Source organism: Pontibacter chitinilyticus (genome assembly GCF_039748935.1).
Taxonomy (GTDB): domain Bacteria; phylum Bacteroidota; class Bacteroidia; order Cytophagales; family Hymenobacteraceae; genus Pontibacter; species Pontibacter chitinilyticus.
This window is the reverse complement of record NZ_JBDIZJ010000002.1, coordinates 1-55,943: the sequence shown is the minus strand read 5'-3', so window position 1 is coordinate 55,943 and position 55,943 is coordinate 1. Positions and strand designations below refer to the sequence as shown.

General features: G+C 48.1%; 60 protein-coding genes, 1 tRNA gene and 1 rRNA gene (1 of these 62 running past the window's edge). 44 read left to right on the top strand and 18 right to left on the bottom strand.

The window, feature by feature from the left end; all coding sequences use genetic code 11:
• From rplE to ABDW72_RS03660, 24 genes are all read left to right on the top strand, one after another.
• Window positions 1-314, top strand: partial view of a 50S ribosomal protein L5 gene (rplE, locus tag ABDW72_RS03775; RefSeq protein ID WP_347157131.1) — the 3' portion only. Its footprint begins 241 nt before the window's first position; 314 of the gene's 555 nt are visible here — the last part of the coding sequence; its start codon lies beyond the left edge, outside the window; it ends in the stop codon at window positions 312-314.
• Between the two features lie 2 nt (window positions 315-316).
• Complete coding sequence (rpsN, locus tag ABDW72_RS03770; protein ID WP_347157130.1) at window positions 317-586, top strand: 30S ribosomal protein S14; 270 nt, start codon at window positions 317-319, stop codon at window positions 584-586.
• Between the two features lie 89 nt (window positions 587-675).
• Entirely contained in the window at window positions 676-1,074 is a 399-nt protein-coding gene (rpsH, locus tag ABDW72_RS03765; RefSeq protein WP_347157129.1) for a 30S ribosomal protein S8, read from the top strand.
• Window positions 1,075-1,088: 14 nt separating this feature from the next.
• Complete coding sequence (gene rplF, locus ABDW72_RS03760; RefSeq protein WP_347157128.1) at window positions 1,089-1,643, top strand: 50S ribosomal protein L6; 555 nt, start codon at window positions 1,089-1,091, stop codon at window positions 1,641-1,643.
• A gap of 8 nt (window positions 1,644-1,651) precedes the next feature.
• The gene (rplR, locus tag ABDW72_RS03755; protein ID WP_347157127.1) at window positions 1,652-2,002 is read left to right on the top strand and encodes a 50S ribosomal protein L18; all 351 of its coding nucleotides are present in this window, start codon (window positions 1,652-1,654) and stop codon (window positions 2,000-2,002) included.
• Window positions 2,003-2,007: 5 nt separating this feature from the next.
• On the top strand, window positions 2,008-2,526 hold the full coding sequence (gene rpsE, locus ABDW72_RS03750) for a 30S ribosomal protein S5 (protein WP_347157126.1): 519 nt from the start codon (window positions 2,008-2,010) through the stop codon (window positions 2,524-2,526).
• Between the two features lie 5 nt (window positions 2,527-2,531).
• Window positions 2,532-2,711, top strand: a complete 180-nt coding sequence (gene rpmD, locus ABDW72_RS03745; RefSeq protein WP_347157125.1) for a 50S ribosomal protein L30 — start codon at window positions 2,532-2,534, stop codon at window positions 2,709-2,711.
• 1 nt (window position 2,712) lies between these two features.
• Window positions 2,713-3,159 (top strand): 50S ribosomal protein L15, encoded by a 447-nt coding sequence (gene rplO, locus ABDW72_RS03740; RefSeq protein ID WP_347157124.1) that lies wholly within the window; start codon window positions 2,713-2,715, stop codon window positions 3,157-3,159.
• Window positions 3,160-3,164: 5 nt separating this feature from the next.
• Window positions 3,165-4,484 carry a preprotein translocase subunit SecY gene (secY, locus tag ABDW72_RS03735; RefSeq protein ID WP_347157123.1) on the top strand — a complete coding sequence of 440 codons (1,320 nt, stop codon included), beginning with the start codon at window positions 3,165-3,167 and terminating at the stop codon, window positions 4,482-4,484.
• Window positions 4,485-5,258: a type I methionyl aminopeptidase gene (gene map, locus ABDW72_RS03730; protein WP_347157122.1), complete on the top strand. Its 774-nt coding sequence runs from the start codon at window positions 4,485-4,487 to the stop codon at window positions 5,256-5,258. It begins immediately after the preceding gene.
• On the top strand, window positions 5,259-5,477 hold the full coding sequence (gene infA, locus ABDW72_RS03725; protein ID WP_115565614.1) for a translation initiation factor IF-1: 219 nt from the start codon (window positions 5,259-5,261) through the stop codon (window positions 5,475-5,477). It begins immediately after the preceding gene.
• A gap of 5 nt (window positions 5,478-5,482) precedes the next feature.
• Window positions 5,483-5,599, top strand: a complete 117-nt coding sequence (ykgO, locus tag ABDW72_RS03720; RefSeq protein WP_034256541.1) for a type B 50S ribosomal protein L36 — start codon at window positions 5,483-5,485, stop codon at window positions 5,597-5,599.
• A gap of 9 nt (window positions 5,600-5,608) precedes the next feature.
• Entirely contained in the window at window positions 5,609-5,986 is a 378-nt protein-coding gene (rpsM, locus tag ABDW72_RS03715; RefSeq protein ID WP_347157121.1) for a 30S ribosomal protein S13, read from the top strand.
• Between the two features lie 9 nt (window positions 5,987-5,995).
• Window positions 5,996-6,388, top strand: coding sequence for a 30S ribosomal protein S11 (rpsK, locus tag ABDW72_RS03710; RefSeq protein ID WP_114778264.1), 393 nt, complete (start codon window positions 5,996-5,998; stop codon window positions 6,386-6,388).
• 25 nt (window positions 6,389-6,413) lie between these two features.
• Window positions 6,414-7,019 (top strand): 30S ribosomal protein S4, encoded by a 606-nt coding sequence (gene rpsD, locus ABDW72_RS03705; RefSeq protein WP_347157120.1) that lies wholly within the window; start codon window positions 6,414-6,416, stop codon window positions 7,017-7,019.
• 37 nt (window positions 7,020-7,056) lie between these two features.
• Window positions 7,057-8,046: a DNA-directed RNA polymerase subunit alpha gene (locus tag ABDW72_RS03700; RefSeq protein WP_347157119.1), complete on the top strand. Its 990-nt coding sequence runs from the start codon at window positions 7,057-7,059 to the stop codon at window positions 8,044-8,046.
• Window positions 8,047-8,116: 70 nt separating this feature from the next.
• Window positions 8,117-8,665: a 50S ribosomal protein L17 gene (rplQ, locus tag ABDW72_RS03695; protein ID WP_347157118.1), complete on the top strand. Its 549-nt coding sequence runs from the start codon at window positions 8,117-8,119 to the stop codon at window positions 8,663-8,665.
• A 75-nt stretch (window positions 8,666-8,740) separates the two neighbouring features.
• Window positions 8,741-9,847: a glutamine-hydrolyzing carbamoyl-phosphate synthase small subunit gene (carA, locus tag ABDW72_RS03690; RefSeq protein WP_347157117.1), complete on the top strand. Its 1,107-nt coding sequence runs from the start codon at window positions 8,741-8,743 to the stop codon at window positions 9,845-9,847.
• A gap of 22 nt (window positions 9,848-9,869) precedes the next feature.
• The gene (gene eno, locus ABDW72_RS03685; RefSeq protein ID WP_347157116.1) at window positions 9,870-11,147 is read left to right on the top strand and encodes a phosphopyruvate hydratase; all 1,278 of its coding nucleotides are present in this window, start codon (window positions 9,870-9,872) and stop codon (window positions 11,145-11,147) included.
• 89 nt (window positions 11,148-11,236) lie between these two features.
• The gene (locus tag ABDW72_RS03680) at window positions 11,237-11,536 is read left to right on the top strand and encodes an FtsB family cell division protein (protein ID WP_347157115.1); all 300 of its coding nucleotides are present in this window, start codon (window positions 11,237-11,239) and stop codon (window positions 11,534-11,536) included.
• A 408-nt stretch (window positions 11,537-11,944) separates the two neighbouring features.
• Entirely contained in the window at window positions 11,945-13,810 is a 1,866-nt protein-coding gene (gene hscA, locus ABDW72_RS03675) for a Fe-S protein assembly chaperone HscA (protein WP_347157114.1), read from the top strand.
• A gap of 506 nt (window positions 13,811-14,316) precedes the next feature.
• Window positions 14,317-14,637 carry an HU family DNA-binding protein gene (locus ABDW72_RS03670; RefSeq protein ID WP_347157647.1) on the top strand — a complete coding sequence of 107 codons (321 nt, stop codon included), beginning with the start codon at window positions 14,317-14,319 and terminating at the stop codon, window positions 14,635-14,637.
• Window positions 14,638-14,703: 66 nt separating this feature from the next.
• A complete protein-coding gene (locus ABDW72_RS03665; RefSeq protein ID WP_347157113.1) occupies window positions 14,704-15,573 on the top strand; it encodes a tetratricopeptide repeat protein in 870 nt (289 codons plus the stop codon).
• 205 nt (window positions 15,574-15,778) lie between these two features.
• Window positions 15,779-17,377: an Rne/Rng family ribonuclease gene (locus ABDW72_RS03660; RefSeq protein WP_347157112.1), complete on the top strand. Its 1,599-nt coding sequence runs from the start codon at window positions 15,779-15,781 to the stop codon at window positions 17,375-17,377.
• 74 nt (window positions 17,378-17,451) lie between these two features.
• On the opposite strand, the gene ABDW72_RS03655 is transcribed toward ABDW72_RS03660, so the two are convergent.
• On the bottom strand, window positions 17,452-18,069 hold the full coding sequence (locus tag ABDW72_RS03655) for a porin family protein (RefSeq protein ID WP_347157111.1): 618 nt from the start codon (window positions 18,067-18,069) through the stop codon (window positions 17,452-17,454).
• 127 nt (window positions 18,070-18,196) lie between these two features.
• On the opposite strand from ABDW72_RS03655, the gene gldB reads away from it, so the two are divergent.
• The 3 genes from gldB (at window position 18,197) to ABDW72_RS03640 (ending at window position 21,367) form a co-directional block, all read left to right on the top strand.
• A complete protein-coding gene (gene gldB / locus ABDW72_RS03650; RefSeq protein WP_347157110.1) occupies window positions 18,197-19,201 on the top strand; it encodes a gliding motility lipoprotein GldB in 1,005 nt (334 codons plus the stop codon).
• 165 nt (window positions 19,202-19,366) lie between these two features.
• Complete coding sequence (locus ABDW72_RS03645; protein WP_347157109.1) at window positions 19,367-20,563, top strand: glycosyltransferase family 4 protein; 1,197 nt, start codon at window positions 19,367-19,369, stop codon at window positions 20,561-20,563.
• A gap of 96 nt (window positions 20,564-20,659) precedes the next feature.
• A complete protein-coding gene (locus ABDW72_RS03640) occupies window positions 20,660-21,367 on the top strand; it encodes an AcvB/VirJ family lysyl-phosphatidylglycerol hydrolase (protein WP_347157108.1) in 708 nt (235 codons plus the stop codon).
• Window positions 21,368-21,400: 33 nt separating this feature from the next.
• Here ABDW72_RS03640 and ABDW72_RS03635 read toward each other — a convergent pair whose 3' ends face one another.
• Window positions 21,401-23,992: a phosphatidylglycerol lysyltransferase domain-containing protein gene (locus ABDW72_RS03635; RefSeq protein ID WP_347157107.1), complete on the bottom strand. Its 2,592-nt coding sequence runs from the start codon at window positions 23,990-23,992 to the stop codon at window positions 21,401-21,403.
• A gap of 614 nt (window positions 23,993-24,606) precedes the next feature.
• Here ABDW72_RS03635 and ABDW72_RS03630 point away from each other — a divergent pair.
• On the top strand, window positions 24,607-26,112 hold the full coding sequence (locus ABDW72_RS03630; RefSeq protein ID WP_347157106.1) for a S8 family peptidase: 1,506 nt from the start codon (window positions 24,607-24,609) through the stop codon (window positions 26,110-26,112).
• Window positions 26,113-26,199: 87 nt separating this feature from the next.
• On the opposite strand, the gene ABDW72_RS03625 is transcribed toward ABDW72_RS03630, so the two are convergent.
• The 12 genes from ABDW72_RS03625 to ABDW72_RS03570 form a co-directional block, all read right to left on the bottom strand.
• On the bottom strand, window positions 26,200-26,664 hold the full coding sequence (locus tag ABDW72_RS03625) for a YehS family protein (protein WP_347157105.1): 465 nt from the start codon (window positions 26,662-26,664) through the stop codon (window positions 26,200-26,202).
• A 124-nt stretch (window positions 26,665-26,788) separates the two neighbouring features.
• Window positions 26,789-27,088: a hypothetical protein gene (locus ABDW72_RS03620; protein WP_347157104.1), complete on the bottom strand. Its 300-nt coding sequence runs from the start codon at window positions 27,086-27,088 to the stop codon at window positions 26,789-26,791.
• A 181-nt stretch (window positions 27,089-27,269) separates the two neighbouring features.
• Complete coding sequence (locus ABDW72_RS03615; RefSeq protein WP_347157103.1) at window positions 27,270-27,734, bottom strand: hypothetical protein; 465 nt, start codon at window positions 27,732-27,734, stop codon at window positions 27,270-27,272.
• A gap of 361 nt (window positions 27,735-28,095) precedes the next feature.
• Complete coding sequence (locus ABDW72_RS03610; protein ID WP_347157102.1) at window positions 28,096-28,452, bottom strand: bleomycin resistance protein; 357 nt, start codon at window positions 28,450-28,452, stop codon at window positions 28,096-28,098.
• Between the two features lie 203 nt (window positions 28,453-28,655).
• On the bottom strand, window positions 28,656-29,027 hold the full coding sequence (locus ABDW72_RS03605; protein ID WP_347157101.1) for a hypothetical protein: 372 nt from the start codon (window positions 29,025-29,027) through the stop codon (window positions 28,656-28,658).
• Between the two features lie 171 nt (window positions 29,028-29,198).
• Window positions 29,199-31,097: a M1 family metallopeptidase gene (locus tag ABDW72_RS03600; protein WP_347157100.1), complete on the bottom strand. Its 1,899-nt coding sequence runs from the start codon at window positions 31,095-31,097 to the stop codon at window positions 29,199-29,201.
• 427 nt (window positions 31,098-31,524) lie between these two features.
• On the bottom strand, window positions 31,525-32,208 hold the full coding sequence (nth, locus tag ABDW72_RS03595; RefSeq protein WP_347157099.1) for an endonuclease III: 684 nt from the start codon (window positions 32,206-32,208) through the stop codon (window positions 31,525-31,527).
• A 17-nt stretch (window positions 32,209-32,225) separates the two neighbouring features.
• Window positions 32,226-32,456 carry a hypothetical protein gene (locus ABDW72_RS03590; RefSeq protein ID WP_347157098.1) on the bottom strand — a complete coding sequence of 77 codons (231 nt, stop codon included), beginning with the start codon at window positions 32,454-32,456 and terminating at the stop codon, window positions 32,226-32,228.
• Window positions 32,431-33,033, bottom strand: coding sequence for an RNA polymerase sigma factor (locus tag ABDW72_RS03585; RefSeq protein WP_347157097.1), 603 nt, complete (start codon window positions 33,031-33,033; stop codon window positions 32,431-32,433). Before ABDW72_RS03585 ends, ABDW72_RS03590 begins: the two co-directional genes overlap by 26 nt.
• Before the next feature lie 378 nt (window positions 33,034-33,411).
• Complete coding sequence (locus ABDW72_RS03580) at window positions 33,412-33,804, bottom strand: group III truncated hemoglobin (protein ID WP_347157096.1); 393 nt, start codon at window positions 33,802-33,804, stop codon at window positions 33,412-33,414.
• Window positions 33,805-34,069: 265 nt separating this feature from the next.
• The gene (locus ABDW72_RS03575) at window positions 34,070-34,414 is read right to left on the bottom strand and encodes a hypothetical protein (RefSeq protein ID WP_347157095.1); all 345 of its coding nucleotides are present in this window, start codon (window positions 34,412-34,414) and stop codon (window positions 34,070-34,072) included.
• A gap of 304 nt (window positions 34,415-34,718) precedes the next feature.
• Complete coding sequence (locus tag ABDW72_RS03570; protein WP_347157094.1) at window positions 34,719-35,150, bottom strand: hypothetical protein; 432 nt, start codon at window positions 35,148-35,150, stop codon at window positions 34,719-34,721.
• A gap of 301 nt (window positions 35,151-35,451) precedes the next feature.
• On the opposite strand from ABDW72_RS03570, the gene ABDW72_RS03565 reads away from it, so the two are divergent.
• On the top strand, window positions 35,452-36,720 hold the full coding sequence (locus tag ABDW72_RS03565) for an MFS transporter (protein ID WP_347157093.1): 1,269 nt from the start codon (window positions 35,452-35,454) through the stop codon (window positions 36,718-36,720).
• A 95-nt stretch (window positions 36,721-36,815) separates the two neighbouring features.
• On the opposite strand, the gene ABDW72_RS03560 is transcribed toward ABDW72_RS03565, so the two are convergent.
• The gene (locus tag ABDW72_RS03560) at window positions 36,816-36,938 is read right to left on the bottom strand and encodes a 30S ribosomal protein THX (RefSeq protein WP_347157092.1); all 123 of its coding nucleotides are present in this window, start codon (window positions 36,936-36,938) and stop codon (window positions 36,816-36,818) included.
• An 85-nt stretch (window positions 36,939-37,023) separates the two neighbouring features.
• Window positions 37,024-38,088, bottom strand: a complete 1,065-nt coding sequence (locus tag ABDW72_RS03555; protein WP_347157091.1) for a T9SS type A sorting domain-containing protein — start codon at window positions 38,086-38,088, stop codon at window positions 37,024-37,026.
• 469 nt (window positions 38,089-38,557) lie between these two features.
• Here ABDW72_RS03555 and uvrA point away from each other — a divergent pair, with 469 nt between their 5' ends.
• Window positions 38,558-41,365: an excinuclease ABC subunit UvrA gene (uvrA, locus tag ABDW72_RS03550; protein ID WP_347157090.1), complete on the top strand. Its 2,808-nt coding sequence runs from the start codon at window positions 38,558-38,560 to the stop codon at window positions 41,363-41,365.
• A 293-nt stretch (window positions 41,366-41,658) separates the two neighbouring features.
• On the opposite strand, the gene ABDW72_RS03545 is transcribed toward uvrA, so the two are convergent.
• On the bottom strand, window positions 41,659-43,014 hold the full coding sequence (locus ABDW72_RS03545; protein ID WP_347157089.1) for a DEAD/DEAH box helicase: 1,356 nt from the start codon (window positions 43,012-43,014) through the stop codon (window positions 41,659-41,661).
• Between the two features lie 258 nt (window positions 43,015-43,272).
• Between ABDW72_RS03545 and ABDW72_RS03540 the strand changes: the two genes are divergently transcribed.
• The 7 genes from ABDW72_RS03540 to ABDW72_RS03510 all read left to right on the top strand — a co-directional run bounded on the left by ABDW72_RS03540 (window position 43,273) and on the right by ABDW72_RS03510 (window position 48,662).
• Window positions 43,273-43,716, top strand: coding sequence for a hypothetical protein (locus ABDW72_RS03540; protein ID WP_347157088.1), 444 nt, complete (start codon window positions 43,273-43,275; stop codon window positions 43,714-43,716).
• A 203-nt stretch (window positions 43,717-43,919) separates the two neighbouring features.
• Window positions 43,920-45,155: a serpin family protein gene (locus ABDW72_RS03535; RefSeq protein ID WP_347157087.1), complete on the top strand. Its 1,236-nt coding sequence runs from the start codon at window positions 43,920-43,922 to the stop codon at window positions 45,153-45,155.
• Window positions 45,156-45,264: 109 nt separating this feature from the next.
• A complete protein-coding gene (locus ABDW72_RS03530; protein ID WP_347157086.1) occupies window positions 45,265-46,599 on the top strand; it encodes a dihydroorotase in 1,335 nt (444 codons plus the stop codon).
• A 2-nt stretch (window positions 46,600-46,601) separates the two neighbouring features.
• The gene (locus ABDW72_RS03525) at window positions 46,602-46,970 is read left to right on the top strand and encodes a DUF6980 family protein (RefSeq protein ID WP_347157085.1); all 369 of its coding nucleotides are present in this window, start codon (window positions 46,602-46,604) and stop codon (window positions 46,968-46,970) included.
• Window positions 46,971-47,074: 104 nt separating this feature from the next.
• A tRNA-His gene (locus ABDW72_RS03520) sits at window positions 47,075-47,151 on the top strand.
• 158 nt (window positions 47,152-47,309) lie between these two features.
• On the top strand, window positions 47,310-48,233 hold the full coding sequence (locus tag ABDW72_RS03515; RefSeq protein WP_347157084.1) for a PfkB family carbohydrate kinase: 924 nt from the start codon (window positions 47,310-47,312) through the stop codon (window positions 48,231-48,233).
• A gap of 207 nt (window positions 48,234-48,440) precedes the next feature.
• The gene (locus tag ABDW72_RS03510; protein ID WP_347157083.1) at window positions 48,441-48,662 is read left to right on the top strand and encodes a hypothetical protein; all 222 of its coding nucleotides are present in this window, start codon (window positions 48,441-48,443) and stop codon (window positions 48,660-48,662) included.
• Between the two features lie 123 nt (window positions 48,663-48,785).
• On the opposite strand, the gene ABDW72_RS03505 is transcribed toward ABDW72_RS03510, so the two are convergent.
• Window positions 48,786-50,501 (bottom strand): M61 family metallopeptidase, encoded by a 1,716-nt coding sequence (locus ABDW72_RS03505; protein ID WP_347157082.1) that lies wholly within the window; start codon window positions 50,499-50,501, stop codon window positions 48,786-48,788.
• A gap of 159 nt (window positions 50,502-50,660) precedes the next feature.
• On the opposite strand from ABDW72_RS03505, the gene rpmH reads away from it, so the two are divergent.
• The 7 genes from rpmH to ABDW72_RS03470 all read left to right on the top strand — a co-directional run.
• Window positions 50,661-50,819, top strand: a complete 159-nt coding sequence (rpmH, locus tag ABDW72_RS03500; RefSeq protein WP_162428478.1) for a 50S ribosomal protein L34 — start codon at window positions 50,661-50,663, stop codon at window positions 50,817-50,819.
• A gap of 38 nt (window positions 50,820-50,857) precedes the next feature.
• The gene (locus ABDW72_RS03495) at window positions 50,858-51,271 is read left to right on the top strand and encodes a ribonuclease P protein component (RefSeq protein WP_347157081.1); all 414 of its coding nucleotides are present in this window, start codon (window positions 50,858-50,860) and stop codon (window positions 51,269-51,271) included.
• Between the two features lie 29 nt (window positions 51,272-51,300).
• On the top strand, window positions 51,301-52,953 hold the full coding sequence (locus ABDW72_RS03490; protein WP_347157080.1) for a S41 family peptidase: 1,653 nt from the start codon (window positions 51,301-51,303) through the stop codon (window positions 52,951-52,953).
• Window positions 52,954-53,096: 143 nt separating this feature from the next.
• A complete protein-coding gene (gene tsaB / locus ABDW72_RS03485; RefSeq protein WP_347157079.1) occupies window positions 53,097-53,798 on the top strand; it encodes a tRNA (adenosine(37)-N6)-threonylcarbamoyltransferase complex dimerization subunit type 1 TsaB in 702 nt (233 codons plus the stop codon).
• Window positions 53,799-53,802: 4 nt separating this feature from the next.
• Window positions 53,803-54,315, top strand: coding sequence for a DUF2480 family protein (locus ABDW72_RS03480; protein ID WP_347157078.1), 513 nt, complete (start codon window positions 53,803-53,805; stop codon window positions 54,313-54,315).
• A gap of 500 nt (window positions 54,316-54,815) precedes the next feature.
• A complete protein-coding gene (locus ABDW72_RS03475; RefSeq protein ID WP_347157077.1) occupies window positions 54,816-55,148 on the top strand; it encodes a hypothetical protein in 333 nt (110 codons plus the stop codon).
• A 223-nt stretch (window positions 55,149-55,371) separates the two neighbouring features.
• Window positions 55,372-55,943: ribosomal RNA gene (locus tag ABDW72_RS03470) — 16S ribosomal RNA — on the top strand; the annotation flags it as partial.

The following is a 55,943-nucleotide window of genomic DNA, read 5'->3' as shown; positions in this document are numbered from 1 at the left end:
TTCGTGAAGGCATGCCGATCGGTGCCCGTGTGACACTGAGAGGCCAGCGCATGTATGAGTTCCTGGACCGTTTGTTAACGATTGCGCTTCCACGTGTACGTGACTTTAGAGGTGTAAACGACAAGGGATTTGATGGTCGTGGTAACTATACACTGGGTGTTAAAGAACAGATCATTTTCCCTGAGATCAGTATCGATAAAATAAAGGCAATTACAGGTATGGACATTACCATAGTAACAAACGCCAAAACAGACGAAGAGAGCTTTGAACTGTTAAAAGCATTTGGGATGCCTTTCATCAATAACAAGAAATAACAATGGCAAAGGAATCAGTAAAAGCAAGAGAGCTTAAGAGACAAAAGCTGGTAGCGAAATATGCTACTAAAAGAGCTGAACTTAAAGCCAAAGGAGATTATGAGGCACTCGATAAGCTGCCTCGCAATGCTTCTCCGGTAAGGTTGCATCATCGTTGCCAGCTTTCCGGTAGACCAAGAGGCTACATGCGTAAGTTTGGCATCTCTCGTGTCGTTTTCCGAGAATTGGCTTCAGCAGGTAAAATTCCAGGTGTAACTAAATCGAGCTGGTAATTTTTTCTTAAGGAATTAAGAAAGAAAAAAAGATATTCGTATCTTTGCCGCTCGCTTAAAGTAAGCATTCATTATTTAAGTGATTCATAATGAACTCAGATCCAATAGCAGATTATTTAACTAGGGTGCGTAATGCCATCAAAGCAAACCACAGGATAGTTGAAGTACCATCTAGCAAGATTAAAAAAGATATTACCAAAGTATTGTACGACAAAGGGTACATTCAAAGCTATAAGTTTGATGACTCTTCTGTACAAGGCACGATTAAAATTGCGCTGAAGTATAACCCAAGCACTAAGCAGTCTGCTATTGTGAAATTAGAGCGGGTAAGTAAGCCAGGTCTTCGCAAGTATGCGGGAACCGATAATTTGCCACGTGTTATCAACGGTTTAGGCGTTGCTATTCTGTCTACCTCTAAAGGGGTAATGACAGAGAAAGAAGCAAGAGGCTTGAATGTTGGAGGCGAGGTATTGTGTTACGTTTATTAATAGGAGGGTAGACAATGTCACGTATAGGAAAATTGCCCATCAGCCTGCCTAGTAATATTGAGGTTACAGTAGGCGAAAACAACCTGGTAACTGTTAAAGGTCCTAAAGGTACCCTTTCTACTCCGGTAGATAAGGATATTATCGTAAAGCAGCAGGATGGCCAGATAGTAGTAGAGCGCCCTACTGAGCAGAAGCGACACAAAGCTATGCACGGTCTTTACCGCTCCCTGATCAACAACATGGTTGTTGGTGTTACAGACGGCTACAAAGAGCGTTTGGAACTTGTAGGTGTTGGTTATAAGGCGACCGTACAGGGAAAGGTGTTAGAACTTGCTTTAGGTTATTCTCACAATATCTTTATGGCACTACCTGACGAAGTTTCTGCTACTGCAGTAACAGAAAAAGGTAAAGCTCCGGTAATTACGCTTGAGAGTAATGATAAGCAACTTATTGGCCAGGTTGCAGCAAAAATTAGATCACTGCGCAAAGTCGAGCCTTATAAAGGTAAGGGTATTCGATTTGTTGGTGAAGTTGTACGAAGAAAAGCTGGTAAGACAGCGTCTAAATAATCATCATCATGTCTGCTAACAATAAGATTAAAAGAAGAGTTAGAATTAAGAAAAGTATTCGGAACAAAATTTCCGGTACTGCTGAAAGGCCGAGACTGTCTGTATTTAGAAGCAACCGCTTTATCTACGCGCAGATCATCGACGATACTACTGGTGTGACACTAGCAGCTGCCTCTTCAGCCAAGCTTGATGATGCGAAAGCGAATGTTGAAACTTCTGGTAAAGTTGGACGCGAGATTGCTGAAAAAGCCCTGTCAAAAGGCATCACGCAAGTAGTGTTTGATCGTTCCGGTTATCTGTACCACGGCAAAGTTAAATCATTGGCAGAAGGCGCTCGTGAAGCTGGCCTTAAATTCTAAAGATTATGTTGAAGAACAATATTCGAAGTGTAAAGGCTAGCGAGATCGAACTCAAAGAACGAGTAGTAGCTATTAATCGTGTAGCCAAAGTTGTAAAAGGCGGTAGAAGATTCAGCTTTGCCGCCATTGTGGTGGTAGGTGATGGAAATGGCGTAGTTGGTTATGGCTTAGGTAAAGCTAACGAGGTAACAGACGCAATTGCCAAAGGTATAGATGACGCCAAAAAGAACCTGGTAAAGGTTCCGGTATATCATAGTACTGTGCCCCATGCCATGGAAGGCAAATACTCGGGGGGCTACGTACTTGTAAAGCCAGCTGCTGCTGGTACAGGTGTAATCGCCGGTGGTGCGATGCGTGCCGTACTGGAAAGTGCTGGTATTAAAGACGTACTTTGTAAGTCAAAAGGCTCTTCTAATCCGCACAACGTGGTAAAGGCAACTTTTGATGCACTTGCAAAAATGCGTGATCCATTGGCTGTAGCGCAGCAGCGTGGAGTTAATCTTAACAAAGTATTTAACGGTTAATTGACATGGCTCAGATTACTATCAAACAAATCAAAAGCATTATTGATAAGCCAAAAACTCAGAAGCTAACTATTCAAGCTTTGGGCTTAGGCAAAATCAATAAATCAGTAACTGTTGAAAATACTCCGCAGATTGCTGGTATGGTAAAAAAGGTTCAACACCTCATTGAGGTAAACAATATCTAACATGTATCTAAGTACATTAAAACCAGCTGAAGGTTCTGTTAAAAACAGAAAAAGAATAGGCAGAGGTACTGGTTCTGGTAGAGGTGGTACTTCTACAAGAGGCCACAAAGGTGCTAAATCCCGTTCCGGCTATTCACAAAAATCAGGTTTCGAAGGTGGCCAGATGCCATTGCAGCGCCGTGTTCCTAAATATGGCTTTAAGAACATCAACAGAGTAGAGTATAAAGGTATCAATTTAGATACTTTAGGATCATTGGTAGCTTCTACAAATGAGACTGTGCTCAACTTTGATTTCTTCAAAGCACACGGACTGGTGTCAAAGAATGATAAAGTTAAAATTTTAGGTAGAGGCGAATTGAACAAAGCTGTAGAAGTACATGCACATGCTTTTTCAGGCGCAGCAACTACATCTATAGAAAAGGCAGGCGGTAAAACAGTTGCTATCTAATTTATATGAAGAAGCTTATAACAACTTTTAAGAACATCTTTGCTATTGACGACCTTCGTGTTCGCATTCTGAACACGCTCCTGTTCATAGCTGTTTTCCGTTTAGGTTCTTATGTTGTTCTTCCAGGTGTTGACCCCAATCAACTAATTGCTAAGACAGGTGGCCTGTTTGGGCTATTGGATACTTTCTTAGGAGGTGCATTTAGCCATGCATCTATCTTTGCATTGGGTATCATGCCATATATATCAGCTTCTATCGTATTGCAGCTTTTAACTATTGCTGTTCCGTATTTCCAAAAGATGCAGAAGGAGGGTGAAACTGGTAGAAATAAGATCAACCAGATCACCCGAGTTCTTACCATTATTATTACACTGGCACAGTCAATAGGATTTGTTGCCACAATTAATGCGGAAGCCATTACCATCAATACTACTCTTTTCACAATCACTTCGATGATTGTGCTTACTTCAGGCACTATCTTCTGTATGTGGCTAGGCGAAAAGATCACGGATAAAGGTATCGGCAACGGTATTTCCATGCTGATCATGATCGGTATTGTTTCACGCTTTCCTGGAGCCATTATTGGTGAGTTCGCCTCACGACAGTTAGGCGGCATGCTGCTATTCCTTTTCGAATTGGTGGTTCTTTTCTTTGTAGTGATGTCGGTTGTAATGCTGACGCAGGCTGTACGCAAAATTCCTGTGCAGTATGCAAAGCAGGTAGGTGGCAGCTCCATGTATAGTGGCCAGCGACAATTTATACCCTTAAAGGTGAATGCTGCTGGAGTAATGCCTATCATTTTTGCACAATCGCTGATGTTCTTGCCTTCTATGATCGCATCAATATGGGCAAAGCAAAGCGATACTGCGAACTACATCGGCTCTACTTTCTCGGATTTTACATCGTGGCAGTATAACCTGACATTTGGTTTGATGATTCTGATCTTCACGTATTTCTATACTGCAATCAGTGTTAACCCAAATCAGATAGCAGATGATCTGAAGCGTAGTGGGGGCTTTGTGCCTGGTGTAAAACCAGGAAGAGCTACTTCAGAGTATATTGATTCTATCTTAACGCGCATCACATTGCCTGGTGCCATTTACTTGGCTTTTGTAGCTATTTTCCCTTCAATCGCGCTGTTGTTTGGCGTAACCCGTCAGTTCTCACAGTTTTTTGGAGGTACCTCCCTCATAATCATGGTGGGTGTTGTACTGGATACGCTGCAGCAAGTGGAGAGCTACTTATTAATGAGACATTATGATGGCATGATGAAGACGGGTAAGCTCAGAGGCCGCACCGAAAACATCGCTGTTATATCCCAATAAATGATCTATTACAAGACGGAAGAAGAAATTGAGCTAATTCGCCAGAGTGCTTTAATCTTAGGTAAAGCACATGGCGAAATTGCTCGTCTTATAAAAGAAGGAGTACAGACTTCAACGCTGGACAAACGAGCAGAAGAGTTTATCCGTGATCATGGTGGTGAACCTTCTTTCAAAGGTTACAATGGTTTTCCTTATAGCCTCTGCATCTCCGTCAACTCCACTGTAGTGCATGGCATGCCCGGTAGCTATACTTTGAACAATGGAGACATAATTTCTGTTGATGGGGGAGTATACTATAAAGGCTTTCACAGCGACAGTGCTTATACCCATGCTGTTGGGGAGGTAACCGAAGAAGTGCAAAAGCTTCTGGAGGTTACGAAAGAATCCCTTTACGAAGGTATAGCCAAAGCAAATGTCGGTAACCGCATGGGTGATGTAAGCCAGGCAGTACAGCAGCATGCAGAAAAGAATGGTTTTAGCATTGTTCGGGAACTGGTAGGGCATGGTGTTGGCCAAAGCCTGCACGAAGCGCCTGAAGTACCAAACTATGGTAAAAGAGGCCAGGGAGTAAAACTACAGGAAGGGCTTGTAATCGCAATAGAGCCTATGGTTAACTTAGGTACTAAGAATATTGTGCAGGAGAAGGATGGATGGACGATCAGAACACGTGATAACAAACCATCAGCCCATTTTGAACATACAGTGGTTGTGCGGAAGGATAAGGCAGAAATTTTAACAACTTTTGAATATATAGAACAAGCTAAACAACAATAAATGGCGAAACAGTCATCTATCGAACAAGACGGAACAATTATTGAAGCCCTTTCGAATGCAATGTTCCGTGTGGAGCTTGAAAATGGACATCAGGTGGTTGCTCACATCTCTGGAAAAATGCGGATGCATTATATAAAGATCCTTCCGGGAGACAGAGTAAAGTTAGAAATGTCACCTTATGACTTAACTAAAGGCAGAATTGTGTATCGATATAAATAAATACAATGAAAGTTAAAGCATCAGTAAAAAAGAGAAGTGCTGATTGTAAAGTGATCCGCCGCAAGGGGAAGCTTTATGTAATCAACAAGAAGAACCCAAGGTATAAACAAAGACAAGGTTAATTTTAAAGTATGGCTAGAATAGCAGGAGTAGATATTCCGGATAACAAACGTGGCGAAATCGCTTTAACGTACATCTTTGGCATAGGACGTAATTTGTCTGTGTCTATTTTGAACAAAGCCGGAGTGGATCTTGACAAAAAGGTGAAAGACTGGACAGAAGATGAAGCCAGTGAGATCAGAAATATTATTGCCTCTGACCATAAAACGGAAGGTGTTTTAAGATCTGAAGTGCAATTGCACATCAAACGATTGATGGACATCGGTAGCTACCGCGGTTTAAGACACCGTAAAGGCTTGCCGGTTCGTGGACAGCGTACAAAGAACAACTCACGCACCAGAAAAGGTAAGCGTAAGACTGTTGCTAACAAGAAGAAGGCTACTAAATAATTTTTGATCATGGCTCAGAAAAGAAAAGATAAAGCTAAAAAGCGTGTCGTAGTTGTTGAATCAACTGGTCAGGTACACATTAAAGCTTCTTTCAATAATATCATTATCTCAATAACCAACAATGCAGGTCAGGTAATTTCTTGGGCTTCTGCTGGTAAAATGGGTTTTAAAGGTTCTAAAAAGAACACTCCTTACGCTGCCCAAATGGCTGCTTCTGATTGTGCAAAAGTTGCCCATGATCTGGGAATGCGCAAAGCAGAGGTGTTTGTTAAAGGCCCTGGTGCAGGTAGAGAGTCCGCCATCCGTACTGTGCAAAATTCTGGCATCGAAGTAACAACTATTAAAGATGTTACGCCGCTTCCTCACAACGGATGTCGTCCTCCTAAACGCAGAAGAGTTTAATTTATCTTATTTGACTGAATAAATTATGGCAAGATATACTGGTCCTAAAAGCAAAATCTCCCGACGTTTCAATGAAGAGATTTTTGGTCCAAGCAAAGCATTAAAAAAGAAAAGCTACCCTCCTGGGCAGCACGGTCGCGGCCGACGCAAGAAGCAGTCTGAATATGCTATTCAGCTTGCTGAAAAGCAAAAAGCGAAGTTTATATATGGTGTTTTAGAAAAGCAGTTTGCAAACCTGTTTGACAAAGCACATAGCAAAGGTGGTATTACAGGTGAAACGCTGTTGGCTCTTTTGGAGTCCCGGCTTGATAACACTGTTTACAGATTAGGTATTGCTCCGACAAGACGTTCTGCTCGTCAGCTTGTTCTGCACAAACACATTCTGGTTAACGGTGAGTTGGTAAACATACCTTCTTACAGCTTAAAGCCAGGTGATGTGGTAGGTGTTAGAGAGAAGTCAAAGTCTTTGGAAGCGATCACAACCAGCTTGAGCGTGCGTAATGCGCGTCAGTTTAACTGGTTAGAGTGGGATGCGACTGAAATGGCTGGCAAGTTTGTATCTGCGCCTGAGCGCGATCAGATTCCTGAGAAAATTCAGGAGCAGTTAATCGTCGAGCTTTACTCTAAGTAAGCAGCTTAATCAATTTTTAACCTTTAACACTGCAAGTATGTCAATATTAGCATTTCAAATGCCAGAGAAGGTTGTCATGGAAAAAGCTGACGACTTTCATGGGCTATTTGAATTCAAGCCGCTTGAAAAAGGTTACGGCGTAACCATCGGTAATGCGCTGCGCAGAATTTTATTGTCCTCTCTGGAAGGATATGCCATTACGAGCGTTCGCATACCTGGTGTACTGCACGAGTTTTCGTCTGTTGAAGGCGTGGTGGAGGATATCTCTGACATTATTCTGAACCTGAAAATGGTTCGCTTCAGGAAACTGGGCGAAGTAATTGATGATAAGATCACTGTTTCCCTTTCTGGTCAGGATACCTTTACTGCTGGTGATATCGATAAGTTTACCTCGAGCTTTGAGGTGCTGAACCCGGAGTTGGTAATCTGCCACATGGACAAGAACTTGACCCTGGAAGTGGAGTTAACACTTCAGAAGGGTCGTGGATATGTTCCGGCAGAAGAGAACAAGCAAGGTGATCAGGTTTTTGGCCTCATCAACATCGATGCGATCTTTACGCCTATCAAGAACGTGAAGTTCAGTGTTGAGAACACGCGTGTAGAGCAGAAGACGGACTATGAGAAACTGGTGCTTGACATACAGACTGATGGTTCTATTCACCCGGAAGATGCTCTGAAAGGTGCTGCCAATATCCTGATCCAACATTTCATGTTGTTCTCTGACAACACGATGACATTCGAGACTGCCAAGCCTGAAGAAGAGGAGGCTGTGGATGAAGAACTGCTGCACATGCGCAAAGTTCTGAAAACATCGCTGCAGGACATGGACCTTTCAGTTAGAGCTTACAACTGCTTAAAGGCTGCTGATATCAAAACACTCGGCGATCTGGTGCAGCTGGACATCTCGGACATGATGAAATTCCGTAACTTTGGTAAAAAGTCTTTGACCGAGTTGGAAAACCTGGTGCAGGAGAAAGGCTTAACTTTCGGTATGGACCTTTCTAAGTATAAATTAGAAGAAGATTAATAATCCTACGGCATAATTCCCGATCCCGTAACCGGTTGATCGACGGTATGCACGTGCACAATTCAAAATAATGAGACACGGTAAAAAAGTAAATCACTTAGGAAGAACTGCTTCACATCGTAAGGCAATGCTGTCCAACCTGGCAGCTTCCCTTATCCTGCACAAGCGCGTTTCCACTACAGTAGCTAAAGCAAAAGCCCTGCGTAAGTATGTAGAGCCCCTGCTGACAAAATCAAAGAACGATACAACACACTCCCGCAGAACTGTTTTTGCTTATCTGCAAAACAAAGAGTCTTTAAAGGAGCTTTTTGATGAGGTATCTGCTAAGATCGCGAACAGACCAGGCGGATACACCCGGATACTGAAAACTGGTTACCGTTTAGGTGACAACGCAGAAATGTGTGTGATCGAGTTAGTAGATTACAACGAGGACATGCTGACTACAACAGGAACTGCTGCTGCCGGTGCTAAGAGAAGCCGTCGCCGTGGTGGTAAGAAAACTTCAGCTGATACAGCTGCTCCTGCTGCACAGGCTGCTATACCAGCTCCGGCTGCTGAAGCCCCTGCTGCACCTGAAACATCTGAGACTACTGGTGAAGAGACAAAAGATGCTGAATAAGCTTTGTTTGTAAATATTTTAAAGGGACATGACGTAAGTCGTGTCCCTTTTTTATTTTTGTAAAAATATCTGTGTATGAAAAAACAAATAGCAACGGAAGCAATCCTTCTTTTAGAAGATGGAACCATTTACAAAGGCAAAAGCCTGGGGCGTATTGGTACGTCTGGTGGAGAGCTCTGTTTTAATACAGGGATGACCGGCTATCAGGAGATCTTTACCGATCCCTCCTATTTTGGGCAGGTGGTAGTAACGACTGTCTCACATGTTGGTAATTATGGTGTGCAGCACCAAGAAGTAGAGTCAGACAAGGTGCAGATCAGTGCATTGGTATGCAAAGACTTTTCTACCCACTTTTCGAGAGGCACAGCTGAAGGCTCATTGCAGGAATACTTCGAAAAAGCCGGTGTAGTTGGAATTTGTGAGATAGATACAAGGGCACTGGTGCGCCATATCCGCGATAAAGGAGCAATGAATGCCATCGTCTCTTCCGAAACCATAGATATAGAGGTACTGCGAAAGAAACTGGCAGAAGTGCCCTCTATGGCTGGGCTGGAGTTGTCCTCCAAAGTAAGCACACCAACAGTATATGAATTTAAACCTGAAGAAACCAAGTATAAAGTAGCGGTGCTAGACTTAGGCGTAAAGCAGAATAGCCTGAAAAATTTGGTTGCTCGCGGTTGTGAAGTGAAGGTCTTTCCGTACAACACGCCCTTTGAGGAGATGGAGGAGTGGAACCCGGATGGTTATTTTATCTCAAACGGACCAGGAGATCCGGCTGCGACGACAGTAGCAGTAAACAGCGTTAAGCAGATGCTGGAGAAACAAAAACCCTTATTTGGTATTTGCATGGGCCACCAGATGTTAGCGCAAGCCAATGGCATAGACACTTATAAAATGCATAACGGGCACCGGGGCTTAAATCACCCGGTTAAAAATTTGATAACCGGACGCTGTGAAGTAACTTCACAAAATCATGGGTTTGTGGTAGACGCGGAACAGTTGATGAATCATCCGTTGCTGGAGGTCACGCATATTAACCTCAACGATAACACTGTCGAGGGAATACGTATGAAAGATAAGCCGGCTTTCTCAGTCCAGTACCACCCGGAGTCCTCACCAGGGCCACATGATTCCACTTATCTTTTTGATGAGTTTGTTGCCCTGCTGGAAAAGAGTAAGTAAAACTATAGATAAATATTAAACTATGAGCTTAATAACTGATATTAAAGCCCGCCAAATCTTCGATTCAAGAGGCAATCCTACTGTTGAAGTAGACGTAATGACAGAAACAGGTATTCTGGGCCGTGCGGCAGTGCCTTCCGGAGCCTCTACAGGCGTACACGAGGCCGTTGAACTGCGCGATAATGATAAGAGCAAGTACATGGGCAAAGGTGTGCTGCAGGCTGTTAAGAACGTAAATGAAAAGATAGCGGAAGAGCTCATAGGTTTTCCGGTGTACGAGCAAAACCTGCTCGACAAAATCATGATCGAGCTGGATGCCTCTGACAACAAAGGCAACCTGGGAGCTAATGCTATTTTAGGTGTTTCCCTGGCTATTGCCCGTGCAGCTGCGCAGGAGCTGAACATGCCGTTGTACCGCTATGTGGGAGGTGTAAATGCCAACACACTCCCGGTGCCGATGATGAACATCCTGAATGGCGGTAGCCATGCTGATAACTCCATCGATTTCCAGGAGTTTATGATCATGCCGGTTGGCGCGCCTTCTTTCTCTGAAGCGTTGCGCATGGGCACCGAGGTGTTCCATCACCTGAAAAACGTACTCAAGAAAAAGGGCCTTTCTACCAACGTGGGCGATGAAGGCGGTTTTGCTCCGAACATCGCATCGAATGAAGAAGCAATCCAGGTGGTGCTGCAGGCCATTGAAACGGCCGGCTACAAGCCTGGTGATGACTTTATGATTGCCATGGACGCCGCCAGCTCTGAATTTTATGATGCGACTACCGGGCAATATCACTTCAAAAAGTCTACCGGCGACAAGCTGACCTCTTCTGAAATGGTTAGCTTTTGGGCTGATTGGGTGAAAAAATACCCGATCATTTCTATTGAAGATGGTATGGCCGAAGATGACTGGAAAGGCTGGAAGCAGCAGACCGAAGCTATTGGCGATAAAGTGCAGCTGGTTGGTGACGACCTGTTCGTAACGAACGTAAAGCGCTTGCAGCAAGGTATAGATCAGAAAATAGCAAACGCGATCTTGATTAAAGTGAACCAGATTGGTTCGTTAACCGAAACGATAGATGCTATTAACCTGGGCCGTCGTCATGGATACAAGAGCGTGATGAGCCACCGTTCTGGTGAGACAGAGGATAACACCATTGCTGACTTAGCTGTGGCGCTGAACACTGGCCAGATCAAAACTGGTTCTGCCTCCCGCTCAGATCGTATGGCCAAGTATAACCAACTGCTTCGTATAGAGGAAGAACTGGGAGAAGTAGCTTACTTCCCTGGAAAGAATTTCTAATATTTGCTTCAAGAAAATAATTATTACAAAGGCTGTGGGTTATATGACTCACAGCCTTATTTTTGTAGAGGTATCTTAATCTGAAAGCTATGTTGAAGCGCATCCCTAAAATATTCCGGAATTTCTATCTGATTATGACTGTGCTGTTCCTGGTGTGGATGCTCTTTTTCGATTCGAATGATTTTATAACGCAGTACCAGATGAGCAAAAAGCTGGCTGACCTGGAGGAAGACAGAGAACACTACCTGGAGAAGATGGAAGAAGTGCAGAAAGACCGCAAGGAGCTGATGGGTAACCCGGAGCTACTGGAGAAATTTGCCCGTGAAAAGTACCTGATGAAGCGCCCGAACGAAGATGTATTCATCATTGTGCCGAAAGATGAGGAATAAATCTCCTACAAACTGTTATACACTGAAAGCCCGCTCATACCGGGCTTTTATTTTTTACCTCCCCCCAACTGCGCTTTATCAGGCGCCGCTTAGCACTATACGTCTGAGCATACTTTAGCATGGATCGACAACTGAGCATGTTATGGAGATTACACAACTTCCGCTTCAGCAGGAAAAACAGACAAATACATCCACTCACGACATTTATACTTCAATTTACCTGGTGTTGGAAACCATGTGCACGCTGTAGTTCAAAAGTAGGGGCCAGCCAGGTATAAGTATAATCACCTTCGATTGCTGCAGCACCGTTAGAGCGTGCTTTCCTTGAAGCCTCCTGCCTAAATAATTTGTACCTTTGTGCCCCGTGCTGTTATGCTAAGGCAGCAGCGGCAAGCAAAAACAGATACTATGGCAAAAGTGGCAATAAATCTTTCTACCGGGGCGCTTCAGCAGGAGGAAGTAATTGTAGGCATTGATCTAGGTACAACCAATAGTTTGGTGGCCTACATTCATCCTGAAGATAAAAGACCTGTTGCGATAAATGACCAGGACCGGGGCACCGTAGTCCCTTCGGTGGTACATTTTACAAAGGCGGGCGAGACACTGGTGGGCACAGAAGCAAGGGAATACCTCTTAACAGATCCGGCCAATACCATTTACTCGGTTAAGCGGCTGTTGGGCAAATCTTACCAGGACCTGAACAAGCACACAGACTACTTCGGATACAAGATCATAGATGACAACAGTGAGGGGCTGGTGAAGGTGCGGGTGCAAGATACCTTCTACTCGCCTATTGAGTTGTCGGCGGAGATATTAAAGGAACTGCGCGCGCGCGCAGAGCACGCCCTGAAAACACCGGTGAACCGCGCCGTGATTACCGTACCGGCCTACTTCAACGACTCACAGCGGCAAGCTACGCGTGATGCCGGCAAGCTGGCGGGCCTGGAGGTCCTGCGCATCGTGAACGAGCCCACTGCGGCAGCGCTGGCCTACGGCATCGGTATTGATCCATCCGAGGAGAAGACCGTAGCTGTATATGACCTCGGCGGAGGAACTTTCGACATTTCTATTTTAAGTATACACCAGGGCATATTCGAGGTGCTTTCTACGAATGGCGATACATACCTGGGCGGCGACGACTTTGACCGGGCTATTATAAACCACTGGATACAGCACAATGAACTGGTTGCAGACTTGGTAAACCAGGACAAGCACCTGCAACAGGAGCTGCGCCTGAAAGCGGAAGAAGCTAAGAAAACCCTCAGTGAACAGGAAGTATATACCGGTACGATTGCAGGCAAAATAGATTGTCACCTGGAGCGCCATACCTTCGAGGCATTGATAGCGGCTATACTTGCCCGCACGATTGACAGCTGCAGGCAGGCAATGGCCGATGCCAGGCTGCAGCCGGAGCAGATAGATGCCGTGATTATGGTGGGAGGATCTACACGGGTGCCCCTGGTGTACGAAGCAGTATCGGGATTCTTCGGTAAACAGGCAAATAACACGCTGAACCCGGACGAAGTAGTGGCTCTGGGAGCGGCTATTCAGGCCGATATCCTGGCGGGCAATCGCAAAGATATTCTGTTACTGGATGTGACACCGCTTACCCTGGGCATCGAGACGATGGGCGGCCTCATGGACCCGATCATCCCGCGCAACTCTAAAATACCTACCAAAGCTGGCCGCCAATATACCACGTCAGTAGATGGACAGGTGAACATGAAAATATCTGTTTACCAGGGCGAGCGCGACGTAGTACAGGAGAACCGCAAACTAGCTGAATTCGACCTGAAGGGGATTCCTGCCATGCCTGCTGGTTTCCCGAAGGTAGACGTGAATTTTATACTTAATGCGGATGGAATACTGAAGGTCGAGGCGATTGAGCTCCGCTCCGGTACCCGGCAGGAGGTAGAAGTAAAGCCGCAGTACGGCCTGACAGACGCTCAGGTAGAGCAGATGCTGCTGGATTCGATCACCCATGCCCGGGAAGATGTATCAGCGCGAATGCACATAGAAGCACGCACCACGGCCGAGCAGATGCTATACCAGGTGGAGCGCTTCGTAGAGAAGAATAGCGAGCACCTAATGGCTGAGGAAATACAACTAACGCGCCGCAATGTACAGCACCTGAAAGATACCTTAGCTGCCGGAGGTGATAAAGATGCTATCCTGAAAGCAGTGGATGTGCTGGAAGCGCAGACAAGCCCCTTCGCCGAGCGCGTGATGCAGCTCTCCATCAAAAAAGCGATGGCCGGGAAAAGAATAAAGTAAGTATAAAAGCGCTGCATTTAACAGAAGCGCCGGTTGCGATCCTGCCGGCGCTTCTGTTTTTATATAGCTGGGCGAACAGTTCACATTCTGCCTTATAGCAATCCCGAAAGATAACTCCTCCAAACATACTTTGCTTTTGCTATATTCTTGATTCTATGCTGTTTGCTTTTTTAATGGAGGGAGTGTGCGGCCGCGTCAGCAGGTAAAACAAAGTATAAGTTACTGCCGTTAGGAGCCGGAAAGTGCCGGATGGAAGCTTGTACAGGGGCTTGGCGGAAGCTGTAAAATATAAACCTTTTGGCAGCGTTATGGGAGCGAGATCAGGTTTAGCGGGACCTAAAAACAGAGGCTGTAGCTTGTAAAAGTTTAGAGGTCAAGCGGTAATAATTTAGACCTAAAGCTTTTACTTATCGAAAAGTCAAATTACCTTTGTGCCCCGAAAACCAGGAAGCGCACCTCCAAGTCGCCTTCTTTTTAGACGAGAATTTAACCTATTATATCATTTTATAAAATCTAAGCAAGTGACTAAAGCAGAAGTAATATCAGAAATTGCTGATAAAACAGGGATCGATAAGGCAGATGTGCAGGCAACAATCGAGGCGTTTTTCAAAGTAGTGAAAGACTCTATGGCCGATGGAAACAACATCTATGTCAGAGGTTTTGGTAGCTTCGTGAACAAGAGACGCGCCAAGAAAGTAGCACGTAATATTTCGAAGAACACGTCCATCATCATCGACGAGCACTTTATCCCAAGCTTCAAGCCCTCTAAAACTTTCATTCAGAAGATCAAGAACAGCAAAAAAATCAAAGAATTAGCGCATTCCTAATTCTTTTGTATCTTTGCTGTTCAGTTTTTTGTTATTGATTCAGAAACAGTCGCTTACGCAGGAAGAATGTCACGGTCCCAAATACTGATAGTTGTTGTAGCCATCGCCCTGGTGGCCGCCATGTTCTTCTTGCCGAAAGTGATTGTGAATGAGAAGGACAAAGAAACTTTTGCTAAAGGCGAAACTGCCGCCCCGGCTGACGGCCATACCGCAGCAGCAGATGGTCCGCACAGCACTGAAGCTACTGCGGCCACTACTGACCCGCACATGGAAGCTACGCCGGAGCAGCAAATGGCATTAACTACAGCACGGGCCAAGTATAACAAAGCAACCGACGAGCAGGCGCGGGTGAAAATGGCCTCAGCTTTAGCGGATGCTTACTACAAAGCCAACAAGTACGACAGTGCCGGTTACTATTACGAAGTAGCTGCCAAGGCCAGGCCAGGAGAAACAACGTACAAAAAAGCTGGCGATAGCTACTATGAGGCGTTTACGTATGCGCCCACACAGGAGCAGGCTGGTACGTTAGGAGCCAAGGCCCGCGACATGTATACGCAGGTGCTGAAGAATAACCCTGCTGACCTGGATGCCAAAACGAATGTAGCCATGACATACATTGCTACTTCTAACCCGATGCAGGGTATTGTGCTGCTGCGCGAAGTGATCACAGCAGATCCGAACAACGAGAAAGCGCTTTTTAACCTGGGCGTTCTCTCGATGCAGTCCGGACAGTATGACAAAGCAGCAGAGCGTTTCCAGAAACTGGTTTCCCTTAACCCGGACAATGTAGAGGCAACGTTTTATCTGGGCGTATCGCTGGCCAAAACAGGGCACAAAGAGGAAGCCCGCACGCTGTTTAACAAAGTAAAGGGCATGAGCAAAGATCCGGCACTGGACGAATCAGTGAAGGAAGCCCTGGATGCACTCGACAAGTAGAAAAGAAATTATCAATTTATAAAAAACAAGACTATGCCTTGCGGAAAGAAAAGAAAAAGACATAAAATCGCGACTCACAAAAGAAAGAAGCGTCTTAGAAAAAACAGACATAAGAAGAAGTAATTTCTTCTGCGTAATTTAAGCCCACATTGCATTGGCAGTTGTGGGCTTTTGGTCTATACATCCAACTAATCTTTGAGAGAAATTGAGTAACGAACTAATCATCAATTCTACTCAGGATGGAGAACGCATTGCGCTATTACAGGATAAAAGACTCGTAGAATATCACTTCGAACGAAAAGACACGAATTACATCGTGGGTGATATTTTTCTGGGAACTGTAAAAAAAGTAATGCCCGGACTAAATGCTGCTTTTATTGATATTGGCTACCAAAAGGATGCTTTTCTGCATTACCATGATTTGGGCGCTAATATCAAAACGCTGAATAAGTTTGTAAAAGTAGCACAGACACAGAAGAACGCAACCCCTAAACTCAACCAGTTTAAGTTTGAGCCGGAGATAGATAAATTGGGTAAAATAGCTGATGTCCTGAAAAAAGGACAACAGTTATTGGTCCAGATTGTAAAAGAACCTATTTCTACCAAAGGCCCCCGACTATCCTGCGAGATTTCTTTAGCAGGGCGCTACCTGGTACTCGTGCCGTTTTCAAACACGGTAAGCGTATCCAAAAAGATCGTCAGCAAAGAAGAACGCAACAGACTCAAGCGCCTGATCACCTCGATCAAGCCGGAGAACTTCGGGGTCATCATCCGGACAGTAGCCGAAGGGCGCGAAGTAGCTGAACTCGACCGCGATTTGCGCAACATGCTGGCCAACTGGGAGGAAGGGTTTAAAACGTTGCGGATAGCCAAACCAAATGACAAGATCATTGGGGAGCTGAACCGTTCTTCTTCCATTTTGAGGGATTTGTTAAACGAAAGCTTTGACAATATTGTGGTGGACGACACCGCATTATATGATGAGATCAAAGCGTACATCGGCAGTATTGCACCTGATAAGTTAAAAATTCTAAAGCACTACACCGGAAAAACTAAAACCTACGAACACTTTAACATTGAGAAGCAGCTGAAGGCTGCCTTCGGCAAGACAGTTACTATACCGGGCGGCGGATACCTGGTAATAGAACACACCGAAGCACTGCACGTGGTAGATGTTAACAGTGGGAACAAATCTAATACCGAAACCGATCAGGAGGCCACTGCGCTGAATGTGAACATGACGGCTGCCAAAGAAGTAGCCCGACAGCTTCGCCTCCGGGATATAGGTGGTATCATTGTCATCGACTTCATTGATATGAAGTCGGCTGAAAACCGCCAGAAAGTGTTTGAGGTGGTGAAAGAGGAACTGAAACGAGACCGTTCGAAATCGACAGTTCTGCCCATTTCAAAATTTGGCCTGATGCAAATTACGCGGCAACGCGTAAGGCCGGAGCAAAACATTATTACCGGCGAGGTTTGCCCAACTTGTGGCGGCACCGGTAAAATAACAGCCAGTATACTGGTGACAGACGAAATTGATGCAGCGGTAGATGACCTGCTCACAAGCCATAACCACAAAGGTCTGCAGCTTTACCTGCACCCATTCGTGCATGCCTATTATACCAAAGGGCTGTACTCGAAGCAGGTAAAGTGGTTCTTTAAATACTTTAAGTGGGTAAAAATGGTAAAAGATACATCATTGGGCATTACCGACTTTAAGGTGATGGACGAACGGGGTGATGAAATTGAATTGCGCGCGACCTTTACGGATGTAAGCGTTGTGCCTGATGCAGACGAAGATTAATCATACAGTATTAAAAAAAGAGCCGCTCCGATGTAAATCAGAGCGGCTCTTTTGATGTGGAGCGAAGCGGTTGTTTAAAACTTCACGCCGAGGTCCAGCGATACGCTGTTATTTTTTACGGATACATTTTTGTCGCCGAACAAATCGCCATAGTAGTCGTCGATGTTGGTGAGGCCCCGGTGATAGGTAAGGCCGGCGAATATTTTGGTGCTTTGCCCCATCTGGTATTCTACGCCGGTGCCAAGCAGCACATCCGTTTCGAACACGTTGAAGCGTTTGCCTACTTTGTTGCCATCTATTACTTTGTGGTTATTTACAGTAGCGGCCACTTTGGTATTCAGAGCGCCGCCCACCTGGAAGTAAGCAATAGTGCCGGGCGCTATTTCGTTGGTAAAGAGCTTAAGCGAAATGGGCAGCTCCACATATTGCAGTGAAATGTCATCTTTGCCTTGGGTGGTAACCGTGCCGGTGCCCGTATCACGGCTATAACTATAGCTTATTTCGCTGCCTTTGCCGCGGTAAAGCAGGCCGGTGCTGAAAGCATAATTCTGGGCAAAAAAGTAGTCGGCGATTACGCCCACGCCTAGGTGCAGTGAGCTGCTTTCTTTCTGAAGGTTATATCTGTCTTCGGCTACAAAGCGGTTGCCGGCAATGGTAGGTGATAATTCCAGGCCGATTTCAATCTGCGCCATAGCAGAAAAACCAGCACATAAAAATAGAAATAAAAGTGTAAGTTTCTTCATTTGCATAGTTAAATTAAAGCATTGGTGCTATTCTAATACGTAACATCCGGCTATTTTTGTACAAACATACGAAACAATGTATTACAGAATAATCTTATTTGCACTTTTGCTGTGCTGTTTCAGTTGCCAAAAGAATGGCTGTTCGTTGCCCGATGCCATAGCTAAAATGCCTGTAAATGTGAAGATTGAGCGGCTGGAGAAGCCTTTTTTTGCAGCTAACACCAAACAGGATATCAGTAGCTTTTTAAAAGCGCACCCGCTGTTTGCCTCTAAATATTTACAGCAAAAAAAGTATACGGCCGATTCGCTACTGGTCAATCCGTTGTATGATCTGGCTCAAAATCCTGCGCTGGATACGCTGGAGCAGCAGGCGGAGCAAACCTTCCGTGATATGCGCCCGGAAGAGCAGCAATTGGAGACAGCTTTTAAAGTGATCAAGTATAACTTCCCAAACTATCATGTGCCGGAGGTAAAAACATTTGTGACAGGCCTTGGTAGTATGGGCAACGACCTCTTTATATCTGATAGCCTGCTGGTATTTGGTCTGGATTATTTTATCGGACCAACGGCGAAGTATAGGCCTGAAGTATACGAGTACATTCTGAAGCGCTATGAGCGCCAAGCCATGGTGCCCGCTGCCATGCTGCTGCTTTCCAATAGCTTTAATAAAACTGGCAATGGTGAGCGCAGCCTGCTGGACGAAATGATCAATGCCGGGAAAGCCTATTACTTCGTGCAGTCGGTGCTGCCCTGCACCCCGGACAGCGCCATTATCGGCTACTCGGGGCAGCAAGTAGCTGATATCAACTATAACGAAGGGCGTATCTGGGCACATTTCATAGAAAAAGGACTGCTCTATGAGAAAAGTCCTTTTCTGGTGAACAAGTATATTGGGGAGCGACCAGCTACACCAGAGATAGATGCCAAAGCCCCCGGGCGAATTGGTACGTGGGTGGGCTGGCAGATTGTGCGTAAATACATGGAACGCCATCCTGAAGTAACGCTGCCGCAACTGATGGAGGAGACAGATACACAAAAGATATTCAACGAATCTAAATATAAACCGGAGAAGCGGCGCTAGGTATAGTTTGTTGATTGTCGTTGTTTCTTGTTAAAGGATTAAAGATTATCTGTGGACGGTGCAATTGCTGAAAAGCTACGTTTTTCATGTTTCTGATTTGATAACTTTCATGCTATAGTATCAGAACAACCATTTAGCCATCTACCAATTAGCATTCAACCAACAATGTACCTTGCCGTTATCAACCAGCACCACCACAACCCCGATTGCCCGGCTACCTGCCGCCATTATACTTTTCTGGAGCAGTTGGCGCAGCGGCATCGGGTAAGCCTTGTAGCAAGTAACGGCTGGCGCAGCACACGCATCACCCACCACTACAGTTGGGCGCCGGAGGGGGTAACGTTATACGAATGCCAGGTGCCTTATGCCAACAAGATGAGCGTGGTGCAACGGGTAAAGTCATTCACGGGCTTTGCGGCGGCGGCGTTTAAGAAGGCTATGCAGCTGCCCAAACCGGATGTGCTGTGGGCCGTGTCTACGCCGCTGAGCACGCCGTGGGTGGCGGCACAGGTGGCGCGGCTCCGCGGAGTGCCCTGGGTGTTTGAGGTGCAGGATTTATGGCCCAGCTTCCCAATAGAAATGGGCGGCGTGAAGAACAAGCTCCTGCAACAGGGCCTTTACCGCATGGAGAAGCGCCTGTACCGCAGAGCCAGCCATATCATCACCCTCTCCCCGGATATGACGGACTATGTCGCCAGCCTTGGCATCAGCAGGGATAAGATTACCACCAACTACAATGGCACAGACTTGGAAATGGTAGAAGCGGTGCAGCCACAGGATGTAGAGGCTCTCCGGCAGCAGTATAGTCTACAAGACAAGCAGGTGGTGTTGTATGCCGGCACCTATGGCCGGGCTAATGATATACAAACGCTGCAGCAGGCCATCACCTGCCTGGCGGATGAGCCGCGCTTGGTTTTTGTGCTTACGGGAGCTGGTTACTACGAGCCACAACTACTCGAACTGGCGCAGCGGGTACAGAATTTACTGGTGCTGCCACCGCAGCCCCGTCCGGAGGTGTTCAAGTGGTTTAGGCTTGCTGATCTGAGCCTGGTGCTGTTCAAGGAACTGCCGGTGCTCAAGACCAATTCGCCGGCCAAGTTCTACGACAGCCTGGCTTGCGGCACACCCGTTATCGTAACAAACGCGGGCTGGACCAAAAGCTTTGTAGAGCAGCATGGTTGTGGCTGGTATGTGCCTGCCGAACAGCCCAAGGCTCTGGCAAAAAGTATAAAAGAAGCATTGGCCGATCCGGAGAAACTGCAGGCAGCCGGAGTACGCGGTGTGGGCGTTGCGCAGCGCCTGTTCGATAGGCAACAGCTGGTAAAACAGGTAGAGGCGGTGCTGCAGGGAGTTATCCGGTAAGCGTATAACTGGAACTTATTGCCGGTAGTTCAGCTTCTGGATTTGTGGAAAGCCGCCCTATAATTTTAGCTGCTATACTTATAAACTGATTTGATAATGCAGAAGCATCGCCTGTTATTCTTTTTCATGTTAACCTTGCCATTGGTAGGACTACTGCCGCTTACAGGCTGTGTGGCCCGCGACGGGGGCAAGCTGCCGCTCATGATTATACCTGCTAAGGCGAATGCCGATACGCCGCTGGCTATTTTTGTATCCGGAGATGGGGGCTGGACAAGCTTCAGCAAAGACCTGGCAGCAACCCTGGCAGCGAACAACATCCCGGTGGTAGCCTTAAATGCGCGGGAATACTTCTGGAGCAAGAAATCGCCAGAGCAGTTTACAAAAGATATCAGCAGCTTAGCACAGCAGTATATGCAGGAGTGGGGGAAGCAATCATTTATACTGGTAGGCTTTTCATTTGGAGCCGATGTCGCGGCATTTTTGCCGGAAAGGCTACAGCCGGCACTTAAAGCACGCCTAAAGCTTACGGCTTTGCTCTCACCCTCTGCTTCTACCGACTTTGAGGTGAAACTGATGGATATGGCCGGTGTAAGTAGTATCAAGCGCGGGTATGATGTGCTTAAGGAAATAAAAAGGCTGGAGCACCAGAACGTTGTTTGCGTGTTTGGGGCAGATGAAGAGGCCGGCTTAGATCCAGATAAGGTGCGCCCCCTCACGAAAGTAGCCGTGCTGGAAGGCCGTCATTACTTCAACAACAATGCAAAAAAAGTAGCAGAAACGATTCAGAAGAGCATCAGCCGGTAAGTTAGTTACTACTGTAGCCAAGTGTAGCGCATGTCAGGGCGCTTCTGAAACACGCCGCAGGGCTGCAGGCACCTGCACCAGATGGTAATCGTGCTCATAGATGAGGTACTTCTGCTCCCATTTCGGAAAGAACTTCTCTTTATACTTCCGAAGCCCTACAAAGTGGCCGAACACGCGCAGGTGCTCATACGCATACCTGATTCCCCGCTGTGTCATGTTTCGCCCTGCTATCCCCGACATAGGCGCCAAGCCTAGGTTTACGCTGGTGTAACCCTTTTCTTTCAGGTAAAGATATGTTTTGACCAGGAGCAGGTCCAACACGCCGTTTGGAGCATTGCCTACTTTGCGGATCAGGTCGTAAGTGGCTTCGCCAGGCACATAATCTGGCACGAGGTTCAGAAAGGCGTATACTTTTTCCTCCTGGTCCTCCACTGTTAAAATGGTTTGTGTTTTAAGAATGGCAGGATCAAAGACGCCTTGCGTAAAGGTTAGTTCCTGCTGCCCCAGCGCCTGCAGCCAGTCGGTGGATACTTGCTCCAGCTTTTGCAGTATGCCCTCCCGCACCGGTGGATCGTAGGCTTTTACGCTGTAACCCTCGCCGGTGAGGCGGTTCAAGGCACTTCGCGTCGGCTTCATTTTTCCGCCATCTATCGTAAAGGTCGTCAGGTCGAGCACGGCCTCTTCCCCAATAGGAAAGCTCTTCTTGCCCAGCGCACTATACAATGGCAGCGAGCGTTCGGGCACCCGGTAAAAGATGCTTACAAAGCCATTCTCAGTGCAGTAGCGGTCAAAGCTGCGGATAATCGCCTGAAAAGCTGCGGCATCTTTGGCAACCGGATTTTCCAGCACAAAGGCAAAGAGCCGCGTTACTTTAAAAGCCAGAAAAGTCTCACGATCTTCAGAGAAAAACAGTTGCTTGTCGGGGTATACTTTAAAATAATCCAGGGCAGATTGGCCATACTTGTCTAGCAAGGCCTGTGCCTGCTCCCAGTCCTGCTCTGTGTTAAAGGGCTTGGAGAAGTAAGGGCGCAGCAGGCCATACAGCAGCAGCAGGATTACACCCGCACCAGCTGCATAAATCGAGAATATAAAGTAGTGCGCAAAGCGGGTAAGGGGTGTCAGTCCATCATCATCAAACAGGAAGAGCAGGCGCAGCGTACGCTCCACTGCCTGCTGTAAGGTAAAATCTGCCGCAAAGTGCCGCTTATCGATAAAGTAGAAGCCAATTACCCCATAAGCCAGCACAGCCACCACACCAAACAAAAACGTGAGCAGGCTAATGCGGGTATAGCGTGGGTGTGGCTTCAGGCGGTACTGGCGGCGGGTGTACAGCAGCATCAGGCAAGCCAGCAGCGAGAGAGTGGCTTCTTCGTAGTCGGCACCCTTGATAAGGTGACCGGTAAAGGAGAGCAGCAGCAGGGTAGTGGCTACCACCCAGGCACGGCGCGAGCCTTGAAGCAGGAACACCGAAAGCAGCAGCAGCACCAACCCAAACATGAGCACCAGCATGTTGGAAGTATAAACCACATTGGTGGGAAGCAGTCCGTTTACCAAGCGCAGGCGTGCCGGAATGGCGGGCGTAATGGCTGAGATTACGTTGATAAGGCCAACGGCAAGTATAATGAGCGCCGGCATCAGGCGGAGGAGCAGGTTGTCTTTTTTGGTGAGAAAGCTGCTGACACCCAGCAGCAGTGGCACCCAGAATTCAAAAAGACGAAAGAGCAGCGTGGCTGTAGCTGCCTCAACGACGGAGTACCCGTACCGGCCAAGTATAAAGGTAACAGATACCTCTATGGCGCCAAGGCCCCGCAAAAAAGGCGAAGCAATCAGCAGGATCACCATCACTACATAACCCAGGAAAGCCGCCGTAAGGGAAGGAAGGAGCCCCAATGCCAGCAGAGCCAGGTACAGGTGTGCCACTCCGATAAATTCAATCACCACTGAAACCAAGATAGTATACCCGACCGCACGACGGTTTACCTGCTGCTGCAGCATTTCGTCGAGCACCAGCGCAGCAGATGGGTAGCGACCAACAATCAGGCGATAGAGCCAGCCTTTGCGTGAAACAGACCAGAACAGGTATAAAAAGATGCCAACGAGCACCAGCAGGAAGACGAAGCCGAGCACCTCGGCTCCTTGCAGGCTGTTTTGCAGCAGGGCGTAGCCCAGCGCCGGAATAGCCACTACTACAACTGATACCAGGCCGCAGAAGCTAAAAATGGTAGATGCCAGAAGAATCTGGGAGCGGCTGATACCGCGGGCCTCTATGGATTTGGTAAAGAAAGCCAGGGAGGAGAAGCCGCCAGCAGGCAGAAACACGCTTACCAGATTGCGCTTCAGAAAGAGTTGTGTGGCACTTAGCAGCGGCACTTGTTGCCCCAACGCCCGGAAGCTGTACCGATACATTAGCCCCTGTGTAAAAACATAGGCGACGCTGAGCAGCAGCCCTAACACCACATAACTTATATGGGTGTGGTGGAGTTCCTGCCGTATCTGCAAAAGTTCCAGGTGTTCCTGCCGGATAAAGAAAACGGCCATGCCCAACATAAAGGCTGCCAGAATCAGTTGCCAAAAGGCTTTATTCTGGAAAACAGTTGTCAGCCGGGCTCTGAATTGTTGCACCATAAGCGAGAACGAAGTTGTCTTTTCCTGAAGTTAGGGTAAGGTTAAGCTGCCGAAGCAGGTACACGAAGTTAGAATAACTATGGTCCGTTGCCAAGTATAACGCTGCTCTTTGCTTGTTTTGCTTATACTTTAAACTTAAACCAGAGCAAACTACTGGCTATTTACCTCATCTTTACCTTACAAAGCAGCGAGGAACAACTGACATTTTCTAACAGCTTACAGGTAAGCGCAGCTGCTACTTTAAGCAGATTAGATGGCAGTCTTTTATACTTGTAACGAACATGCGCTTCACTTTGGGCTCTCACTGCCTATCGGCCTTACCTCACGTGTGTGGCATAATGCTGTAGCTCAATATGATAAGTTATAAATGGTGTGTAAAACGATGCCGTTCTTACACTTAAAAGTTGCATTTACATTCTTCTATTCTGAAATCCGTTTTATAAAGGTTATATCGTTCTACCATTGTATGAATTCTGTTGACTTATACTTTATAGACGTTCACATTATAAAAGGCTAAATAGTTGTGATCACATCATGGTATTCATTTTCTTATTTGTAACTTCAGAATTCTAACCTTAATCAAAATTTAAAAACTAAATATCTTTAACAACTTTATGGCGAAATCTTATAGATCAAAGCTCATTTATCCGTTGGCGGCAGCCCTGCTAGCAACGTTTGGCTGTAACAAGGAAGAGGATCTGGCACCGGCGGCTACGCTGAGCCAGAGTACTGCCAGTGCCCTTCAGGATGGTTCTGTGAACCCCTCTGTAAGATTCCGGGCAAATAATTACATCATTATCTCTGCTTCTAATGCACTTCCTGCAGACCTGGAAAGCCAGGTAGCTGCGCTGAAAGGAAACGTAACTGGTAATCTGAAGGAAGTTGGTATCGCTATGGCGACATCTTCAGATGCTAATTTTGCCGCAAAGGCCGCCAAGATCAGCGGGGTGCAGTCTGTTATCCGGGATGTGAACATCCAGTGGTTTGATCCACAAAACACTAAAACCGTAAGTGCGGATGCCATTATAGGTAGCCCTGCAAGCACAGGAGACGATGATCCTTATGCGCTGTTTCAATGGGGACTTACAGCCATTCATGCTCCTGAAGCCTGGAACGCTGGCGCCCGGGGCAAAGGTGTGCGGGTGGCTGTGCTGGACACGGGATTCGATTTAAAGCACCCTGACCTGGCTGCTAACATTGACCAGAATGCTGCCCGGTCGTTTGTGCCGGGTGAATCAGTGCAGTTTAATCCGGCTATTGGCGACTTTAGCCATGGTACACATACGGCCGGCACCATTGCGGCGGTAGATAATAACATTGGTGTGATCGGTGTTGCTCCGGATGCCCAACTGGTATTGGTGAAGGTGTTAAGCGATAAAGGATCCGGAAACTTCTCGTGGATGATACAAGGTATTCTTTATGCCGTGCAGCAAGGCGCTGATGTGATTAACATGAGCTTAGGGGCTGGACTTCCGCGCAACGGCAAGTTCCTGGACGATAATGGTACACCGGACGATCCGTCTGATGACTTTGTGGTAAGCGATACCAAAGCGACGCAGGAGTTGATCAACGCCATCAGCAAGGTAACTACGTATGCTACGCAGCACGGCACAACCGTTATCGCTTCTGCCGGTAATGACGCTAACAACGGCAACAAAGATGGATCATTAATGTATATTCCGGCCGGAGCACCTAATGTGATCTCTATTTCGGCAACAGCTCCGGAGGCTTGGGTATACAACCCGTTAACTACTGATTTGGATGGTGTGGCATCATACACCAACTATGGTACTTCTGATGTGACCTTTGCCGCTCCGGGTGGTGACTTCAGATATCCTGGAAATGAAGCGTCAAAATATGGGATACCTGTGTGGGCGCTTGATATGGTGATAAGTACTGTGCCAGGAGGTTATAGCTGGTCTGCCGGCACAAGTATGGCGGCACCACATGCTGCTGGTATAGCCGCTCTGATCATCGGCCAACATGGTGGACAGATGAATCCTGCGCAGGTAGAGGCGGCCATGCGTGCTTCTGCTGATGATTTGGGCAAGCCAGGACGCGATCCATACTATGGTTTCGGACGCTTGAATGCCTTTAAAGCTGTTACTGCTGTGCAGTAGGTTTAGCTTACGTTTAAAGTATAATCCCTCCGCTGCACCCATCTTGTGGTATAGCGGAGGGATTTTTTATGCCTGCTCCTGACGTTTCTATACGTTGTCGCGGTACTTGAGCTGCATGCCGTGCAGGAAATTACGCAGAATCTGGTCTTTGCAGGGCCGGTACTGTGGCTGGCTGGGTTTTCGGAAAAAGGCGCTCAACTCGTGCTTGCTGATGTGCATGTCAGCCAGGTCCAGCAGCTCCAGCATGTCCTCGTCTTTCAGGTTCAGCGCTATTTTTAGCTTACGGAGAATGGCGTTGTTGCTTAGCTTTTTCTCTGGCTCCGGCTGCGGTCCTTCCTTTTTGCCGCGCATCTCGTTAATCAGCCCATTCAGGAAAAGCGCCAGCTGCTCGTCCTCCATTTCCTGAAACGCCGGGTCTTCGTCTTTCTTCAGCCAGTCACTTATCTCGGCCCGCGTGGCCGGTCGGCCAGCCGACGCGAACATGTCCATCATCTGAGAATCGCTGAGGTCGAAGGTATAACGGAGGCGGCGGAGTACGTCGTTGTTGTTCATGTGGGTAATGGGTTAAATAAATGGGCACAAAGCCTGAGTTGTTGAAGCGTGACCTGGGTGAAAGCTTAATTAATTTAACGAATTGTGCAGCTGAAGAGGACGAGAGTTTAAGTATAGGATAGTTTTAACCTTGCCATACTTTATAAGTGATTACATGATCTGCTGCATCAAATGTTATAATCAAGCTCCCCGTATTTATTCCGTTTTTTGAATAGCCTAAATAATATCTGAATGAAGAACTGGTTTTAGATTGAGGTTCACCAAGTAATTTGATGATCTCGCTTTTATTTTTCCCAACAAGTTCATGTGTTTTCCTTAAACTGTTCATCATATCCCAACGAAGGGACCAATTTGCTTCGCTTTTCAGGTCCGCTTTTTTCCAATCTTCAGAGTTGAATTGTTTATAGGGAATGTTTCCTTTCAATAAAAGTCCAAGTAAAACTAAAACTCCAGATACAAGGACTGTTATTTTTTTACGTTGTACTTCTCCAGAGGACTCATATTTGAAATTAGTTACAATTTTGCCCTAATAATGAACGAGGTACTGCAGGAGGCTTAAAGCTTGCAGTGCTTGATAAAATGAATTTACATTCTAATAGGAATCGTTAAACCCCATACAGTACTTCTTGCCCTCTATGTTTTCCAGGAATTATTGTTGGTAATGATTGTAGAATTGAAGAAAGTTCTTTTTGTGCGGCTTCGCTTATAGTACCGCCCATTATTTCTGCATTTAGCTTTCCGTCTTTGCCAAAGTATAAAGCAAAAGGGAGTATTGTACCTATAGCTACTTCCTTTCTTAGCACTTTGGACTTCTTAAGCCCATCAAGCAGCGGCTTTTCAATTGCCTTATTTATTCCTGTTCCTACAAGAAAATCTTCTTGAGCAGAATTCACCACAACTTTCGGTTTTATATCTACATCATCATAATGCATTGTATCGGCATAAGCTATTTTTTGCTGCAGCTGTTCTTTCAGTAGTTTAGCGGCAACTCTATCATGAAGTTTGACACAGGTTGGCAGAAGGTCAATTGCTCTATCATTGTTCTCAAGTTCAAGATTAATTACAGGCAAGTTAAATAATGCATCCTTGTGCCTTGGGTTTAACAGTATTACTTGTTCGAACTCAGAGGCCGCAGCTGTTTTCTGTTGTTGTTTATAAAGTTGAAGTGCATGTTATAGGTTTCTTCAACTTGATTTCTTTCCTGAGCACCGACTTGAATTGATGCTAAAAGAGCTAATATTAGAAGTATAGTTGTTCTTTTATTACGTTTTTCTCTTATAATCAATATTTTACAGCCTTTAGGAGTAAGGGTATTGGGAAAACTTATGCTTCATCTATTTCCTGCTGCTCCATAAAGTTTATTGGTTCAGCACATATTCTTCAGCCCTTATTTTCTAAAGCTGCTGTTGGCTCCCTGTCGTCAAACGTTGCTCATACGCTCTGCCCAAAGGTCAATAAATTATCGTCAGGGTCAAGTAAAGCAAATTCTCTTTGTCCCCACGGCTTTGTCTCTAAAGGTCCATTCGGATGTATACTTACTTCATTGTCAATAAATGACTGATACAAGTTGTCAATGTTATCTGTTCGGATATAAACTCCTGAATAATTTTCTTTAGTGTTAATTTCTTTGAACTCAAAAAAGTGAATTTCTATATTGTCTCTTTCGACCATTAAATAACCGTCGTAGTCTGAACTTCCCACGTTTTGAAATCCTAATTTGTTGATGTAAAAGTCTTTAGTCGCTGCTTTGTTGCTCATTGGCAGCTTTGGATTAATGTTCGTCAGCATAACGTTTTTATTTGAGGTAAAGGTAAATTGTCCGACGCTCTCATGTGTATTGTCGATAGCATTCTTTGTTATGGACGGATAGGTTGCGGGCAACGTTCGCATATAAAGCGTGCCGGCAGTCCAAGTTAATAATTAATCATCAAACTCTGCCGGCATGATTTATATGCATTGTTGGTGGCTGTGTGGCTTTCTCCAATCTATCCTCAATGGTTGATTTCCAAAACGTCTTTTACTTTCCGTAGTCCATTGTTTCTCGCTAATACGTAAGCGACATGCAGAAACAACCTAAAAAATAAAACTCCAATCGGCATCCCGATTACAAATACTAATAATGTGTCCAACTTTGCCGAATCGAGTATCCATGTCACAAGGAAAAGTGCGGTCATCGCGATGACCCAAATTGCAAACAAAATCCTGAATCCTTTATGTAAAGTCGTTGTCAATTTAATGTCAGATGTCGGTGTGATAGTCCCTTGTAAAACGCATACTGCTCCGTAAGAAAAAAAAGTTGCTTGAAATATTTCAAATTTGTCGTCTTGAATTCGTCCAATAAAGTCTTTGTCGGTCGACTCCATTGTCAAATATTTCTTCTTTAAAGTCCGACTGCTTAGTCGGTGTCTTATTTCGTTTTCCGTCAGACGACTCTTGAAGTTGTAGTTGTCCACGCTATATTTTTTCATTCTTTTAATTGTCTGACGTAACTGTCCAAAGCCGCATTGCCACACAATACAAGTATAACTACTATCCTACTTCATCGCGCTTCCGGCGCTCTCGGCCAGCCAGAGGTTGTTCACCTCGTCGGCGTCCATAAAAATGCCGCCTGCCAGCGTCACCGACTGTATCTTCTTCTTGGTAGGGATTTTTATACTTGCCTGCTGCGGATTGTTTTGCCAGATGGCCGAGGTTTGGTGGAAGGTGTTGGTGCTGCCGTCGGCATACTTTACCTGCACGTCGAAGGGCGCCACGAAGCCGCCGATGTTCTGCACCGTCACCGTATAGCTTTTCTTCTCTCGCTTTACCCCCTGTATGGCCAGGTCGATGTAACCGTTGGTGAAGTACCAGTTGTGCCAGAACCAGTCCAGGTTTTGGCCCGACACGTCGTTGAAGGTGTTGAAGAAGTCCCAGGGCAGCGGGTGCTTGCCGTGCCAGCGGTCCATGTAAGCGTGCAGGCACTTCTTGAACACCTCGTCGCCCAGCATGTCCTTCATGGCCAGGTAACCGAGCGCGGGCTTGCCATAAGCGTTGTTGCCGTAGGCGGTGCCCTTCAGCACGTTGGCCGGCGTAATGATCGGCAGGTCCTCTTCCATGGAGCGGTCGTGTATCCAGCGCGACACGCGGAACTGCTGGAAAAACTTGTCGGCGGTCTCGCGTGGCATGTCGTTTCGGTTGATGAGCAACTCCAGCGTGGTGGCCCAGCCTTCGTCCATAAAGGCGTAGCGGCTCTCGTTGATGCCCATGTAAAACGGAAACCAAGTATGGGCAATCTCGTGCTCGGCCACAAACTGCGCAAAGGTCAGGTCGGGCACCGAGGTGTCGTTCACCATCATCGGGTACTCCATGTCGGCGTAGCCCTGGAAGATGGTGGTTTTAGGGTACGGGTAGGGCACGCCGGGCCAGTTGTGCGAGAACCAGCCGAGGGCGTGCTGGCCCACTTTCACGGCGTGGTGAAAGTCAGTGGCGCTGTCGTTAAAAGCGGATTGTACGCTGGCGCGGCGGTTAGTGGCATCATCTACCACCACGCTGCCGGCGTCCCAGAGGTAGTGGTTGCTCAGGCCCAGCGCCATATCCGGAATGTCGGTGGCGGTCCAGGTCCAGGTGTTCACCGGGTTCTGCGTGGTCACACGGTTGGCGGCCAAATCAGCGGCAGTGGCTATGTGCAGCACCGAATCCGTTTGCATCGACTGTTGCAGCTTTTGGGCGAAGGCCGGCTGTAGCACCTGGTTCGGGTTCTGCAACGTGCCAGTCGCCCATACAATGAAGTTCTTCGGCACCTTCACGTGCAAAGTATAGTCGTTGAAATCGGAGTAGAACTCCTGCTGGTCAGTAAAGTCGATGCGGTCCCAGCCGTTGTAGTCGTCGTACACCGACACGCGCGGGTAAAAGTAGGCGAGGTAGTAGGTGGTGGAGTCGATCATGCCTTCGCGGCCGCTCTCCAATGATATTTCATAGTGCCAGGCAAAGCTCAGCTGCACCGTGCTGTGCGGCAGCAGCGGCTGCGGCAACTGCACCTGCTGCCAGGTGGCGTCGCGGTCTTTCCAGGGCTGCGGCCGGCCGTTTACGGCAAACGAGTCGATGATGGTGCCGGTGCTCAGGTAATCGGGGCTGGCGCTGCCGTTGCGCGCCACGCCCGGCTTGTGGATGTTCTGAATCAGCCGAACGACGATGCTTTTGAGCGTGTCGGGGCTGTTGTTGGTGTAGGCGATTTGTTCGCTGCCTTTGATAGTGCGGTCCGGCGGCATGGCGCTGACGGTGATAGTATACTTGCCCGTGTTCTGCCAGTAGTTCTTGCCCGGCTGCCCGTTGGGCGAGCGGGTGCCACTGTCGAAAGCCCGCTGCACATCGCGGGGCATGTATAAATCCTGTGCCTGTGCTGGTGCAAAGCCAAACGCCAGTATAACGAGGAGAAGAGGTAAGAGGTGTCGCATAGCTTATAATTAGATGATGTTGAAGTATAGCTTAGGTAAAGATAACAAGCCAAGGTTACATTATACTTATCAGCCGCCTTTCATTCATAAAAAGCAGTGATCAATAGCTTCGTAGGGACAGGTCGCAACCTGTCCAATCGTGCACTGGCAATCGTCCCTGAACATCTGTCTGAATCAGGATTTAAAGGATGAAAGGATTTTCAGGATTGGTTTTCTAGCGCAAGTGTTCAGCGTAGCATCACTTGTGCTGGTGCATGAAAGCAAGTCTTCAGACTTGCGGAAGTATAAACAGGGAAGTATAAATCCGCTGGTGGCGAACTTGCTTTTAGCCCAGGCTATCGCGCGGGCAGGTCGCGACCTGTCCTTACAGAATCCCAGCTGTTCCCGTCCTGGTTACGGCAAGTATAAATTTATACTTGTGGATGCCTTACAAGCTACCAAGTTTGTTCTCCGGATCGTCGGGGATATTGGGGAAGTTTTTCTGGAAAAAAGCGCAGAAGTGGGTGAGGGGGCATTCTTCGCACTTGGGCCTGCGAGCCACGCAAATGTAGCGGCCATGTAGTATAAGCCAGTGGTGGGCTTTGGCAATCAGGTCAGTGGGCAGGTTCGCAACTAACTCTTTCTCCACATCAAGCGGGGTTTTGGCCGTTTTAGCTACCAGTCCCAGGCGCTTGCTTACCCTGAACACGTGCGTATCTACGGCCATGGCGGGCTGGTTCCAGATAACGGATACGATCACATTGGCTGTTTTGCGGCCTACCCCAGGCAGTTTTACCAGTTCCTCCACGGTGCTGGGCACTTCGGAGTGAAACTGCTCGACCAGCATCCGGCCCAGGCCAGCCAGGTGCTTGGCCTTGTTGTTGGGGTAGGAGATGCTCTTGATGTAGGGCAAAATTTCGTCGGAGGTGGCGGCGGCCAGGTGCTCCGGCGTCGGGAAAGCCTCGAACAAGGTAGGCGTTACCATATTCACGCGCTTGTCGGTACACTGCGCGCTCAGCACCACAGCCAAAATCAGCTCGTAAGGGTTGGTGTAGGCTAATTCAGTTTCAGGTTCCGGAAAGTTATGGGTAAAATAATCGATCAGGAGCCGGTAGCGTTCTCGTTTGCGCATAAAAAAGTTTGCAGTCTTTACGACTGCAAACTTAAGCTTTTTGAGTAATTTAAGATATTGTCGATTGCGCGCGCACTGGGAGTTTTTACGGCACTTTCCAGCAAATACTGTATTTCCAGCAGTTCGGAACAGCTCTCAGCCAACTCCAGGTCTTGCATCAAAACTGACTCCAGTTGTGTGCGGGCGTCGTCGGCCAACTCATCGTATACATACCGGATCAGTTCATTCTGAGTAGAGGTTTTTATCATAGACAATGTTGTTTTTTAGCATCTTTTTCCGCAGGTTGATCAGCGCGTAACGCATACGACCCAAAGCAGTATTGATGCTCACACCGGTTGCCTCAGCTATCTCCTGGAAGCTCATGTCGGCATAATGCCGCATCATCAGCACTTCCCGCTGCGTTTGGGGCAGCGTCTGGATCAGCTCGCGCAGGCGGGCATGCGTGTCCTCTTTTATCTGCAGCGACTCCGCAGAGTCTTCCGCAAACGAAAGCGTGTTGAACACATTGCTGCCGTCTTCCAGCGTGATCATCGGGCTACGTTTCTCTTTACGGAAAAAGTCGATCGCCAGGTTATGGGCGATACGGCAGATCCAGGAAGAAAATTTGCCCTCTTCGTTGTACCGGCCGCTCTTCATGGTATGGACTGCCTTGATAAAGGTGTCCTGCATCAAGTCTTCGGCGGTATACGTATCCTTTACAATCAGTAAAATGGTTGTAAATACTTTGTTCTTGTGTCGGGTTACTAGCTGTTCAAACGCATTTTCATTACCTGCGATGTAGAGCGAGACTAAAGCAGAGTCGCTCAGCTGGGTAGTTGTATTCATTGTAAAGCTACATTAAGTTAACGTAGAGCTTTATATCATATTGTTGCGTTTAGCTTTTAGAACAAAGATTAATTAGAAGTGTAAATCAAATATAGATAATGCATTCTGCTTGTGCAATAGTTACCTGCCTCATTGCAAAAAAAATGTTTAGCAGATGTATAATGCACCCAACTCCTACCGTTGTCCTGCCAGAAGTATGCCAACATACGAGAGAAGTATAATTTTGTATTTACAAAGTCTAGTTTAATTTCTTACCGGGCCGGAAAGTGCCACAGCATCAGGGAGATGGTCGTGCCGGGAAGGCTGTTTGCAGGTGTTCTGCCTGCTTTAGAGCACCGGACTTTGGCCGATGAGGAATAGGGGGAAGGAAGTATAAAGTTACTGCGGCCGGCTGAGTGTGCCAATGAATCCCATCTTCATCTGGAAGATGTGGGCAATGCTGGTCGCTTTCTGCTTTGCATCTTCCGCTTTGCTACCATCAAACAAGCTGTCAACAGTTTGGGTGAACAGGCATATCCAACGGTTGAAGTGCGTCGGCTCGATAGGCAGTGGCAGGTGCTTGGGAAAGGGCTGCCCTTTATAAGCCATCGTGCCAAAAAGCACCGAACTCCAGAACTTATACATGACAGGCAGGTGGCTGGACCAGTTTACCTGCGCCACCTCGTTGAATACCGGCGATAGCAGCGCATCCTTATTTACGTTCTCGTAAAAGGTATCCACCAACAGTTTTATATCGGCCTCTGTTTCTATATCTTTCTTCGTGCTGTGCATCGTGCAATTCCTTTAAGCTTACCCCTTTAACTCCTCTCAAAGACAGTGCCTGTTGCTGGCAGGCTCACGGCGGCAGACGGGCTTTTACAAAAGTAGGGAGAAGCAGGCAGCATAAAAATGATATTTGTCACAGGAAAGGCAGAACGGCAGATCTTTTGAAGGAGAGGCTAGGACATCGGGTAAAACCGGGCAGACATAAAAAATCCTTCGTAAGAGCTGAGGAATCTTGCGAAGGATGGTTTTAATAAAGTAATAAACGTAATGCTTACTTTCTGCTGTAGCCTTTAATGCGGTTGAGGATAAGTAACAAGCGACGGTTAATATCCCGCTCCTCCACCGGCACGCCCTGTGCCGTAATATTACTCGGCTTCTGCAGTTTCTGTTCTACTGCTTTCAGGTGGCCTAAGTAATTCTCCAGCGAAGTATACGACGCATGCGATGGGACAGCTTCGTGCGAACCCGCGGTTTTCTCGTTTTTATACTTCAGGTTTATGGCTGAGGCGATCTCAGCATTAATAAGCTTTGTTACATCGGCATCAGTTGTAATCTCGTGCTGGTTAACCTTTTGTTCTATGTTTTCCAGCAGGCTGCGTATATCCAGTCTTTTCATAGAGTAAATGCGTGTTTAAATTTAAATTAAGTCAATAAACGGCTTATAGTCCGTCCTGATATAATCCGGAGCACTGGCGTTTGGGTTAAATAAATGGTAATGCTAAAATAATGTTCCTGTCGCAGCATGCTTTAAGCCAAAACAAACAGGGCAGCCGGAAGAGTCCCAGCCAGCGATACGGCAGGCTTGCACCTTTAGAATCTTACTAGGGAATGTATACTCTAATAAGCAGTTTGAGTTGCAAGAAGGGGCAAAACGGAAGAAAAGGCCCTACTTTTTTGCCGCCATGCAATGCAGTTAATTATCAGGCAAGCGCCAGCCTTCGGCAGGAGTTCAGCCACTCCAGCGCATCGTGCTCTATGGTAAAGCAGCGGGTATGCAACACGCTTACTTTAGAAATAGCGGCAGCAACAGTGCTCGCTTGCGGCAACTTTGCGAACTGCGTCGGCGAAAAGAGGTAAGCCAGGTAAGCCGGCCGGGTTAACGTTGCCATTGCCATCGGTACAAAGTCGTTCAGATACCACTCACAGGAATCTTCATCCGGCAGGTTGCGAAGCCGCAGATCGGCCAGCCAGAAGTAAGCTTGGTTTGTTTTGGCCACCTGGAGCAGTTGTGTATAACCCGTCCTGAATTCAGGAAGATTAACTGTTTCTGCCCATCGTGAAATGAGCACATCTAGGTCTTTGCGGAAGTTGATTGAAATGTAAGGTGGGCTAAAGTTGATCGGAGCTGTCATGGCATTGGCTTTGGAGATAGACCAGAATCGTAGCGGTACCTGGCGATTAAAGTAGTATAAGTATAGCTAACAGCAAAACGGAACAAAATAGTTTATGGCAAAGGTTGATTTTTGGTTAAATCAGGCCTTCTGTTCTTTTTGGCAGGAAGGTTAAAAGTAGGTATACCGGCGCTGCATTAAAGTATGGCGCTCGCGACCTCGAATGAAACGGGCAGCAGGCTTTTAATTTTATGCAACCGTGCTGCTGTAAAACTGGTTTAACTTAGCTTTGTGACAGACGTTTTCCCGATAGAAGAAGCTTATGCCTAGTAACCCGGCACGCAAACATGATCCGTATGCCGTTTTGCGTATTCCTGAATTCAGACTATATATTTCGGCTCGTCTGTTTATGACGCTGGCCATGCAGATACAAGCCGTTATTGTAGGCTGGCAAATATATGAAATCACCAAAGATCCACTCTCACTTGGCCTGATCGGTCTGGTAGAAGCCATCCCATCCATCATCGTATCGCTATACGCCGGCTATATCGCCGATATCATCCCGCGCAAGAAGATCATTCTGATCGTGGTTTCGGTGCTGCTGCTGTGCTCTGCCACCTTGCTTTATTTTACCCTTGATGTAAGCCAGGTGCTGGCTACGTACGGGGCGCTACCCATCTATGCCGTTATCTTTTTGAGTGGTATTGCAAGGGGCTTTATGGGGCCGGCGGTATTCTCGTTCATGCCGCAGTTGGTGCCAAACAAGCAGCACTATACCAATGCCGTAACCTGGAGCACCACCACCTGGCAAGCGGCCTCTGTAGCAGGACCTGCACTCGGCGGTTTAATCTATGGCTTCTGGGGTATTTCGGCCTCTTACGCGACCGATGCGGTGCTGGTGGTGCTGGGCTTGTGCTTTTATGCGCTGATCGGCGCCAAGCCATTGCCTGTAAATGCGAACCCGCAGAACCTGATGGAAAGCCTGCGCTCCGGTATCAAATTTGTTTTTGGTAGTCAAATCATCCTGAACGCTATTTCCCTCGACCTTTTTGCTGTGCTGTTTGGCGGCGCTGTGGCACTGCTGCCCATCTTTGCATACGAGATACTGCAGATGGGGCCCCAGGCGCTCGGCTTCCTGCGGGCGGCACCTGCTGTAGGCTCTGTGCTGATGGCACTGATTATGACACATACGCCTATTACCGTAAAAGCGGGCCGCAAAATGCTTTTCTGTGTGGCAGGCTTTGGCGTGTGTATGATCTTGTTTGGCCTTTCTACCAACTTCTGGTTTTCGCTGCTGCTACTCGCCCTTAGCGGCGCCTTCGACAGCATCAGCGTCATTATCCGCACTACGCTTATCCATACGCTCACGCCAGAGTCAATGAAAGGGCGTGTGTCGTCGGTAAACAACATCTTTGTCGGCTCCTCTAACGAAATCGGGGCTTTTGAATCGGGTTTTACAGCCAAACTGATGGGCACTGTGCCAGCCGTGGTATTTGGCGGCATTATGACGATTGTAGTGGTAGGGATTACGGCCTTCAAGGCAGACAAGCTGCGCAACCTCGACATCGCCCCCGATACGGAAACAGCTTAAACAGGCATCACTGGCTTATAAAAAAGCGCGGCATCGCTCCCCTTTAATTTTAATGGGAGTAATGCCGCGCTTTTATACATTGGTGGTGTGGTGCCTTACTTGGCTGCCGCCTTCTGCTCCTCCTGTGGCTTGTTTTTGCTTGGCTTATGAGGGCGTCTGTTGCCGTAAGTACCTTTGGTGATCTTTCCTTTTCTGGACTTTTTATCTCCTTTTCCCATACTTGCTTTTGTTTGAATGATTGCTCTCTCTTTACGCAAAACAGGCGCAAACAGGTTAGCTATAAGTCCGTTAGCTTGCCATACTTTACTGTAGGACTACCCGCTGGCGCACCACCTGCTGCCCGGATGTAGCAGTAAGTATAAACAGGCCTTTGTGAGGGCCCAGGTCCTGCAGCGGGAGTTTATACGTTGCCCGCCCCTCGTTGCGGATGGTTTTGCGGTAAACTACTTTTCCTGATAGGTCCTGCAGTTCCAGCTGCGTTTCAGGGGTTTGCTGGATGTTGCTCAGGCTGATGTTACAGTTGCTCACCTGGCATGGATTCGGGAATAGCGCCACCTGTAGCGCATCGCTGGTTACGCCTTTAAACGCTACGTCAATCACCTTTGAATATTTCGAAGTTCCTGAAAAGTCTACCTGCTTGAGGCGGTAATAATTGGTGCCGCTGCCGGGGCGCTGGTCGGTGTAGCTATACTTTAGTGCTGTGCTGGAGTTGCCGTGGCCTGCCACTATACCTAACTGGCTGAACGTTTGGCCATCGGTGCTGCGCTCCACCTCAAACTGCTTGTTATCTTTTTCCGAAGCGGTATTCCACTCCAGCACAATATCGCTCTTAGAAGCTTTGCCCTCAAAAGCGACCAGCTCTACGGGTAATGGCGTAACGGGTAAACACGGACTGTCGCCATCCAGGCGTGCTTCCAGATCAATAACAGCTAAAGGAACGGGATAAATAATAGGCGGAATTGAAATAGGCAGGTTGAGCTTTCCAATGTAGCGGAAGGTGCTGATGATTACATCTGGCGTTTGCAGAAACGCGGCCCGGCTTACTGTCAGCTCCACGTAGGGGTTGTTTGCAAGTTGTGCAACGGTTCGGGTCGTTAGCAGCGCACCTGCCTGTGCAGCTGAAAAATACACCACATCTATTCCGCAGGTATTATTTGGCGAAACAAACACGCTCAGCAGCAGGGTCAGGTTGTTGGGGTTGCTACTATCTTCCTGCACCGCTTCATAAGTTACCAGTACGCAGTTTCCTTCATATGAGCAGCTGGCCTGTATCGGATCGGGAACAGCCTGCGCCTTTACGGCTTGTAGCGGCAGGTAAAGTATAAACAGGCTGATAAAAAGGGTTTTATAAAATGTAGAAGTTCTCATAAGCAGATAAATAAAATGGAAGAATAGAAACAGTGCCCGCCACCATCAGGGGAAGCGGCAAATTTGTTGCAGCCAAGGGTGGGCCGCAACGGGGGTGTGCCGGAGGTATACGTATATACCGGCGGCATTTATAGCGTGGTCAGTGGCTGATAACTTCAGTTAGCTAACAGGTACTTTATAGTACGATACCAAGGGTGCCGGCGTTAAGTGGTTGACGCTCTTTCTGGTTGATGAATGGCGATATAAGCGAAAGTACTTATAGGAATACAATTTATAGCTAGCAAAGTCTATAAGAAGCAGGTAAACCAATCGTGTGAAACAGGTGTTATATACGGATGCCTGTTGCAGCAAAGCGGCTGTAATAAAGCGCTTCTAAAAGAAGCAGGCGATTCGTACCTTTACACATTCATTTAAAGCGTAAAAGGGTTTCCGTAAGATCAGTTTTAGCTGCTGTCGGAGCCACTTCTATATGGCACATACTCCTGATTATAACCTCGACGAACTCGACGCCCGTCAAAGCATCATCATCAAAGGCGCCAGAGTACATAACCTGAAAAACCTGAGCGTAGCCCTGCCACGCAATAAATTTATCGTGGTTACCGGCCTCTCCGGCTCCGGCAAGTCTTCCCTGGCCTTCGACACACTCTATGCCGAGGGGCAGCGCATGTACGTGGAGAGCCTCAGCTCCTATGCCCGCCAGTTCCTGGGCCGCATGGACAAGCCCGACGTGGACTACATTAAAGGCATCAGCCCGGCTATCGCCATTGAGCAAAAAGTAAGTATAAAGAACAACCGCTCCACCGTGGGCACCAGCACCGAGATCTATGACTACCTGAAGCTGCTCTATGCCCGTATCGGCAAAACCTATTCGCCGGTTTCCGGCGAGGTGGTGCAGAAGGACACGGTGACGGACGTGGTAAACTTTATTTTTTCCCTGGAGGATGAGGCGCGGGTGATGATCCTGGCCCCGCTGCATCTGTTGCCGGAGCGAACGCTGGACAAGGAGCTGGACCTGCTGTTGCAGAAAGGCTACTCCCGCATCTATGCCGACGGGCAGGTATATTTTATTGAGGAACTGCTGGCGGAGAAAAAGCCGAAGCTAGGGAAAGACATCTTTATACTTGTAGACCGCGCTGTAATCTACCATGCCGACGAAGACCTGCAATTCCGTATTGCCGATTCGGTGCAGACAGCTTTTTTCGAAGGTCACGGCGAGTGTTTGGTGAAGTATGGCGATGACCAGGAACGCGTGTTCTCCGACAAGTTTGAGCTGGACGGGATGGTATTCGAGGAGCCGTCGGTGAACTTCTTCAGCTTTAACAACCCCTACGGCGCCTGCCAGACCTGCGAGGGCTTCGGCAGCGTACTCGGCATCGACCCCGATCTGGTGATTCCGGACAAAAGCCTGACCGTGTACGAAGGGGCTATCGCGCCCTGGCGCTCTGACAAAATGAGTGAGTGGCTGCAGCCGCTGATCAAAAACGGTATCCGCTTTGATTTTCCGATCCACCGCCCCTACAGCGAGCTAACAGAAGCGGAGCAGGAGCTGCTCTGGACCGGCAACAAATACTTTGAAGGTCTTAACGACTTCTTTAAGCACATCCAGGCGCAGACGCATAAGATCCAGTATCGCGTGATGCTCTCGCGCTACCGCGGCCGCACCACCTGTCCGGAGTGCCGTGGCTCACGTTTGCGCAAAGATGCCAGCTACGTGAAAGTAAACGGCAAAAGCATCACCGACCTGGTGCTGATGCCGCTCACCCAGGTGCAGCCCTTCTTTCAAAACTTAGAGCTGACGGAGCACGAGCGGAACGTAGCAGAACGCCTGGTGATGGAAGTTGCTAACCGACTGGGCTATTTGCTGCGGGTGGGGCTCGGCTATCTCACCCTCAACCGCCTCTCCAACACCCTCTCCGGCGGGGAAAGCCAGCGCATCAACCTGGCCACCTCGCTGGGCAGCGCGCTGGTGGGCTCCATGTATATCCTGGATGAACCCAGCATCGGCCTGCATCCCAAAGATTCGGAGCAGCTGATCGGCGTTTTGCGTTCGCTGCAGCAAATCGGCAACACTGTAATTGTGGTGGAGCACGAGGAGGAGATGATGAAAGCCGCCGACCAGCTCATCGACATTGGGCCAGAAGCGGGTTCCGGCGGCGGGAACCTGATGTTCCAGGGTACTTTTGAGGAGTTGGCGCAGAAGGGGAATACCTATACGGCCAAGTACCTGAGCGGGCGCATGGAGGTACCCGTACCCGCGCAACGCCGTAAGTGGCGCAATGCCATCGAGATAATCGGTGCGCGCGAGAACAATCTCAAGAACCTGAACGTGAAAGTACCGCTTGGGGTGATGACGGTGGTGACGGGCGTGAGTGGCTCCGGCAAATCCACATTAATCAAAAAGATACTGGCCCCGGCCATGCAAAAGCTGCACGGCAGTTCATCGGAGGCCACCGGCAAGTTCGACAAGCTGGCCGGCGACTATGGCAAGATTGAGCATGTGGAGTTCGTGGACCAAAACCCGATTGGCAAGTCGTCACGCTCTAACCCGGTGACGTACGTGAAGGCCTATGACGCTATCCGCACGCTCTATGCTGATCAGCCGCTGGCGAAGGCGCGGGGCTTTAAGCCGTCGCACTTTTCGTTCAACATCGAGGGCGGCCGCTGCGAAGTATGCCAGGGCGAGGGACAGGTGAAGATCGAGATGCAGTTTATGGCCGATATTTACCTGACCTGCGAGAGCTGCCACGGCCAGCGTTTTAAGCAGGACGTACTCGACATCCAATACAAAGAAAAGAGCATTTCGGAGGTGCTGGACATGACAATTGCTGACAGCATCGGCTTTTTTGCCGATCAGCCCAAGATCATCGAGAAGCTGAAGCCGCTGAACGACGTGGGCCTGGGCTACATCCGCCTGGGGCAGTCGAGCAACACGTTGTCGGGTGGCGAAGCGCAGCGCGTGAAGCTGGCGTCGTTCCTTACGAAGGGGGCGCAGCCGCACCAGGAGAACATCCTCTTCATCTTTGATGAGCCCAGCACCGGCCTGCACTTCCACGACATCAGCAAACTGCTCACCTCCATCAACGCGCTCATCGAGAACGGTAACACCGTCGTGATCATCGAGCACAACATGGACATCATCAAGTGCGCCGACTGGATCATCGACCTTGGCCCCGAAGGCGGCACCAACGGCGGGCATTTGCTATTTGAAGGCACGCCGGAAGACATGGCCAAGCTGGAGAATAACGACACCGCGCGATTTCTGAAAGAGAAGCTGTAGGAAGTATAAAGTATGGGGAGGCCGCTGCAAGTATAAATGCAGCGGCCTTTTTATGGCACCGGTTCCAATTGCCCCTGCTTATGCAAGGAGGGGAGCTTAAACTAGCGGCTCTTTTACATTGGCAAAGCGATGAAACTTAGCAGTTTTTTAAGTAAAGGGCTCCTCGGAGGGGTTAGTTAATCGTTCCTCTTCTTGAGACTTCTGCAAAGGCTATTCTCAAGCTTACTTGCCCAATTCTGAAAACAGCACCTCAAGCATTAGGGTAGTAGTTGCTATGAACGGCTACTTTATACTTACTTTTTCCTGTTGCCGCCCTTTTTCTTTGTTTTCTGCCAGTAGGAATCCCTGGGGTCGCCTTTGCTCTTTTTGTTCCTTGCTTTGGGAATGGCTTTTTTCTCGTGGAAAGCGCCTTTGAAATCCGGGTTTTCGCGGCGTTTGATGAAGTCAATTTCACGGGCCATCTCCTGCGCTTCATCAAAGGGCGTGTCAAAAACCTTTACTTCTTCTGGCAGCGGCAACACAGGTATTTGCATCCGGATCATCTTCTCGATGTTATGGATGTGGTACATCTCCACTTCGTTTGCAAATGTAATAGCTGCGCCTTCGTTCTCGGCCCGGCCAGTGCGGCCAATGCGGTGCACATAGTCTTCATAAATCAGGGGCACATCGAAGTTGATCACATGGCTTACCATACTTACATCAATGCCGCGCGCTGCAACATCAGTGGCCACTAAAAAACGTACTTCGCCACCTTTAAAGGCTTCCATCGAGTTGATGCGGGTGTTCTGACCTTTGTTGCCGTGGATAGCGCGCACTTCGCCATAGTTGCGGTGCTCCAGAAACTTAGATACGCTCTCTGCATTTTTCTTGCTCCTGGTAAAAATAATTACGCGGTTCAGCGCCGCTGCATCCTGAATCAAATACTCCAGCAATTCGATTTTAGTGCGCAGGTTCGGTACCTGGTATAGTACCTGGCTTACCGTTTCGACGGGTGTGGCTTGCGGTGTTACCTCTACCCGCGTCGGGAACTCCAGAAACTCTTCTGAGAGTTGCACTACTTTATCAGGCATAGTAGCGGAGAAGAGCAGGTTCTGGCGCTTGCGCGGAATAACTTCTAGCAACTGCCGAATTTGCGGCATAAAGCCCATGTCCATCATCTTATCAGCTTCGTCCAGAATCAGTGTTTTCAGCTCCTTTAATATAAGGTCGCCTTTCAGGTAAAGCTCCATCAGGCGCTTGGGTGTTGCCACTAGTATATCAATGCCTTGGTTAATCTTTTCGATCTGCGTTTTTGGGCCGAGTCCGCCATAAATAGCCGTGTGGCGCAGGTTGGTATACTTCGCCAGCAGGGTGATGTTCTCCTCGATCTGCATCACCAACTCGCGTGTAGGCGCAATGATGAGCGCGCGCGGGTGCTGGCCCTGCGCATACTTCACCTTCATGAGCAGGGGCAGCAAAAATGCAGCTGTTTTCCCCGTTCCTGTCTGGGCGATGCCCAAGATGTCGTGCCCGGCCATAATCAGCGGAATGGCCTGCAATTGGATGGGGGTTGGTTTTTCGTATCCGGCTTCGGCAATAGCATTCAGCAACTGCTTGTTCAGCTTAAAATCCTCGAACGTGGTAACTTCATTTTCTGCTTGCGCTGCCATGGTATTTAAATTTATACTTTCTATAGATATACAAAAGTACGGCTTTTTTATGGTAGGGAGGTGAGGCAACTAGAAACGGGTGGTGGATTATGCGTATATTGTACTTGAAAATCTATAGCTTAATGGAGAAAATAGTTAGAAAAATAGGGCTGAGAGCGAAGCAGTCTGATTTTGCTTATTGGCAGACAAAATCGCCGCAGGAGCGATTAGCTGCTATAAAACTGTTACGAAACCAGTATATCCGATTTATAAAGAAAGATGCTGAGCCAGGACTTCAGAGCGTTTGTAGAGTTATTAAACAAACATAATGTCCGCTACCTGATCGTTGGCGGATATGCGGTTGGAATACACGGTCATCCCCGCTACACAGGTGCTCTGGATGTATGGATTAGTTCAGATGAAGAAACTGCCAAGACGATGGTGCAAGTAATGCAGGAGTTTGGCTTTGGAAGTTTTGGTTTCTCCCAGAGCGACTTTTTAGCAGATAAAAATATTATTCAACTTGGTTACCCTCCCTTTAGAATAGATGTACTTACAAGTATAGATGGGGTGACGTTTGCTGAATGTTATCTGAGTAAGATAACTATGGTGGATGAAGGTGTATCTGTCAATTTTATTAGTTTGAAAGATTTGCGGAAGAATAAAGAGAGTAGTGGGCGTAGACGAGATTTAGATGACCTGGAGAACCTGAATGAAGGGTAATTCATTAACTGCTAATTATTGAGCTGAAGTTTTGCTCTTCAACAATTAGCAATGCTGACAGAGTAAGAAATTTTTGTTTGATGAAGGACTTTATACCTCTTGCAACCCTTTCAGCTGCTTCCGGGTCATGGTGTTACAAAGTATAAATAGATGCAACAAGCATTTTCCGCCGGTTTTGGTTCGCTGTCTAACCCCTGTTCATCATGCAAAAGAATTACTTCAAAGCAACTGCTCTTAGCGTTGTCGCTGCGCTTATGGTGCTTTCCGGCTGCCAGCCTGATGCTGCTTCGCCTGCTAATCCTGCCAATCTGCGCCCACTGACAATACCGGAAGCAGCGACGGTCCAGAGTTCTAATAGCTTTGCCTTCCGGTCTTTTGCGCAGGTGAGCAAGGCAGAAGGGGCGAAGAATGTGTTCATTTCTCCGCTTAGCATCAGCATGGCGCTTACCATGGCCTACAATGGTGCCGGAAGCACTACCAAAGAAGCCATGCGCCAGACCCTGGGTTTTGAACTGCCTACTGATGAAGAAATAAATCAGTCGTATAAATCGCTGGCGGAGCTGCTACAGGGCATGGATAAGAAAGTGATTTTTACCTATGCCAACTCGCTGTGGTATAACCAGGATTTTCAGCTACAAACGCCTTTCGTCAAACTCAACCAGACCTACTTCGATGCCACCGTGCAGGGGCTGAATTTTAACTCACCCGCGGCCAAAGACCAGATGAACAACTGGGTGAAGGAGAAAACGAATGGAAAAATTACCAGTATCGTTGAGGGCACCAGTGCTAATGACGTACTCTTCTTACTGAACGCTATCTACTTTAAAGGCACCTGGACCTACCTGTTCGACAAAGAGCGAACAAAGCCGGCCCCATTTTACCTGGAAGATGGCAGCACAGTGTCGCATGATTTTATGACGGCCACAAAAGCCAAATACCTGTATTACCACGACGACAGCAAAAAACTGATTGACCTGCCGTACGGCAACGGCCAGTTCAGTATGACCTTGCTGGTGCCTGAGGGGCAGCACACGGTAAACGATGTGGTGCAGGAGCTAAACCAAGAAAAGTTATCTGCCTGGCTGGCTGCTGCGGATACCTCTGGAATGGAACTGCACCTCCCCAAATTTAAGTTGGAATATAAGACGAAGCTGAACGAAACATTAGCAGCTTTAGGCATGGGCATTGCTTTCAGCAGCGGTGCGGATTTTAGCAACATGGTGGAGGGAGCGTACCCGCTGGCTATTTCAGAGGTCATGCACAAAACATTTCTGGAAGTGAATGAAGAAGGCACCGAAGCTGCAGCTGTGACTTCTGTAGTTATCAGTGTTACATCAGCCGGCCCAGCAGCATTAGATGTTAACAGGCCCTTTGTTTTCCTGATCCGGGAGAAATCCTCCAACACCATACTCTTCATTGGCAAGCTGATGCAGCCGTAGGGTATAGCACGCAACAACGTATACCACAGGGTTGGGCGTCTAACTATAGGTATGAGCAGGCAAGATTAAGATAATGTGTTAACTTTGTTCAGCACGTATCTTAGCATTCATGAAATTCATCCTGATAAAAAACGCACAACTCGTAAACGAAGGAAACAGAAGCACGGCCGATGTACTGGTAAAGGACGGCCGTATCGCGCAGATCGGCCAGAATATAACTGCAGAAGCCGATGAAATCCTCGATGCTACCGGTTTATACTTGCTGCCCGGCGTCATAGACGACCAGGTGCATTTCCGGGAGCCGGGCCTGACGCAAAAGGCAGTTATTGCTACCGAAGCGCGGGCAGCTGTAGCCGGCGGCACAACCTCTTTTATGGAGATGCCGAACACCATCCCAAATGCCACTACCCAGGAGCTGCTGCAGGACAAGTATAACATCGCTGCCGAAACATCGCTGGCCAACTACTCCTTTTACATGGGCGCCACCAACGATAATCTGGCGGAGGTGCTGCTCACCAACCCTAACACCGTTTGCGGTATCAAGATCTTCATGGGCTCCTCTACAGGCAATATGCTGGTCGATAACGAGCAAACACTGGAGGAGATCTTCGCCAAAGCCAAGCTGCCGATTGCGGTGCATTGTGAGGACGAGCAGACCATCCGCGACAACATGGCGATTTATGAGGAGAAGTATGGCGAAGATATTCCGATCCAATGCCACCCAGAAATTCGCAATGAAGCGGCTTGCTTTAAATCGAGCTACCTAGCTGTAAAACTGGCTGAAAAGCATAATACGCGCCTGCACATCCTGCACATTTCCACCGAAGAAGAACTGAAATTGTTTTGCAACGACATTCCGCTGGCGCAGAAACGCATCACCGCCGAAGTATGCGTGCACCACCTCTGGTTCGATAAGGCAGATTACGACCGCTTCGGTACCCAGATCAAATGCAACCCGGCTATTAAAGAGCACCGCCACAAAGAAGCCTTGCTGCAGGGCCTGCTGGAAGACAAGTTGGATGTGATTGCCACCGACCATGCCCCGCATTTATGGGAGGAGAAACAGGCGAAGTATAAAAAAGCGCCGTCGGGGGTGCCGCTGGTGCAGCATTCGTTGCAAATGATGCTGGAGTTTGTGAAGCAGGGCAAGCTGCCGCTGGAAAAGATGGTAGAGAAAATGAGCCATGCGCCGGCCATCCTATTCAACGTGCGCGAGCGCGGCTTCTTGCGCGAAGGTTACTGGGCCGACCTGGTGCTGGTGGACCTGAACGAGCCTTACACTGTTACCAAAGAAAACACTTATTATAAATGCGATTGGTCGCCGTTTGAAGGCCATACTTTTAGCAGCACCATTAAGCATACGTTTGTTTCGGGGCACCACGCCTATGCCAACGGTACTTTCGATGAGAGCAGGAAAGGAAAGCGGCTGTTATTTGACCGGTAAGTATGGAACTGGAGAAATTCAAAGTACTGCATGCCCGCTTCTCTGAGAAGCATTTGACGAAAGAAGTAGTGCAGTCGGAGGAGTATGAAGCGTATGTGGATGCCATCCACGAAGACGAAGCCTGCTACAACTGGGCCACCGCCGAAAAGCTGAAAAGCAATGGCTTCGACTATGAAAGCTATTGCTGCCTGATGCTGGCGGACCAGGTGTTTCAGAGCCTGGACGAAACGGGAGAAACGAAGTATGGCAATGTGGATGTGATCATTAACAAGTGGGATGAAGGGCTTTTCGGCATTCCGATACACGATGGCGGCACCTCAATGGTGGTGATCAACTACTGCCCCTGGTGCGGGACGAAGCTGAGTAAGTAGGACAAAAATTCAGAGCGCGGCGTAGAAAATTTTAACCAAAAATGCGCCTCAGCTATTGCATTGTCTGATTTCCTCTGTATATTTGCACACTCAAATGAGACACGGTGGTTGTAGCTCAGTCGGTTAGAGCACCAGATTGTGATTCTGGGGGTCGTGGGTTCGAGCCCCATCTTCCACCCCAAGCCCTTGAAGCTTACCTTCAAGGGCTTTTTTATTTTTGAATAGTTAAATGCCTGTTGCCAATTAAGTATAATCAGCTAAAGTTGATTTCTTCCGGAGCATAGAGAACCAGCTTTTTAACCATTCAAGATCGGCCGTTAATAATCAACAATTTAAAATATGAGCTTAACAGTAGTTGGTTCGATGGCGTTTGACGCGCTGGAGACACCCTTCGGAAAAACAGACAAAATTGTAGGCGGTGCAGCCACATACATTTCACTCTCGGCTTCATACTTTGTAAAGCCCGTGAACGTGGTATCAGTTGTGGGCGGTGATTTCGACCAGGACCACATCCAACTAATGCACACACGCCACATCAGCACCGAAGGCGTGCAGGTAAAGGAGAATGAAAAATCTTTCTTCTGGTCCGGCCGCTATTTTAACGATATGAACAGCCGCGAAACGCTGGCAACAGAGCTCAACGTACTCGGCGACTTCGATCCGATCATTCCCGACAGCTACCAGGGCTGCGAGTTCCTGATGCTAGGCAACCTGGCGCCGCAGGTGCAGAAAACTGTGATCGAGCGCCTGACCAAGCGCCCGAAGCTGATCGTGATGGACACCATGAACTTCTGGATGGACATTGCCCTGGGTGAGCTGAAGGCAACCATGGCGCTGGTGGATGTGCTCTCGATCAATGATGAAGAGGCGCGCCAGCTCAGCGGCGAATACTCGCTGGTAAAGGCTGCTAAGAAGATCATGGCAATGGGGCCAAAGTTCCTGATCATTAAAAAAGGCGAGCATGGTGCACTGCTGTTCCACGAGGAAAGGGTGTTTTTCGCACCGGCCCTGCCACTGGAGGAAGTATTTGACCCAACCGGCGCGGGCGATACGTTTGCCGGCGGCTTTATCGGTTACCTGGCCAGCACCGGCGATATTAGCTTTGAGAATATGAAGCGTGCCGTGATCCATGGCTCGGCACTGGCCTCGTTCTGCGTAGAGAAATTCGGTACCGAGCGTTTAAAAAACCTGCGCCAGGAAGAGATTGATCAGCGTGTGCAACAGTTTGTGGAGTTGGTAGCGTTTGATGTCGTGCTGCCATAAGTATAATTATACATAAAGTATAAGAGGAAAGCTTCGGCTTTCCTTTTTTGTTTTATCCCATTTATTCGCGCTACAAGGAGCTAAGGCATATTTTGCTCTTTATTGCACTAAATTCAGAGGGCGTAGAAAAGACAAATGTGAAATGAAGGCAACAAAATGCACCTGAAAGCGGTAAAACTAAATGTAGACTAAAGAGGAGATAGGACGATGAACGATAATAAAAATAACAATAAAGAGCGATTGCAGAAGCAATCAGAAGAAAACGTTCTTTCGAAAGTAGAGAACAAGCGGCAGCAGGAAGGCTACACCGATGAGGTGCAGATAGACCCTGCTAAAAAGTCGCACCAGGCGGATGATGCCAAAGTGCAGAACCCGAATCGCAACCTGGCAGAAGGTGGTAATAACTCCCGCTACACGAAAACAAAGTAGCGCTTTATACTACCTCATACTACGCAAAATACAAACTATGAAAATGACAGAAGCGGCAGGCCTTACTAGAAGGTCTGCCGCTTTTTTGCGTCTGCTGCTTTATGCTAACTAAGAAATGGCAGGCTAAAATTCCTGCTTCAACCATAAGCGGAAGTGTTGCTTTTCAGCTTCTGTAGCATCCGGCCTTTTGGCAATCGTATACTTGCTGTAATACCGTTGGTCCTGTTGGGCGAGGCGCACCACCCGCAATTGCTTGTCGCGGAACAGCACCAACTCCACTTCTTCCGGGGCCAGCGCAAGCAACTGCTGCAGATTATTCTCCAGCTTGCGGCCATTCAGGGCTACCAGTTCGTCATCTATACTTAGCACGTCGCTGGCCGGTGAGCCGGGCGCCACGGCCGTTACTTTTATACTTCCCTCCGTTGCTACTTTAAAGCCATACGTGCCTTCATGGATTAATGCATTTGGCTCCTCCTGCAAAGTGCAGCCCACAAAGTATAACGCCTCACATAGCGCCGCTTCAATTGGGTCCGTGCCGTTGATATACTTGTCAAAGTAGGATTGGAAGGATTGCCCGGCTACTTCATCTACCAGTTGCGCATAGTCCGGTTCTGTATAACCGGTATTCGTTTTGCCGAAGCGCTCCCACAGTTTCCGCATCACCACATCCAGGCTGGCTTTGTTATTTGTAGCCTGGCGCAGCTGCAGGTCCAGGAGCAGGGCCGTAAGCGCACCTTTGATGTAGATGGAGACTTTGCGATCCGGGATGCCGGGCTTGTAGCCATCCAGCCACAAATCAAAGGAGGAGTCCGCAACAGAGAGGTGGTTACGGCTATTGTCAGCAAAGTAGCGCTGCAAGGTCTTGTTCAGCTCCTCAAAGTAAGCTCCGGCCGTAAAAAAGCCGGAGCGGGCCAGCATGTAATCGCCATAGTAGGTAGTAATGCCCTCTGCCACATAGCCCGTTCTGAAGTAGTTCTCCTGCGCAAAGTTATAGGGCAGCATCTCCTTCGGCCGGATCTTTTTGATGTTCCAGGTATGGAACAGCTCATGCGAGCTTACACCTATAAACTCTTTGTACAAGGCTGGCTCCATCAGTTGCTCTCCTGGCCCCAAAGTAATTACGGTGGAGTGGCTGTGCTCTACGCCATGATAAAAGCGATAAGGCAGGATCTCGTTTAGAAAGTGGTACGCTGCTACCGGAAAATCGCCAAACACCTCCAGCTGCTCTTTTGTAAATCCTTCAAAGTCCTGCTTCAGTTTCTCCCAGTCAGGTTGGCAATCGCCCTGCAGCCAGATGTGGAAGGGGATGCCTTCTGAAGTATAAGTGGCCTTTTGCAGGCTGCCGCTGGCGATAAAGGGACTGTCCACCAGTTCATCAAAGTTGGCTGCCTGCAAGGTATGCTTTTCTGTCTCCGGCAGTCCGCAGGCAATCTGCCACTCTTCCGGTATACTTAGCTTTACCTGGCAGGCTTCCTGGTCGCGGCCTTCCACGGCCATCAGGCAGTTGATAGGGTTCAGGTAGAGTTGTGTTTCGTCCAGCCAGGAGCCGCCGGCATCCATCTGCCGGGCAAAAAAGCTGTAGCTTACCACCACCGTTTCAGCACCGCCGGCCTGCACCAGCCACCTGTCTTTGCTTACTTTGGTGATAGCTGTACTTGCTCCGTTGGCCTCGGCTTTCACATTGCGCAGCTTCTGAGCAAAGTGCTGCAGTTCGTAGCGGCCGGGACGCCAGGCAGGGAGCTGCAAGTATAAATCCTGGTGCCGGTTGGCAGGTATGGTGAGGGTGATATCAACAAAATGAGTAAGTGGATTGGTATAAGCCAGTGCGTAACAGATCATATTATGGGGAGTGATGACGTATAAATATACGCGCTACAGTTAGCAAAGCGGTTATTTTGTACGGGCGCTTCTACTTTTTTGAAATAATACTGTACTTCCCTTTGCTATTTTACAAAGCTTTACTAATTTTGCAGGCCATAATAAAACCATTGGCAGACGATGAAAAGAACATTCCAGCCTTCTCAGAGAAAAAGAAGAAACAAACACGGTTTCAGATCAAGAATGGAGACCGCTAACGGTAGAAGAGTATTGGCCAGCAGAAGAGCCAAAGGTAGAAAGAGACTGACCGTTTCTGACGAAAGAAAACACAAGGCTTAATCCCTCCAGGGATTTGCTTTGCCTAGCCGTGGCCGCTTATGCATAACGAGCACGCAAACGAGTACGAGGCAGGGCAGCCGGTTTCCTATACATTTTCGAAAGAAGAACACTTGTGCAGCAAGCGCCATATTGCGCTGCTCTTCAGCAAGGGTTCTTCTTTTAATTTGTATCCGCTGCGGTTTATATTCCTTCCGCCTTCCGGCGATGTGCCGCCTGGTAGTACCCAGGTGCTTATTTCCGTATCCAAGCGCTACTTTAAGCACGCCGTAGACCGTAACCGCCTCAAGCGCCAGATACGCGAGGCGTACCGCCTTAACAAGCACCAGCTGGTGCAAAACCCGGAGCAGGCACCCCGCCTGCTGGGCATCCTGTACATCGGAAAGGAAAAAAAATCCTTTGCCATAATACAAAAAAAACTAATTTCCGGTTTAGAACGTTGTCAAGGTAAGTAGTCTTACCGCGTCCTCTATACTTGAAATTTATGTACAAGAAGTCTATTGCCGCCATCCTGCTCACAGGCTGTCTGGCCTTTGGTCTGTTTTCCTTTCGGACCGACTCTGAGCGTTACTTCGAAATTGCCAAAAACCTGGATGTTTTTGCCACGCTCTTCAAAGAAGTAAATACATATTATGTGGACGATGTACCTCCGGCTCAACTTATGCGCACGGGCATCGACGCCATGCTTAAATCGCTGGACCCGTACACCAACTATATTCCTGAAGACGATATTGAGGATTTCCGCACCATGACCACTGGCCAGTATGGCGGCATCGGCGCGGTGATCGGCAACCGTGATGGCAAGATTGTAGTGCAGATGCCCTATGAGAACTCACCTGCATTCAAAGCCGGTTTGGCTATTGGCGATGAGATCCTGAAAATAAATGGCGTAACAGTTACTAACAAAAGCACTGATGAAGTGAGTTCTTTGCTGAAAGGGCAGGCCAACTCGCCTGTAAAACTGGAAGTGCGCAGTTACGGTCAGACAAAAACCAAAACGCTGGAGCTGATGCGCTCTAACATCAACGTGGATAACGTGCCCTACTATGGCATGCTTGATAACGAGATCGGCTACTTTCAGCTTTCCGGCTTTACGGTTGATGCCTCAAAAGAAGTACGGATGGCTGTGCAGAAGCTGAAGGAGCAGGGAGCCAAAAAGATCATCTTCGACCTGCGCGACAATCCGGGCGGTTTGCTGCACGAGGCGGTGAATATCTCCAACCTGTTTATTGATAAAGGCAAAGATGTGGTAAGCACCAAGGGCAAAGTAAAGGAGTGGAACAAAACCTATACAGCCCTCGACGAACCGCTGGATAAGAACATGCCACTGGTACTGCTGACCAGCTCACACAGCGCCTCGGCTTCTGAAATTGTGGCCGGTGTGCTGCAGGACTATGACCGCGCGGTGTTGGTAGGCGAGCGTACTTTCGGCAAAGGGCTGGTGCAGGCAACGCGTCCGCTGTCTTACAACTCACAGCTAAAAGTAACAACCGCCAAGTACTACATACCGAGCGGCCGCTGCATCCAGGCAATTGATTATACCCACCGCAACCCCGATGGCAGCGCCGGCAAAATTGCAGACTCTTTGCGCGTAGCCTTCAAAACTGCCGCCGGACGTGTGGTGTACGATGGCGGCGGCATCACTCCTGATGTGCCCGTAGAGGAGCCTACTTACGCCGAGATTACCCGGACCATTGCTAACAAAGGCTACCTGTTTGATTATGCCAACAAGTATAAACTGGAGCATTCCAGCATACCGGCAGCCAGTAAGTTTAAGCTGACAGACGAAGAATATCAGAAGTTTATGGCTTACCTGAACGGAAAAGACCTGAGCTATACTACCAGTATGGAGCGGGAACTGGATGCCGTTGCAGAAGACGCAAAAGCAGGTAAGCACTACGACGATATCAAAAGCGACCTGGAAGACATCCGCAAAAAAGTGTCACATAACAAAGCTAACGACCTGACCCGCTTTAAGCCGGAGATAAAAGAGGTGCTGGAGGCAGAGATCGCGTCGCGCTATTACCTGCAGAAAGGCTATATTGAAGCAACTTTCGATGATGATCCGGACATTCAGGCAGCCAAGTTGGTGCTTAACGATCCGCAGCGTTACGCCTCTTACCTGAAAGCACATTAAGAGGGTAAGTATAAATAAGTAATGTAATTAAAAGGGGGCGGCGCTGATAAAGTGTCACCCTCTTTGCATTAGGGACCGTAGCAATGCACAGTTGTCCGCTTGCCATACTTGCCTTACCTTTGTGCTTTAATAACTATACAAATATGGCGGTACTTCTGGCTATCGAAACATCTTCCACCGTTTGCTCTGTTGCGCTGTTCAAAGCAGGGCAGTTGCTGGGAGCATCCGAGCTGCAGATCGAGAAATCGCATTCATCGCATATCACCGTGATGGTGTCGCAGTTGGTGGAAAACTGCGGCTTAATGCTGCAGGACCTGCAGGCAGTAGCAGTGTCGGGTGGTCCTGGTTCTTATACTGGGCTGCGTATCGGTAGTTCTACAGCAAAAGGGCTCTGCTTCTCCCTAAACATTCCGCTGCTGGAGGTCTCCACTTTGCATGGGCTGGCGGCGCAGGTCATTGCGGCAACGCCAAACCCTGAGAATTTTCTGTTTTGCCCCATGCTTGATGCCCGCCGAATGGAGGTTTATACTTGCCTGCTTGATCATCAACTGCAGGAAATGGTGCCTATTGCCCCGGTTATACTGGAGGAACATACGTTTAAAGAGAAACTGACAGCGCAGCCGGTTATCTTCTTTGGAAGCGGCGCCGGTAAGTTTAGAGAGCTGGTCAGCGGAAATAAGCATACTTTATTTATAGATCACATCGTGCCATCCGCTAAAACCATCGGACAGCTGGCGCTGGCGAAGTATGAAAAAGAACAGTTTGAAGATGTGGCCTATTATGAACCCTTCTACCTGAAGGATGTTTATATAACAAGTGCCACTAAAAGCACAAGTAAAGTATAAAGATATGGCGGAGTTAATCAATAGAGTAGCCCAAAGTGCACTCACTACTATAAACCTGGAGGAACTGCTTCACCCCGGTGAGCGCGTGGTATATGATATCAAAGATAATCTTTTCCATGGGCTTATCCTGAAAGAGAAGGATTTCAGAGCCTTTGTAAAGGAAAACGATTGGTCGGCCTACGACGGCAAAAATGTAGCGATCATTTGTTCTGCGGATGCCATTGTGCCAACCTGGGCATACATGGTACTGGCCTCTAAGCTACAGAACCACGCCAACTACTATGTTTTTGGTGATCTGGAAGCCTTAGAGCAGGCGCTGATGCAGGAAGCTATTGCTACCATTGATCCGGAGGAATACCGCGACGCGAAAGTAGTAGTGAAAGGATGCGGCAATGTGCCCGTGCCTACTTATGCTTATGTAGAGATCATGCGGAAGTTATTGCCTGTAACCAGCAGCCTGATGTATGGGGAGCCATGTAGCACCGTACCTCTCTATAAAAAGCCGAAAGTAGCTTAGTTGACTGGAGCAATCATCCAAAACGCCTTGTCTTTAGATAAGGCGTTTTGCTTAGCGCTATTCCTAAGAAAAAATCTTAGCAACAGGTGAACTAACGTGATCTGATGATGGTTATATCCTAGCGTCCGCAGCAGGTGGAAGCAAAATAACATATTGCTTGAGCCTACAGAAAGAGGAAGTATAAAATCTTCAGAATTTTCAATAGTGCCGGAACCTGTTGGAAGGGGAGAGTTGAGAGGGTGCAGTGCCGGGGAAGTTTGCAGTGCCTTTTGCAAGTATACCCTGCCAGGCGTGCCCCGAAGCTTCTGGCGGCGGCCGGCAGCAGCAGGTTGAGAAAAAAGGGCGGTTGAGGGTCAGGGGGTTAAGGGGGAATCGCGTTTTTTTCTGCGTTGGGGCTTGCCTTTTCCCTTTCGATGTGTACTTTTGCAACCCGATCAGCCGGAGCGGGGCGCAAATGAGGGTGAATAGGGGCAGCAAGCAGCGAAAAAGATTTTTAGATTTTGCTTGCGAAACGGAAAAGAAGGTGTACCTTTGCAGCCCTTCCAGCAGGGAAGGAAAGCTTTCAGGAGCCTGGGAACACCGGCTGCGGGGCAGGCAAGAAAAAGAAAAAAGATTTTGTTTTTCTTCTTGCAGAAAGCGAAAAAGTGCTTACCTTTGCAGCCGCTTCCAGCAGGGAAGAAAGAAAAAAGGCAGCTGGCAAGGGTGCTAAAAAAAAGAAGAAAAAAGAGTTGCGTGTTACAAAAAGGTTTACGACCTTTGCCCTCCCCAACGACAACAGCCGGTTGCCGGAACGGAAAAGGGAAGCCGGTTCGGCCGGCAAGCGCAGCATATAACACAGCACGACCTGATGAAAAGAGGGGTAGTGAGCAGGCAGAAGCAGTAGGTTTCTGACACGTTCTTTGAGAGATTGCTTGAGACAGAAAAAAGAAAAGGTAAACTCACGCTCGGCAGACGAATGTCAGCTGTGAGGAGCTCTTTTACGAAGAGAAAAAAAAGAGAGGCCGGGGTCGGACAGACACATTTAAGCTGTAGCAATACGGCTTTGCAGTATTTATTACAATGGAGAGTTTGATCCTGGCTCAGGATGAACGCTAGCGGCAGGCCTAATACATGCAAGTCGAACGGATCAGGAGACTTCGGTTTCCTGGTTAGTGGCGCACGGGTGCGTAACGCGTATGCAACCTACCTTCTATTGGGGGATAGCCCGTCGAAAGACGGATTAATACCGCATAAGACCACACGCTGGCATCAGCGAGCGGTTAAAGATTTATCGATAGAAGATGGGCATGCGTGCCATTAGCTAGTTGGTAGTGTAACGGACTACCAAGGCTTCGATGGCTAGGGGTTCTGAGAGGATGGTCCCCCACACTGGTACTGAGACACGGACCAGACTCCTACGGGAGGCAGCAGTAGGGAATATTGGGCAATGGCCGAGAGGCTGACCCAGCCATGCCGCGTGCAGGAAGAAGGCCTTCTGGGTTGTAAACTGCTTTTATCAGGGAAGAAAACGCTCCTGCGGGAGTAACTGACGGTACCTGATGAATAAGCACCGGCTAACTCCGTGCCAGCAGCCGCGGTAATACGGAGGGTGCAAGCGTTGTCCGGATTTATTGGGTTTAAAGGGTGCG

Excerpts from the sequence above, each read along its gene's own strand:
- rpsN (WP_347157130.1), top strand. The coding sequence starts at position 317 with ATGGCAAAGGAATCAGTAAAAGCAAGAGAGCTTAAGAGACAAAAGCTG.
- rpsH (WP_347157129.1), top strand. The coding sequence starts at position 676 with ATGAACTCAGATCCAATAGCAGATTATTTAACTAGGGTGCGTAATGCC.
- rplF (WP_347157128.1), top strand. The coding sequence starts at position 1,089 with ATGTCACGTATAGGAAAATTGCCCATCAGCCTGCCTAGTAATATTGAG.
- rplR (WP_347157127.1), top strand. The coding sequence starts at position 1,652 with ATGTCTGCTAACAATAAGATTAAAAGAAGAGTTAGAATTAAGAAAAGT.
- rpsE (WP_347157126.1), top strand. The coding sequence starts at position 2,008 with ATGTTGAAGAACAATATTCGAAGTGTAAAGGCTAGCGAGATCGAACTC.
- rpmD (WP_347157125.1), top strand. The coding sequence starts at position 2,532 with ATGGCTCAGATTACTATCAAACAAATCAAAAGCATTATTGATAAGCCA.
- rplO (WP_347157124.1), top strand. The coding sequence starts at position 2,713 with ATGTATCTAAGTACATTAAAACCAGCTGAAGGTTCTGTTAAAAACAGA.
- secY (WP_347157123.1), top strand. The coding sequence starts at position 3,165 with ATGAAGAAGCTTATAACAACTTTTAAGAACATCTTTGCTATTGACGAC.
- map (WP_347157122.1), top strand. The coding sequence starts at position 4,485 with ATGATCTATTACAAGACGGAAGAAGAAATTGAGCTAATTCGCCAGAGT.
- infA (WP_115565614.1), top strand. The coding sequence starts at position 5,259 with ATGGCGAAACAGTCATCTATCGAACAAGACGGAACAATTATTGAAGCC.
- ykgO (WP_034256541.1), top strand. The coding sequence starts at position 5,483 with ATGAAAGTTAAAGCATCAGTAAAAAAGAGAAGTGCTGATTGTAAAGTG.
- rpsM (WP_347157121.1), top strand. The coding sequence starts at position 5,609 with ATGGCTAGAATAGCAGGAGTAGATATTCCGGATAACAAACGTGGCGAA.
- rpsK (WP_114778264.1), top strand. The coding sequence starts at position 5,996 with ATGGCTCAGAAAAGAAAAGATAAAGCTAAAAAGCGTGTCGTAGTTGTT.
- rpsD (WP_347157120.1), top strand. The coding sequence starts at position 6,414 with ATGGCAAGATATACTGGTCCTAAAAGCAAAATCTCCCGACGTTTCAAT.
- ABDW72_RS03700 (WP_347157119.1), top strand. The coding sequence starts at position 7,057 with ATGTCAATATTAGCATTTCAAATGCCAGAGAAGGTTGTCATGGAAAAA.
- rplQ (WP_347157118.1), top strand. The coding sequence starts at position 8,117 with ATGAGACACGGTAAAAAAGTAAATCACTTAGGAAGAACTGCTTCACAT.
- carA (WP_347157117.1), top strand. The coding sequence starts at position 8,741 with ATGAAAAAACAAATAGCAACGGAAGCAATCCTTCTTTTAGAAGATGGA.
- eno (WP_347157116.1), top strand. The coding sequence starts at position 9,870 with ATGAGCTTAATAACTGATATTAAAGCCCGCCAAATCTTCGATTCAAGA.
- ABDW72_RS03680 (WP_347157115.1), top strand. The coding sequence starts at position 11,237 with ATGTTGAAGCGCATCCCTAAAATATTCCGGAATTTCTATCTGATTATG.
- hscA (WP_347157114.1), top strand. The coding sequence starts at position 11,945 with ATGGCAAAAGTGGCAATAAATCTTTCTACCGGGGCGCTTCAGCAGGAG.
- ABDW72_RS03665 (WP_347157113.1), top strand. The coding sequence starts at position 14,704 with ATGTCACGGTCCCAAATACTGATAGTTGTTGTAGCCATCGCCCTGGTG.
- ABDW72_RS03655 (WP_347157111.1), bottom strand. The coding sequence starts at position 18,069 with ATGGCGCAGATTGAAATCGGCCTGGAATTATCACCTACCATTGCCGGC.
- gldB (WP_347157110.1), top strand. The coding sequence starts at position 18,197 with ATGTATTACAGAATAATCTTATTTGCACTTTTGCTGTGCTGTTTCAGT.
- ABDW72_RS03645 (WP_347157109.1), top strand. The coding sequence starts at position 19,367 with ATGTACCTTGCCGTTATCAACCAGCACCACCACAACCCCGATTGCCCG.
- ABDW72_RS03640 (WP_347157108.1), top strand. The coding sequence starts at position 20,660 with ATGCAGAAGCATCGCCTGTTATTCTTTTTCATGTTAACCTTGCCATTG.
- ABDW72_RS03635 (WP_347157107.1), bottom strand. The coding sequence starts at position 23,992 with ATGGTGCAACAATTCAGAGCCCGGCTGACAACTGTTTTCCAGAATAAA.
- ABDW72_RS03630 (WP_347157106.1), top strand. The coding sequence starts at position 24,607 with ATGGCGAAATCTTATAGATCAAAGCTCATTTATCCGTTGGCGGCAGCC.
- ABDW72_RS03625 (WP_347157105.1), bottom strand. The coding sequence starts at position 26,664 with ATGAACAACAACGACGTACTCCGCCGCCTCCGTTATACCTTCGACCTC.
- ABDW72_RS03610 (WP_347157102.1), bottom strand. The coding sequence starts at position 28,452 with ATGCTGACGAACATTAATCCAAAGCTGCCAATGAGCAACAAAGCAGCG.
- ABDW72_RS03605 (WP_347157101.1), bottom strand. The coding sequence starts at position 29,027 with ATGGAGTCGACCGACAAAGACTTTATTGGACGAATTCAAGACGACAAA.
- ABDW72_RS03600 (WP_347157100.1), bottom strand. The coding sequence starts at position 31,097 with ATGCGACACCTCTTACCTCTTCTCCTCGTTATACTGGCGTTTGGCTTT.
- nth (WP_347157099.1), bottom strand. The coding sequence starts at position 32,208 with ATGCGCAAACGAGAACGCTACCGGCTCCTGATCGATTATTTTACCCAT.
- ABDW72_RS03590 (WP_347157098.1), bottom strand. The coding sequence starts at position 32,456 with ATGATAAAAACCTCTACTCAGAATGAACTGATCCGGTATGTATACGAT.
- ABDW72_RS03585 (WP_347157097.1), bottom strand. The coding sequence starts at position 33,033 with ATGAATACAACTACCCAGCTGAGCGACTCTGCTTTAGTCTCGCTCTAC.
- ABDW72_RS03580 (WP_347157096.1), bottom strand. The coding sequence starts at position 33,804 with ATGCACAGCACGAAGAAAGATATAGAAACAGAGGCCGATATAAAACTG.
- ABDW72_RS03575 (WP_347157095.1), bottom strand. The coding sequence starts at position 34,414 with ATGAAAAGACTGGATATACGCAGCCTGCTGGAAAACATAGAACAAAAG.
- ABDW72_RS03570 (WP_347157094.1), bottom strand. The coding sequence starts at position 35,150 with ATGACAGCTCCGATCAACTTTAGCCCACCTTACATTTCAATCAACTTC.
- ABDW72_RS03565 (WP_347157093.1), top strand. The coding sequence starts at position 35,452 with ATGCCTAGTAACCCGGCACGCAAACATGATCCGTATGCCGTTTTGCGT.
- ABDW72_RS03560 (WP_347157092.1), bottom strand. The coding sequence starts at position 36,938 with ATGGGAAAAGGAGATAAAAAGTCCAGAAAAGGAAAGATCACCAAAGGT.
- ABDW72_RS03555 (WP_347157091.1), bottom strand. The coding sequence starts at position 38,088 with ATGAGAACTTCTACATTTTATAAAACCCTTTTTATCAGCCTGTTTATA.
- uvrA (WP_347157090.1), top strand. The coding sequence starts at position 38,558 with ATGGCACATACTCCTGATTATAACCTCGACGAACTCGACGCCCGTCAA.
- ABDW72_RS03545 (WP_347157089.1), bottom strand. The coding sequence starts at position 43,014 with ATGGCAGCGCAAGCAGAAAATGAAGTTACCACGTTCGAGGATTTTAAG.
- ABDW72_RS03540 (WP_347157088.1), top strand. The coding sequence starts at position 43,273 with ATGCTGAGCCAGGACTTCAGAGCGTTTGTAGAGTTATTAAACAAACAT.
- ABDW72_RS03535 (WP_347157087.1), top strand. The coding sequence starts at position 43,920 with ATGCAAAAGAATTACTTCAAAGCAACTGCTCTTAGCGTTGTCGCTGCG.
- ABDW72_RS03530 (WP_347157086.1), top strand. The coding sequence starts at position 45,265 with ATGAAATTCATCCTGATAAAAAACGCACAACTCGTAAACGAAGGAAAC.
- ABDW72_RS03525 (WP_347157085.1), top strand. The coding sequence starts at position 46,602 with ATGGAACTGGAGAAATTCAAAGTACTGCATGCCCGCTTCTCTGAGAAG.
- ABDW72_RS03515 (WP_347157084.1), top strand. The coding sequence starts at position 47,310 with ATGAGCTTAACAGTAGTTGGTTCGATGGCGTTTGACGCGCTGGAGACA.
- ABDW72_RS03510 (WP_347157083.1), top strand. The coding sequence starts at position 48,441 with ATGAACGATAATAAAAATAACAATAAAGAGCGATTGCAGAAGCAATCA.
- ABDW72_RS03505 (WP_347157082.1), bottom strand. The coding sequence starts at position 50,501 with ATGATCTGTTACGCACTGGCTTATACCAATCCACTTACTCATTTTGTT.
- rpmH (WP_162428478.1), top strand. The coding sequence starts at position 50,661 with ATGAAAAGAACATTCCAGCCTTCTCAGAGAAAAAGAAGAAACAAACAC.
- ABDW72_RS03495 (WP_347157081.1), top strand. The coding sequence starts at position 50,858 with ATGCATAACGAGCACGCAAACGAGTACGAGGCAGGGCAGCCGGTTTCC.
- ABDW72_RS03490 (WP_347157080.1), top strand. The coding sequence starts at position 51,301 with ATGTACAAGAAGTCTATTGCCGCCATCCTGCTCACAGGCTGTCTGGCC.
- tsaB (WP_347157079.1), top strand. The coding sequence starts at position 53,097 with ATGGCGGTACTTCTGGCTATCGAAACATCTTCCACCGTTTGCTCTGTT.
- ABDW72_RS03480 (WP_347157078.1), top strand. The coding sequence starts at position 53,803 with ATGGCGGAGTTAATCAATAGAGTAGCCCAAAGTGCACTCACTACTATA.